This is a genomic window from Streptomyces sp. NPDC030143, from assembly GCF_055573695.1.
Map to the genome: position 1 here is coordinate 1 of NZ_JBVIAY010000029.1, position 56269 is coordinate 56269.

General features: G+C 73.4%; 44 protein-coding genes and 2 pseudogenes. 21 read left to right on the forward strand and 25 right to left on the reverse strand.

The genetic code is table 11. From position 1 onward, the window contains the following. Positions 1-395 precede the first annotated feature (395 nt). Positions 396-845 (forward strand): PTS sugar transporter subunit IIA, encoded by a 450-nt coding sequence (locus tag ACZ4YY_RS32820; protein WP_468298563.1) that lies wholly within the window; start codon positions 396-398, stop codon positions 843-845. Positions 846-924: 79 nt separating this feature from the next. Next, positions 925-2595, forward strand: a complete 1671-nt coding sequence (ptsP, locus tag ACZ4YY_RS32825; protein ID WP_468298565.1) for a phosphoenolpyruvate--protein phosphotransferase — start codon at positions 925-927, stop codon at positions 2593-2595. 83 nt (positions 2596-2678) lie between these two features. Here ptsP and ACZ4YY_RS32830 read toward each other — a convergent pair whose 3' ends face one another. After that, entirely contained in the window at positions 2679-3581 is a 903-nt protein-coding gene (locus ACZ4YY_RS32830) for a hypothetical protein (RefSeq protein WP_468298567.1), read from the reverse strand. A gap of 150 nt (positions 3582-3731) precedes the next feature. Beyond that, on the reverse strand, positions 3732-5699 hold the full coding sequence (locus ACZ4YY_RS32835) for an acetoacetate--CoA ligase (protein WP_468298568.1): 1968 nt from the start codon (positions 5697-5699) through the stop codon (positions 3732-3734). Positions 5700-5911: 212 nt separating this feature from the next. Between ACZ4YY_RS32835 and ACZ4YY_RS32840 the strand changes: the two genes are divergently transcribed. Beyond that, on the forward strand, positions 5912-8290 hold the full coding sequence (locus ACZ4YY_RS32840) for a glycoside hydrolase family 31 protein (protein WP_468298570.1): 2379 nt from the start codon (positions 5912-5914) through the stop codon (positions 8288-8290). Here the strand turns inward: ACZ4YY_RS32840 and ACZ4YY_RS32845 are convergent. Together ACZ4YY_RS32845 and ACZ4YY_RS32850 are read right to left on the reverse strand one after the other, a co-directional pair. After that, positions 8281-8817: an NUDIX domain-containing protein gene (locus tag ACZ4YY_RS32845; protein ID WP_468298572.1), complete on the reverse strand. Its 537-nt coding sequence runs from the start codon at positions 8815-8817 to the stop codon at positions 8281-8283. The genes ACZ4YY_RS32840 and ACZ4YY_RS32845 overlap by 10 nt on opposite strands. Before the next feature lie 18 nt (positions 8818-8835). Continuing rightward, positions 8836-9744, reverse strand: a complete 909-nt coding sequence (locus ACZ4YY_RS32850) for a M15 family metallopeptidase (RefSeq protein ID WP_468298574.1) — start codon at positions 9742-9744, stop codon at positions 8836-8838. A 160-nt stretch (positions 9745-9904) separates the two neighbouring features. Between ACZ4YY_RS32850 and ACZ4YY_RS32855 the strand changes: the two genes are divergently transcribed. The 4 genes and pseudogenes from ACZ4YY_RS32855 to ACZ4YY_RS32870 form a co-directional block, all read left to right on the forward strand. Continuing rightward, positions 9905-10330, forward strand: coding sequence for a Zn-ribbon domain-containing OB-fold protein (locus tag ACZ4YY_RS32855; RefSeq protein ID WP_468298661.1), 426 nt, complete (start codon positions 9905-9907; stop codon positions 10328-10330). Beyond that, complete coding sequence (locus tag ACZ4YY_RS32860) at positions 10327-11517, forward strand: lipid-transfer protein (RefSeq protein ID WP_468298576.1); 1191 nt, start codon at positions 10327-10329, stop codon at positions 11515-11517. The genes ACZ4YY_RS32855 and ACZ4YY_RS32860 overlap by 4 nt, the downstream gene beginning before the upstream one ends. A 154-nt stretch (positions 11518-11671) precedes the next feature. Then, on the forward strand, positions 11672-13354 hold the full coding sequence (locus ACZ4YY_RS32865) for an EAL domain-containing protein (RefSeq protein ID WP_468298578.1): 1683 nt from the start codon (positions 11672-11674) through the stop codon (positions 13352-13354). Positions 13355-13596: 242 nt separating this feature from the next. Then, positions 13597-14156 (forward strand): annotated as a pseudogene (locus ACZ4YY_RS32870) (FGGY-family carbohydrate kinase); the annotation flags it as partial. A gap of 172 nt (positions 14157-14328) precedes the next feature. Here the strand turns inward: ACZ4YY_RS32870 and ACZ4YY_RS32875 are convergent. From ACZ4YY_RS32875 to ACZ4YY_RS32890, 4 genes are all read right to left on the reverse strand, one after another. After that, positions 14329-14934, reverse strand: coding sequence for a GTP-binding protein (locus ACZ4YY_RS32875; protein WP_468298580.1), 606 nt, complete (start codon positions 14932-14934; stop codon positions 14329-14331). Positions 14935-15005: 71 nt separating this feature from the next. Then, entirely contained in the window at positions 15006-15401 is a 396-nt protein-coding gene (locus tag ACZ4YY_RS32880) for a DUF742 domain-containing protein (protein ID WP_468298582.1), read from the reverse strand. A gap of 9 nt (positions 15402-15410) precedes the next feature. Next, the gene (locus tag ACZ4YY_RS32885; RefSeq protein ID WP_468298584.1) at positions 15411-15842 is read right to left on the reverse strand and encodes a roadblock/LC7 domain-containing protein; all 432 of its coding nucleotides are present in this window, start codon (positions 15840-15842) and stop codon (positions 15411-15413) included. Beyond that, a complete protein-coding gene (locus tag ACZ4YY_RS32890) occupies positions 15839-18736 on the reverse strand; it encodes a sensor histidine kinase (protein ID WP_468298586.1) in 2898 nt (965 codons plus the stop codon). Before ACZ4YY_RS32890 ends, ACZ4YY_RS32885 begins: the two co-directional genes overlap by 4 nt. A 420-nt stretch (positions 18737-19156) precedes the next feature. Here ACZ4YY_RS32890 and ACZ4YY_RS32895 point away from each other — a divergent pair, with 420 nt between their 5' ends. Then, on the forward strand, positions 19157-19792 hold the full coding sequence (locus ACZ4YY_RS32895; protein WP_468298588.1) for a hypothetical protein: 636 nt from the start codon (positions 19157-19159) through the stop codon (positions 19790-19792). A gap of 206 nt (positions 19793-19998) precedes the next feature. Here the strand turns inward: ACZ4YY_RS32895 and ACZ4YY_RS32900 are convergent, their stop codons facing one another. From ACZ4YY_RS32900 to ACZ4YY_RS32915, 4 genes are all read right to left on the reverse strand, one after another. Continuing rightward, positions 19999-24600, reverse strand: coding sequence for a hypothetical protein (locus ACZ4YY_RS32900; RefSeq protein WP_468298590.1), 4602 nt, complete (start codon positions 24598-24600; stop codon positions 19999-20001). A gap of 56 nt (positions 24601-24656) precedes the next feature. Further along, positions 24657-25535, reverse strand: coding sequence for a hypothetical protein (locus ACZ4YY_RS32905; RefSeq protein WP_468298592.1), 879 nt, complete (start codon positions 25533-25535; stop codon positions 24657-24659). Positions 25536-25657: 122 nt separating this feature from the next. Then, positions 25658-27184, reverse strand: a complete 1527-nt coding sequence (locus tag ACZ4YY_RS32910) for a hypothetical protein (protein WP_468298594.1) — start codon at positions 27182-27184, stop codon at positions 25658-25660. A gap of 387 nt (positions 27185-27571) precedes the next feature. Further along, positions 27572-28276, reverse strand: coding sequence for a GntR family transcriptional regulator (locus tag ACZ4YY_RS32915; protein ID WP_468298595.1), 705 nt, complete (start codon positions 28274-28276; stop codon positions 27572-27574). Positions 28277-28440: 164 nt separating this feature from the next. Between ACZ4YY_RS32915 and ACZ4YY_RS32920 the strand changes: the two genes are divergently transcribed. From ACZ4YY_RS32920 to ACZ4YY_RS32940, 5 genes are read left to right on the forward strand one after another with little or no spacing between them, the layout of a single operon-like run. Further along, complete coding sequence (locus ACZ4YY_RS32920; RefSeq protein ID WP_468298597.1) at positions 28441-29736, forward strand: MFS transporter; 1296 nt, start codon at positions 28441-28443, stop codon at positions 29734-29736. Next, positions 29733-30572 (forward strand): putative hydro-lyase, encoded by an 840-nt coding sequence (locus ACZ4YY_RS32925; protein WP_468298599.1) that lies wholly within the window; start codon positions 29733-29735, stop codon positions 30570-30572. Before ACZ4YY_RS32920 ends, ACZ4YY_RS32925 begins: the two co-directional genes overlap by 4 nt. A gap of 18 nt (positions 30573-30590) precedes the next feature. Then, positions 30591-31349: a LamB/YcsF family protein gene (locus ACZ4YY_RS32930; RefSeq protein WP_468298601.1), complete on the forward strand. Its 759-nt coding sequence runs from the start codon at positions 30591-30593 to the stop codon at positions 31347-31349. Then, positions 31346-31972 (forward strand): 5-oxoprolinase subunit B family protein, encoded by a 627-nt coding sequence (locus ACZ4YY_RS32935; RefSeq protein ID WP_468298603.1) that lies wholly within the window; start codon positions 31346-31348, stop codon positions 31970-31972. The genes ACZ4YY_RS32930 and ACZ4YY_RS32935 overlap by 4 nt, the downstream gene beginning before the upstream one ends. Beyond that, complete coding sequence (locus ACZ4YY_RS32940; protein WP_468298605.1) at positions 31969-32841, forward strand: 5-oxoprolinase subunit C family protein; 873 nt, start codon at positions 31969-31971, stop codon at positions 32839-32841. Before ACZ4YY_RS32935 ends, ACZ4YY_RS32940 begins: the two co-directional genes overlap by 4 nt. 348 nt (positions 32842-33189) lie before the next feature. Here ACZ4YY_RS32940 and ACZ4YY_RS32945 read toward each other — a convergent pair whose 3' ends face one another. From ACZ4YY_RS32945 to ACZ4YY_RS32960, 4 genes are all read right to left on the reverse strand, one after another. Then, the gene (locus ACZ4YY_RS32945; protein WP_468298607.1) at positions 33190-34497 is read right to left on the reverse strand and encodes a glycosyltransferase; all 1308 of its coding nucleotides are present in this window, start codon (positions 34495-34497) and stop codon (positions 33190-33192) included. A gap of 50 nt (positions 34498-34547) precedes the next feature. Then, on the reverse strand, positions 34548-35675 hold the full coding sequence (locus tag ACZ4YY_RS32950) for a glycosyltransferase family 4 protein (protein WP_468298609.1): 1128 nt from the start codon (positions 35673-35675) through the stop codon (positions 34548-34550). 171 nt (positions 35676-35846) lie between these two features. Further along, entirely contained in the window at positions 35847-37268 is a 1422-nt protein-coding gene (locus ACZ4YY_RS32955) for a HEAT repeat domain-containing protein (RefSeq protein WP_468298610.1), read from the reverse strand. 324 nt (positions 37269-37592) lie between these two features. Beyond that, positions 37593-37985, reverse strand: coding sequence for an ankyrin repeat domain-containing protein (locus ACZ4YY_RS32960; protein ID WP_468298612.1), 393 nt, complete (start codon positions 37983-37985; stop codon positions 37593-37595). A gap of 260 nt (positions 37986-38245) precedes the next feature. Here ACZ4YY_RS32960 and ACZ4YY_RS32965 point away from each other — a divergent pair, with 260 nt between their 5' ends. Both ACZ4YY_RS32965 and ACZ4YY_RS32970 read left to right on the forward strand, forming a co-directional pair. Further along, positions 38246-38440: a hypothetical protein gene (locus tag ACZ4YY_RS32965; RefSeq protein ID WP_016434155.1), complete on the forward strand. Its 195-nt coding sequence runs from the start codon at positions 38246-38248 to the stop codon at positions 38438-38440. Positions 38441-38526: 86 nt separating this feature from the next. Beyond that, positions 38527-40098, forward strand: coding sequence for a hypothetical protein (locus ACZ4YY_RS32970; protein WP_468298614.1), 1572 nt, complete (start codon positions 38527-38529; stop codon positions 40096-40098). An 86-nt stretch (positions 40099-40184) separates the two neighbouring features. Here the strand turns inward: ACZ4YY_RS32970 and ACZ4YY_RS32975 are convergent, their stop codons facing one another. Continuing rightward, entirely contained in the window at positions 40185-41684 is a 1500-nt protein-coding gene (locus ACZ4YY_RS32975) for an SCO1417 family PLP biosynthesis transcription factor (protein ID WP_468298616.1), read from the reverse strand. 33 nt (positions 41685-41717) lie between these two features. Here ACZ4YY_RS32975 and yczE point away from each other — a divergent pair, with 33 nt between their 5' ends. The 4 genes from yczE (at position 41718) to ACZ4YY_RS32995 (ending at position 45261) form a co-directional block, all read left to right on the forward strand. After that, on the forward strand, positions 41718-42437 hold the full coding sequence (gene yczE / locus ACZ4YY_RS32980; protein WP_468298618.1) for a membrane protein YczE: 720 nt from the start codon (positions 41718-41720) through the stop codon (positions 42435-42437). Beyond that, positions 42434-43201: a glycerophosphodiester phosphodiesterase gene (locus ACZ4YY_RS32985; protein WP_468298620.1), complete on the forward strand. Its 768-nt coding sequence runs from the start codon at positions 42434-42436 to the stop codon at positions 43199-43201. The genes yczE and ACZ4YY_RS32985 overlap by 4 nt, the downstream gene beginning before the upstream one ends. Before the next feature lie 60 nt (positions 43202-43261). Further along, positions 43262-44608, forward strand: a complete 1347-nt coding sequence (locus tag ACZ4YY_RS32990; protein ID WP_468298622.1) for an MFS transporter — start codon at positions 43262-43264, stop codon at positions 44606-44608. A 278-nt stretch (positions 44609-44886) separates the two neighbouring features. Continuing rightward, a complete protein-coding gene (locus ACZ4YY_RS32995) occupies positions 44887-45261 on the forward strand; it encodes an RNA polymerase-binding protein RbpA (protein WP_010357981.1) in 375 nt (124 codons plus the stop codon). Positions 45262-45361: 100 nt separating this feature from the next. Here the strand turns inward: ACZ4YY_RS32995 and fxsA are convergent, their stop codons facing one another. From fxsA to ACZ4YY_RS33015, 4 genes and pseudogenes are all read right to left on the reverse strand, one after another. Beyond that, a complete protein-coding gene (gene fxsA, locus ACZ4YY_RS33000) occupies positions 45362-45919 on the reverse strand; it encodes an FxsA family membrane protein (RefSeq protein WP_468298624.1) in 558 nt (185 codons plus the stop codon). Between the two features lie 580 nt (positions 45920-46499). Continuing rightward, positions 46500-47277 (reverse strand): annotated as a pseudogene (locus ACZ4YY_RS33005) (polyprenol monophosphomannose synthase); the annotation flags it as partial. Positions 47278-47836: 559 nt separating this feature from the next. After that, the gene (locus ACZ4YY_RS33010; RefSeq protein ID WP_468298625.1) at positions 47837-49435 is read right to left on the reverse strand and encodes an amidohydrolase; all 1599 of its coding nucleotides are present in this window, start codon (positions 49433-49435) and stop codon (positions 47837-47839) included. Between the two features lie 47 nt (positions 49436-49482). Continuing rightward, positions 49483-49923 carry an Lrp/AsnC family transcriptional regulator gene (locus ACZ4YY_RS33015; protein ID WP_468298627.1) on the reverse strand — a complete coding sequence of 147 codons (441 nt, stop codon included), beginning with the start codon at positions 49921-49923 and terminating at the stop codon, positions 49483-49485. Positions 49924-50192: 269 nt separating this feature from the next. Between ACZ4YY_RS33015 and ACZ4YY_RS33020 the strand changes: the two genes are divergently transcribed. Beyond that, complete coding sequence (locus tag ACZ4YY_RS33020) at positions 50193-50639, forward strand: hypothetical protein (protein WP_468298628.1); 447 nt, start codon at positions 50193-50195, stop codon at positions 50637-50639. 432 nt (positions 50640-51071) lie between these two features. On the opposite strand, the gene ACZ4YY_RS33025 is transcribed toward ACZ4YY_RS33020, so the two are convergent. From ACZ4YY_RS33025 to ACZ4YY_RS33040, 4 genes are all read right to left on the reverse strand, one after another. Beyond that, the gene (locus ACZ4YY_RS33025; RefSeq protein ID WP_468298630.1) at positions 51072-52244 is read right to left on the reverse strand and encodes an acyl-CoA dehydrogenase family protein; all 1173 of its coding nucleotides are present in this window, start codon (positions 52242-52244) and stop codon (positions 51072-51074) included. Positions 52245-52744: 500 nt separating this feature from the next. Further along, the gene (locus tag ACZ4YY_RS33030) at positions 52745-53404 is read right to left on the reverse strand and encodes a TetR/AcrR family transcriptional regulator (protein ID WP_468298632.1); all 660 of its coding nucleotides are present in this window, start codon (positions 53402-53404) and stop codon (positions 52745-52747) included. A 98-nt stretch (positions 53405-53502) separates the two neighbouring features. Further along, positions 53503-53643 (reverse strand): SCO1431 family membrane protein, encoded by a 141-nt coding sequence (locus tag ACZ4YY_RS33035; protein WP_468298634.1) that lies wholly within the window; start codon positions 53641-53643, stop codon positions 53503-53505. Positions 53644-53777: 134 nt separating this feature from the next. Next, positions 53778-55085: a peptidase C39 family protein gene (locus tag ACZ4YY_RS33040; protein WP_468298663.1), complete on the reverse strand. Its 1308-nt coding sequence runs from the start codon at positions 55083-55085 to the stop codon at positions 53778-53780. A gap of 365 nt (positions 55086-55450) precedes the next feature. Here ACZ4YY_RS33040 and ACZ4YY_RS33045 point away from each other — a divergent pair, with 365 nt between their 5' ends. Next, positions 55451-56017, forward strand: a complete 567-nt coding sequence (locus ACZ4YY_RS33045; RefSeq protein ID WP_468298665.1) for a uridine kinase family protein — start codon at positions 55451-55453, stop codon at positions 56015-56017. Positions 56018-56269 lie beyond the last annotated feature (252 nt).

Genomic DNA, 56269 nt, shown 5'->3' on the forward strand with positions numbered 1-56269 from the left:
CAAGGAACGGACGCTTCCTTTGTACTCACCCGAGAGACTCTCTCAGGCTTTCCTCCGGGCGCTTCCCTTCGGTCTTGCGTTTCCGACTCTATCAGTGTTTTTCCGCCTCTCTGACCATCCTTCCGCAGACATGCGGAAGCTGAGCCGGAGAGAGGATCTGACAAGTTGGTTGCTGCCCGGTTCAGCGCGCTTGTTCGCGTCGCTCACCCTCAAGCAGGAGTACGACTGTACACGGGGCCGCAGAGACCGTGCAAATCCACTAGGGTAGTGGTCTAGACCACGGTCGGGGCACTCGTGCGGAACCGGTACTTCGTCTGACATACCCTGCTGCACAGCGCGCCGTCCGGGAGTCGTAATGACGGCCCTGTACATCTCCATCCCCCGGGAGGTTTCCCATGACCACCGTGACGTCCCCGCTGGCAGGACGCGCCATCGGACTGGCCACTGTGCCGGATCCGGTCTTCTCCGGGGCCATGGTCGGCCCGGGCACGGCGATCGACCCGGTGCGCGAGCCCTCCGAGGCGGTCGCACCCGTGGACGGAGTCATCGTCTCCCTCCACCCGCACGCCTTCGTCGTGGTCGACGCCGAGGGGCACGGCGTGCTCACCCACCTCGGGATCGACACCGTCCAGCTCAACGGCGAGGGCTTCGAGCTGCTCGTGAACAAGGGCGACACGGTCACACGGGGCCAGGGCATCGTGCGGTGGAACCCCGCAGCGGTCGAGGAGGCCGGCAAGTCCCCGGTGTGCCCGATCGTCGCGCTGGAGGCCACGGTCGACTCCCTTGCCGACCTGCGTGAGGACGGCGACGTGAAGACCGGCGACGTTCTCTTTTCCTGGAACTGACACCGACGCCGTCGTGAAGACGGCACGCAGGACAACCATCGCGGCGGCGCGACCCGCCGCACTATCGGAGACGGGTGAGATGGAGACAACGCTGCGAGGCGTCGGCGTGAGCCACGGTGTGGCGATCGGCGAGGTTCGGCACATGGGAACGGCGGTGCTCGAACCGCCCGCCAAGCAGATCCCGGCGGAGGAGGCGGAGCGTGAGCAGGGGCGCGCCCGACAGGCCGTGGAGGCTGTGGCAGCCGACCTGATGGCGCGCGGCAACCTGGCGGGGGGCGAAGCCCAGGCGGTGCTCGAGGCGCAGGCCATGATGGCCCAGGACCCCGAGCTGATGGCGGACGTGGAGCGCCGTATCGCTGTCGGCAGCACGGCCGAGCGTGCCGTGTACGACGCGTTCGCCGCCTATCGCGAGCTGCTGGCGGGGGCCGGTGAGTACCTCGCCGGCCGGGTGGCGGACCTCGACGACGTGCGGAATCGTATCGTCGCCCGTCTGCTGGGCGTGCCAATGCCGGGTGTGCCGGACAGTGACGAGCCGTACGTGCTGGTGGCCCGGGACCTCGCGCCGGCCGACACGGCTCTGCTGGACCCGACGCTGGTGCTCGGCTTCGTCACCGAGGAGGGCGGGCCGACCAGCCACAGCGCCATCCTGGCGCGGGCGCTCGGTGTGCCGGCCGTCGTGGCCCTGCCGGGTGCCGGTGAGCTGGCGGAGGGCACGATGATCGCCGTCGACGGCAGCACCGGTGAGATCTTCGTGAACCCGGACGAGGACAAGAAGGCCCGGATGCGGGCCGCGGCCGCTGAGCGCAAGGCGGCGCTGGCCGCCTCGACGGGGCCGGGTGCCACCGCCGACGGTCACAAGGTGCCGCTGCTGGCGAACGTCGGCGGGCCGGCCGATGTGCCGGCTGCCGTGGAGGCGGGCGCCGAGGGCGTCGGGCTGTTCCGTACCGAGTTCCTCTTCCTCGACGACAGCAAGAACGCGCCGTCCGAGGAGAAGCAGGTCGAGGCCTACCGGCAGGTGCTCGAGGCGTTCCCCGAGGGGCGTGTCGTGGTGCGGGTGCTGGACGCGGGTGCGGACAAGCCGCTGGACTTCCTGACCCCGGCGGACGAGCCGAACCCGGCGCTGGGCGTGCGCGGTCTGCGCACGCTGCTGGACCACCCGGAAGTCCTGCACACCCAGCTGACCGCGCTGGCGAAGGCCGCCGAGGGCCTGCCGGTCTACCTCGAGGTGATGGCCCCGATGGTGGCGGACCGTACCGACGCCAGGGCGTTCGCGGAGGCGTGCCGGGCGGCCGGGCTGCGGGCGAAGTTCGGTGCGATGGTGGAGATCCCGTCGGCCGCGCTGCGCGCCCGTTCGATCCTTCAGGAGGTCGAGTTCCTGTCGCTGGGGACGAACGACCTCGCGCAGTACACGTTCGCCGCGGACCGGCAGGTGGGTGCGGTGTCCCGGCTGCAGGATCCGTGGCAGCCCGCGCTGCTGGACCTGGTCGCCCTGTCCGCCGAGGCGGCCAAGGCCGAGGGCAAGAGCTGCGGTGTGTGTGGCGAGGCCGCTTCCGACCCGCTGCTCGCCTGTGTGCTGACCGGTCTGGGCGTCACCTCCCTGTCCATGGGTGCGGCGTCGATTCCGTATGTGCGGGCGACGCTGGCGAAGTACACGCTGGCGCAGTGCGAGCGGGCCGCGGCGGCCGCGCGGGCGACGGACAGTGCCGAGGAGGCGCGCAGCGCCGCCCAGGCCGTGCTGTCCGGTGAGTGAGTGAGTCCAGGGGTCGCACCGCGCCGGTGATCGGCTCGTGAGAGGGGCGCTCCGCCTTCGGGTGGGGCGCCCCTCTCGTCGTGTCAGTGGCGGTGGGCGGAGGCCGGTCCCCCGTGCTCGTCCGGGAAGAGGTCGGGCGGGGCGCAGTAGTCGACGCCCGACTCGGGGGAGATGAGGTCTCCGGATTCGACGTCGGTGCAGTAGGCGTCGAAGACCTCGCCGGCCGTCAGGGGTTGCAGTTCGTCGCCGCGCAGCCGCCAGCCGTAGATCTGGTCGGGTGTGCCCTGGACGGTGGTGCGCATGACCAGGCCGCCGGGTCCCTGGGTGGCGAGGCCGAGGGCGAGGACGGTGGTGAACTCGAGGACCTCGGCATCGTCGAGCGGGATGGTGCCGCTCGCCGTCTCGTCGGCGTGGAGGACCGCGATGAGCGTTTCGGGTGTGCCGGTGACGCTGCAGACGAGGTGCCGGTCGCCCGCGGGCGCTGTGTCGAGGATGCGGGCGAGGAGGGCGGAGGCGCGGGCGAAGGCCGCGCGGCCGATGTCCTCGCCGCAGGTCGCGCAGGCGCCGAGGCGGGCCAGGAGTGTGGCCGCGTACTCCCAGGTCGCCTGGCGGACGGCCTCGTCGACGAGGGCGGGCACGAGGTCGGAGAGGGGTTGGCCCTCGTAGGGGAGTGTGGGTCCGGTGGTCGCGAGTTCGGCGGTGAAGCGGGAGCGGTGGGCCGGGACGTCCGGGTCGAGGCCTTTGGCGGTGCAGAACTCGGCGTACTCCTGGGGGTCGAAGAGGGCGATGGTGGTGTGGATGCCCTGGAGGGCTCGGGTCTTCAGGAGCGCCTCGACCTGCTGGAGGTAGGTGGTGTGGTCGTCGAAGGTGAAGCTGCGGTAGCGCCGCATGGCACGGAAGTCGTGCTCGTCGGTGAGCAGGCCGATGGTGCCCGCGATCTCACGGCGCAGCACGCGTCGCATGGTCTGGTGGTCGGTGTGTGTCATGTTTTCCCCCTGTGCACACAGTCGATCAATGCTCACTCACAGTAATCGACGGCACTGACAACGCGGCGAGTGGCACGGGCCGGGAAGCCGACAGCGCCGGTTCGTGCTGGTCGAGGGGGTGGCGCTGCCGGCGGGAGCGGGAACAGGCTGTCAGGCCCGCTTGTGTGCGAGTTCCTCGTAGAAGTGCAGCAGGTCCAGGTTGTCGATGGATCCCGGGTTGACCGCCTTCTCCAGGGGGGTGCCTTGGAGGAGGCGTTTGACGGGGACCTCGATGCGCTTGCCGGTGAGGGTGTGCGGGATTCCGGGGACTTCGATGATCTCGTCGGGGACGTGGCGCGGTGAGAGCTGTTCGCGGATGGCCTGCTTGATGCGGGCGAGGAGGGCGTCGTCGAGGACGGCTCCGGGTGCCAGGTGCACGAAGAGTGGCATCCAGTAGCCGCCGTCGGGCTGTTCGATGCCGATGACGAGGGACTCCCTGATCTCGGGGAGCCGTTCGACGACTTCGTAGATGTCGGCCGATCCCATGCGGACACCCTGGCGGTTGAGGGTGGAGTCGGAGCGGCCGTGGATGACGACGGAGCCGCGGGAGGTGACGGTGATCCAGTCGCCGTGGCGCCAGACGCCGGGGTAGGTGTCGAAGTAGCTGTCGTGGTAGCGGCTGCCGTCGGGGTCGTTCCAGAAGTGGACCGGCATGGAGGGCATGGGGTTGGTGACGACCAGTTCGCCGACCTCGTCGATCACCGGCCGGCCGTCCGGGTCCCAGGACTGCAGGTCGGTGCCGAGGCCCGGTGCCTGGAGTTCGCCGAGGTACACGGGGAGGGTGGGGACGGCTCCGGCGAAGCAGGAGCAGACGTCGGTGCCGCCGCTGACGGAGGCGATCCACAGGTCGTCGCGGACTTCGTCGTGCAGCCAGCGGAAGCCGTCGGGCGGCAGCGGGGAGCCGGTGGTGGCGACGCATCGGACCGTGGAGAGGTCGAAGTCACGGCCTGGGTGGACGTCCGCCTTGCGGCAGGCCATGACGTAGGCCGCCGACGTGCCGTAGAGGGTGGCTCCCGTGCGTTCGGCGACGCGCCACTGGGCGGCCGTGTCGGGGTAGCCGGGGCTGCCGTCGTAGAGGACGACCGTGGTGCCGGTGAGGAGGCCGGAGACCAGGAAGTTCCACATCATCCAGCCGGTCGAGGTGTACCAGAAGAGACGGTCCTCGGGGCCGAGGTCGCAGTGCAGGCCGAGCTGCTTGAGGTGTTCGACGAGGATGCCGCCCTGGGACTGGACGATGGCCTTGGGCAGGCCGGTGGTGCCGGAGGAGTAGAGCACCCAGAGGGGATGGTCGAACGGGACCTGCTCGAAGACGGGCTCCGCGTCCGCGGCGGTCAGGGCGGACCAGTCCAGGGCTCCCTCGGGCGCCTCGCTGCCCAGGAGGGGGATGTGCACCACGGCGCGCAGGGTGGGCAGCTCTCGGCGCAGTTCGGCGACGACGGCGCGGCGGTCGTGCTCCTTGCCGCCGTAGCGGTAGCCGTCGACGGTGAACAGGACGACGGGCTCGACCTGCTGGAAGCGGTCGAGGACGCTGCGGGCGCCGAAGTCGGGGGCGCAGGAGGTCCAGACGCCGCCCACGGCGGCCGTGGCGAGGAGGGCGACGACGGCCTGCGGGATGTTCGGCAGGTATCCGCTGACCCGGTCTCCGGGGCGGACGCCCAGGGAGCGCAGTTCGGCGGCGAGGGAGCCGACCTGGCGGCGCAGCTCGGACCAGCTCACCGGGCTTGGGGCGTGGGTCTCGTCGACATGGAGGAGGGCGGGTTCGTCCGCACGGGTGGCGCCGGCGCGCAGGGCGTGCTCGGCGTAGTTCAGCGTCGCCCCGGGGAACCACTCGGCGCCGGGCATGGCCCGGTCGCCCAGCACGCGCGTGCAGGGGGTGGAGAACCGTACGTCGAACCACTGTGTGACGGCCTTCCAGAACGTCTCGAGGTGGTCGACGGACCAGCGGTGCAGGGCCGGATAGCCGCCGTCGGAGGGGGCTCCGTGGTGTTCGGCGGCCCAGGTCTGGAACCTGCTGATCTGGGCCTGTGCGATGCGCTGCGGATCGGGCCGCCAGAGCGGCTCGGGGTTCTCGGTCGGCATGGGGCGGCTCCCGGACTGTGCGCGTCGTGTGCGTCGTCCGCGCACGTGCGGGGTGTGCGCGTGACACGGCTGACACGGACGATGCCATGTGATCGACTTCCGCACCAGGGCGTGCCCCACACAGTCCCTGTCGTGAAGATGTGGTCCCACCACGGGTGAACGGAAGTTGAACGACACGCGCGCGGGGAGCGGCGAGTGGCAGGGTGAGCAGCATGGACGGTCGTGACCTGGTGCGTTCGATGAAGGTGGTCGGTTCTGCGGGGGCTGCCCAGGGGTTGCGGACCGTACGGGCCGCGTGGCGCAGGAGGCGTGCCGACGCCACGGGGCTGCCGGCGCGGCGGGCCGAGCGGGCGCGGGTGCCGGGCACGGTGCGGGAGGTGGAGCCCGGGCCGGGTGGCGGGACGATCCGCTTCGGCCGTTCGGAGCTGCGGATCCATGTCGGCGTGAACGGGGCCGTGTTCTGGGGCTGGGACGGGGTCGGTCCGGAACCGTCGTACGCGCTGGCCGGGCGGTGTCCGGAGGCGGATCCGCGGGCGGTGCTGGAGCCGGACAAGGACGGTGGCTGGCGGGTCGTGGCCGAGCGGGTGACCGTCGTGGTCTCGCGGCACGGGGCGATCGAGGTGCTGACGCCGGGTGGCGTGGCCTTGAGACGGGATCTGCCGCCGCGGTGGTGGGAGCCCGAGGGGGGTGGCCCCGGGCGGTGGATGCAGCGCTCCGAGGTGGCGGCCGACGCGCGGTTCTTCGGGCTGGGGGGACGGGCGTCGGGGCCGCGGTTGCGGGCGGGGACGTATCGGCTGTGGAACACGGATCCGGGGCGGGCGTTCGGTCCCGGGGACGATCCGCTGTACCTCACGATGCCCGTGCAGGTGGTGGTGGCCGACGCGGCCACCCACCTGGCCTTCCACGACACGTCCTTCGACGGCACGGTGACGCTGCGGGAGGGCGAGGAGGGGGCCGGGTCGGGGCACGACCGGCCCGGTGTCTCCGAGCTGCGGATGGAGGGCGGCCCGCTGCGCTGCTGGGTGATGGTGGGCACCCCCGCGCGCGTGCTGCTCGCGTGGGCCTCGCTCACCGGGGCGCCGGCACTGCCTCCGGCCTGGGCGCTCGGTCATCACCACGCGCGGTGGGGCTTCGGCAGCGAGCAGGAGGTGCGGCGGATCGTGGCGGGCTACCACGAGCACGGGCTGCCGCTGGACGCCGTGCACCTGGACATCGACCACTATGACGGGCACCGGGTGTTCACGGTCGACCAGGAGCGGTTCCCCAAGCTGCCGGTGCTCGCCGAGGAGCTGCGGCGGGACGGGATCCGTCTGGTGTCGATCGTCGATCCGGCGGTCAGGGCGGAGCCGGGTGACGCCGTCCACGACAGTGGGGTCGCCGAGGACGTGTTCGTGCGGGACGCCTCGGGGCGGCTCGTGGAGGGGGTGGCGTGGCCGGGCGAGGTGGTCTACCCCGACTTCACGCACGCGCGGGTGCGTGCGTGGTGGGGGGATCTGTACGCGGAGCGGATCGGGCAGGGGTTCTCGGGTTTCTGGCACGACATGAACGAGCCCACGTCGTTCACGGCCTTCGGGGAGTCGACGCTTCCCAGGTCGGCCCGGCACGCCCTGGAGGGGCGGGGCGGCGACCATCGGGAGGCTCACAACGTCTACGGGCTGTGCATGGCCCAGGCGGCCTACGAGGGGGTGCGGCGGCTGTCGCCCGAGGAGCGCCCGTTCGTCTTCTCCCGTTCGGGCTGGGCCGGCCTGCAGCGGTACGGCGGGACGTGGTCCGGTGACGTGGCGACGGGGTGGCCCGGTCTGCGGGCGTCCCTGTCGTCGGTCATCGGTCTGGGGTTGTGCGGGGTGCCCTACTCGGGGCCGGACGTGGGGGGCTTCGACGGCAGTCCCTCGCCCGAGTTGTATCTGCGGTGGTTCCAGCTGGGCGCCTACATGCCGCTGTTCCGTACGCACGCGAGCCTGCGGGCGGGGCGCAGGGAGCCGTGGGAGTTCGGCCCGCAGGTGTTGGAGCACGCGCGTGCGGCCCTCCTGGAACGCAGGCGGCTGCTGCCGTACTTCATGACGCTGGCGCATCTGGCACGGCGTACGGGAGCTCCCTATGTGCGGCCGTTGTGGTGGGGGGCGCCCGAGGACCGTGCGTTGCGGGACTGCGAGGACGCGTTCCTGCTGGGTGACGCGCTGCTGGTGGCGCCGGTGCTCGACCCGGGTGCGGACCGGCGTGCCGTGCCGTTGCCGCGGGGGCTCTGGTACGACACGGCGACGGGGAAGGCGTACACGGGGCCGGGGCAGGTACTCCTCGAGGCGCCTTCGGCGCGGATCCCGGTGCTCGCGCGCGCGGGTGCCGTCATACCGGTGCAGGGGCGGGACGGTGGTCTGGAGCTGGAGGTGTGGGCGCCTGCCCCGGGCCGGGCGGGGGGCGGTCTGGTGGTGCAGGACGCGGGTGACGGCTGGGACGATCCCGAGATCGAGCGGTACGTCGCTCGCTGGGCGGGGGGCCGGGGCGTCGTCGTCGAGCGGGAGGGTGAGGACGGCGTGCGCGAACCGTCCCACCCTGTGCGCGTACGCGGGCTCGGCGGGCCCGCTCAGACGTAGCGGCCCTCGAAGAACGCCCGCACGGCGAGTGTGTGGAGCGGGAAGGCCAGCTCCTCGGGCCTGCGCAGGAGCTGCCAGCCCTCGGTCTCGTCGGTGGCGGCCGAGGTCGGCAGGCGGTCGGCGGGCCGTTCCGGCAGGAGGCCGAAGAGCAGGAGGTGGCCGTCGGGGGAGCTCATGGCGTCGGCGAGGCGCACGTCGCGGCCGGCGACCTCGATGCCGGTCTCCTCCTCGAGTTCACGGACGACGGCCTGCCGCCAGTCCTCGCGGTCGTCGATGTAGCCGCCGGGGAGTGCGATGCCCCCGCGCGCGGGCTCGACGGTTCGGGTGACGACGACCAGGGCGGTGCCCTTGGTGTCGTAGACGGGCTGGAGCGCGACGGCGACCGGCAGGGGGTTGCGGTAGGCCACGGCGGCGCAGGCCGGGCAGGTGCGGGGCCAGCCCGTGACGCCCTCCCCGTAGGGCGCTCCGCAGCTCGAACAGTGGGAGTCGCGGGGGGAGTTGGAAGTGGGGTGCTGAGTTTCGGACACGCGGCGGACTGTATCCGATCATGGGAGGACGTCGTACGGGGGTGCCCAGGGGGAACCGGTGAGCGATGCGGTGGAGACGGGGAAGTCGAAATACGTGTCCGGGTACGGCTCGGGTCGGAAGGTGTAGTGCCACCATTCCTCGGCGAGGTTGACGAAGCCGCGGCCTTCCAGGGTGCTCTTGAGGAGCAGGCGGTGGGCGCGTTGCTCGCCCTGGACGCGTGGGTCGAGAGTGTGGCTGAGGGTGTCGAAGCAGTCGAAGGCAGTGCCCATGTCGACGGAGTTGTCCGGGAAGCGCTCGGCCTGCGGCGCGTGGCACGGCACGAGGGGCCGGCCGGGGGCGTGGGGCCCGGTCGGTCGTGCCGGGAGCTTCACGAGGGTGACGTCGAGGGTCGAGCCGCGGCTGTGGCCGGACTTCTCGGCGATGTAGCCGTCCGCGAACAGGCGGGACTTGTCGACGTCGGGGTAGAACTCCCCCTTCATCGCCTGGTCGTCGAGGTCCTCGGCCCAGCGGACGAAGTGGTCGACGGCGCGCTGCGGCCGGTAGCAGTCGTAGACCTTGAGGGTGTATCCCTGGCGCAACAGCTTGGTCTGGGCCTTGTGGAGGGCTTCGGCGGCCGGGCGCGTGAGGATGCACAGCGGCCGGCGGTAGCCGTCGATGCGGGTGCCGACGAAATTGTGCGGGGTGGAGTAGCGCATCTCCTGGAGGATCGTCGGGTCCACGCTTCTCAGGGCGACGAAGTCTGCCGGGGCGTGGGGTTCGGTGTCCGTCCGGGCGTGGGGTTCGGTGTCCGTCCGGGCGGGGGGTTCGGTGTCCGTCCGGGCGGGGGGTTCGGTGTCCGTCCGGGCGGGGGCGGTGGCGGCGGTCACGGCCAGCAGGGCGGCGAGCGCGGTGAAGACACCGCGTGCGGCACGGGGAAGGCGTGTCATGTCTCCTGCGTCTATCAGGGCCGGAGGCCGTCGGGGAAGCGATCGCCCGGCGTCCGTTCCCGGGTCGGTGGCCCTGCCCATTTCGCGAGGGGCGTGCCACACTCCTGACGTTCCGTCAGATACAGACCGGGGAGGCACCTTGTCGCGAACACGCACACCTGTGGTCACCGGGTGGTTCACCGGGGACGGGGACGGGTTCAGGCTGCTCGGAACGCGCTGTTCCGCGTGTGGCGCGGTCTTCTTCCCCCGCGAGGACGCGCACTGCCGCAATCCGGGCTGCGCGGGCGGCGAGCTGGTGGAGGTGCCGCTGTCCCGGCGCGGACGGATCTGGTCGTTCACCGACTGCCGCTACCGCCCTCCGTCACCCTATGTGACCGATCCGGAACTTCCGTGGGAGCCGTACGCGTTGATCGCTGTGGAGCTGGAGGCAGAGCGGATGGTGGTGCTGGGACAGGCTGTTCCCGGGGTCACGACCGCGGGGCTGACGGTGGGCATGGAGGTGGAGGTCGTGCCCGGCGTGCTGTACGAGGACGCGGGGACGACCTGGACGACCTGGCACTGGCGGCCTACGGGGGTGCGGGGATGACGGCGGAGGTGGCGGTGCTCGGCGCGGGGATGCACCCGTGGGGCAAGTGGGGGCTCGGCTTCGTCACGTACGGCGTGGCGGCGGCCCGTGCGGCCCTGGCCGACGCCGGCCTCGACTGGCGGGACGTCGGTTCGATCGTGGGCGCGGACACGGTGCGTGGCGGCTATCCGGGACATGTGGCGGGGGCGACGTTCGCGAAGGCCCTCGGATGGCAGGGCGCCAGGGTCACGAGCGTGTACGCGGCGTGCGCGTCGGGGGCGCAGGCCATCGGGGCGGCGCGGGCGCAGATCCTGGCGGGGCTGGCGGACGTCGTGCTCGTGGTGGGGGCCGACGCCGCTCCCAAGGGTTTCTTCCGTCCGGCCGGCGGGGAGCGGCCGGAGGACCCGGACTGGCTGCGGTTCCGGGTGCTGGGCGCGACGAATCCGGCCTACTTCGGGCTGTACGCGCGGCGGCGCATGGCCGAGCACGGGGACACACCGGAGGACTTCGCCCAGGTCAAGGTGAAGAACGCCGCGCTGGGGGCGCTGAACCCGAACGCCCGCTACCGCAGACGGGTGACCGCCGAGGAGGTCGCCGCGTCGGCGGTGGTCGCCGATCCCCTGCGTCTGCTGGACATCTGCGCGACCTCGGACGGCGGGGCGGCCCTGGTGCTGTCCAGCATGGGGTTCGCACGCCGGCGGGGGGTGACGGATCCGGTGCGGATCCGGGCGGTGGCCACGGTGTCGCCCCGGTATCCGCAGACCGTGCTGGACCTGCCGGACATCGCGACGGACTCGGCCGCGGCGGCGGAGCCGTCCGGGGAGACGTTCCGGGCGTCGATCGCCGCCGCCGCGTACGAGGAGGCCGGCATCGGGCCCGAGGACCTGTCGCTCGCCGAGGTCTACGACCTGTCCACGGCACTGGAGTTGCAGTGGTACGAGGATCTCGCGCTCTGCGGACAGGGCGAGGGGGCCAAGCTGCTGCGGGAGGGAGTGACGGCGCCGGGCGGTCGCACGCCGGTGAACACGAGCGGCGGGCTGGCATCGTTCGGGGAGGCGGTGCCGGCGCAGGCGATCGCCCAGGTCTGCGAGGTGACCTGGCAGCTGCGGGGCCGGGCGGGCGACCGCCAGGTCAGCGGCGCGCGGGTGGGCATCACGGCGAACCAGGGGCTGTTCGGCCACGGATCGGCGGTGGTCGCCGTGCGCTGAGAGACGGAGAGGGGGCTCGGTGGGCGGTCGTGAGGAGGGGGCTCGAACCCCACCTGGCCCGGCATGCCGTGATGTTCCGTGACCTGACCGGAACCCTGCGTGAACGTCTCATGAACTGCGCCTCGGCGCGCGCCGGCGGGGCCATCATGCTCCCGTGCACTCCTGGACGGATACTCTCCGCTTCGCGTTCCAACCGGTGGTCAACCTCACCACCGCGGGAGTGGCGGGTCTGGAGATACTCGCCCGCCCGGAGACGGGTGACGTCCTCGCGGAGGCCCGGCGGGATCCCGAACTCGACGGCCGGCTCGCCGTGTCGGCGGTGCGGGCGGCAGCGTGCAAGGAGACGCTGTTGCCGCTGCACGTGAACGTGTTCGCTGGCACCCTGGCCGACCTCGGCGGACTCACTCCGCTGCACGAAGCCGTACGGGAGGCGGGGCGGCTGCCCTGGGAGGTGACGCTGGACGTCGTACCGCCGTACACGCATGTGCCGCGGACCGCGCTGGTGGAGGCGGTGGCCGCCCTGCGCGAGCAGGGCTTCCGGATCAGTGCGGACGGCGTCGGGGACGGGGACGTGCCGCTGCGGCTGCTCGTGGACCTGGCCCCGGACGTGGTGAAGCTGGACGCGTCCCTGCTGGCGCGTCCGGCTGCGGTGCGGGCCATGCGGACGCTCTGCGACGAGCTCGGAGCGCTGCTCGCCGTGGAGGGGGTGGAGACGGAGCTGCAGTGCGCGGCCGCGCGGTCGGCCGGGGCACAGCTCGCGCAGGGCGTCCTGTTCGCGCCGCCGGCGCGGCTGCCCACTGCCGAGGTGTATGTGCCGCCGCGTTCGCCGGGCACCGCGCCGGTGTCCCGGACGGGGCCCTCGGTGCGGGAGTTCGTCCGGCCGGCCGCGCTGCTGCCCGCGGGCGCCTCCGCGGGGCAGGTGCGGGCCCTGCTCACCGGGTCGCCGGACGTGTCCGGGGTACTGCTGGTGGACCGGGCGGGCATGCCCGTGCGGTCCGTGCACCGCTCGCGTTTCCTGCTGTCGATGTCCGGGCGCTACGGGCATGCCCTGTACGCCGACCGGCCCGCGGCCAAGCTCGGTGATCCCCCGCGCACGGTGGGCGTCGACGCCACGGCGTGGGAGGTGCTGGACGTGGTCGCCGTCGGGGACAGGGGCCGGACCTCCGACGATGTGGCCGTCGTGGACGACCACGGGCGGTGCGTGGGCGTCGTCCGGCTCGCGGACCTCGTACGGGCGCTGGCCGAGACGCGCGTCGAGGAGGCGGCGGGACTCAATCCGCTGACACGGCTGCCCGGTTCGGACGCGATCACGGTGGAGGTGGACCGGCGGATCACCGACGGGCGGGCGTTCGCGCTGAGCTGGCTGGACGTCGACCACTTCAAGCAGGTCAACGACGGTGCCGGCTTCGCGGCGGGGGACGAGCTGATCCGGTCCGTGGGGCGGGCACTGCAGGTCGCCGCCACCGGGGCCGCACGGGTGGGGCACATCGGCGGGGACGACTTCCTCGTCCTGGCCGACCCGGAGGACATGGATCCGCTGGCCGCCGCGGTGCTGGACGCACCCTGGTCGGCGGGCGGGCGCCCGGTCACCCTGTCGCTGGCCACCGTCGTGTGCCCGCCGGGCGGTGTGTCCGACCACCGTCAGGCGGCGGCCTGTCTGGCACCGCTGAAGAAGGCCGCCAAGGCGCTGGGCGGGGCCAGTTGGGTGCTGGGGCGTGCGGGGCTGCCGGGGCACGAGGTGCGGCGGGGGGGTGCTGCCGGCGGCCCGGACGGAAGCGGAGGTGGTGGGGGCGGAGCCGGGATCGGGGTGAGCGCGGGCGGACGCCGACCCGCGTGACCGGTGGTCGGCGTTCCGGTCCCTTCGGCCCTCCGCCGTCGCCTCCGGTGGCTCCAACCGTTGTCGCCGGCCTCCTTGACGGCCTCCGGGTGCCGGTGAACACTTCCCGGTGTCGGCCGACATCGCCGTACGTTCACGGCGTATCCAGGCACTGTGCCCTGCGGTCCCACCGGCCCCAGGGCCACTCCCCCGCAGGCGATTCGGCTCGGACGGCCCGCTCGTCACGGACGCCGGGCGGGGCGCGGGACCAGCTCGGCATCATCCGCACGGCGGACGAGATCGAGACGCTGGCGGCGAGTGTCGAGGACAACGGCGGCGCCTACGTCTGCCCGCGTTCTCGGGCCTGTTCGCGCCGTACCGGCGCTCCGACGCGCGCGGGATCGTCACCGGGCTGACCCGGTACGTCACGAGGGCCCACCTCGCGCGTGCGGTGCTGGAGGCGACGAGCTGGCAGACGCGGGAGGTCGTCGACGCGATGTTCCAGGACTCCGGGGTGCGGATCACGACCCTGAAGGTGGACGGGGGCATGACGAAGAACGACCTGCTGATGCAGCACCAGGCGGACGTCCTCGGGGTGCCCGTGATCCGGCCCCGGGTCTCCGAGACGACGTGCCTGGGCGCGGCCTACGCGGCCGGGCTGGCCACCGGGGTGTGGCAAGACCTCGACGAGCTGAACGCGCACTGGGAGCGGGACGCCGAGTGGACGCCGTCGATGGAGGCGGCGGTGCGCGACCGCGAGTACCGCAACTGGCGCCGGGCCGTGGAGAAGAGCTTCGGCTGGGTGCAGGACGGGGACGGCTGACCCACGCGCGCGTGCGGGGCGCGTCCGGACGCCACGGGGGCGTACGGAGCACGGACCGCACGCGCGCGTGCGGTCCGTGTGTGTGCGGGCCGGGCGGCCCGCGCGCGCCGGTGTCGCCCTTCGGGCCACGGCCCGCACCCCGGTCGGCGGGGGTGCGGGCCGTGCGCGGCGCTCAGGTGGTGACCGTCTGGCGGCGTTCGGTGCCGAACTCCATGGCGTGCTCGACGACCCCGACGAGGACGTCCCTGACCGACCGGCGGTCGCGGGCGTCGCACAGCACCACCGGGACGTCGTCGTCGAGGTCGAGGGCGCGCCGTACGTCCTCGACGGGGTAACGGGCCGCGCCCTCGAAGCAGTTGACGCCGATGACGAACGGTATGGAGCGGCGCTCGAAGTAGTCGACGGCGGCGAAGCAGTCCTCCAGGCGGCGGGTGTCGGTGAGCACGACGGCGCCGAGGGCGCCTTCGGAGAGCTCGTCCCACATGAACCAGAAGCGCTCCTGGCCGGGTGTGCCGAACAGATACAGCACCAGGTCCTCGCGCAGCGTGATGCGTCCGAAGTCCATGGCGACGGTGGTGGTGTGCTTGCGCTCGACGCCCGTGGTGTCGTCGACCGGGCGGCCGGCCTCGGTGAGGAACTCCTCGGTGCGCAGCGGTCTGATCTCACTGACGGCACCGACGAGGGTGGTCTTGCCCACGCCGAAGCCGCCGGCCACCAGGATCTTGAGCGTGACGGGCTCGACCGGGGGCTTGCCGCGCTCAGAACGCCCGAAGATCATCGATGTCTTCTCCTGCTCGATGGGGGGTCGTGGGGGTGATGGGCCGTGGCCTCACCTCGCTTCCGCGCCGCTCACAGCGCTCGGAGGCCGTTGATCACGTCGCGCAGAATACTCTCGTCCGGCAGTTCGGCCGGGGGTACCGGCCGGTTCACATGGACGAACTCGGCGTCCACGAGATCGCCGACGAGCACCCGGACCACGCCGATGGGCAGGTCGAGTTCCGCGGCGAGTTCGGCGACCGACTGGGGGGCGTCCCGGCACAGGTCCACGATGTCCACGTGCTCCGGGGAGAGCGACGGGTCCGCTTCCGGGTCGTCCGCGTGGGGTTCGGCGACGACGACCGCGATCAGGTCGAGACGGTGCTGGACCGCGCTGGTGGTGCGGCCGCGCGTCATGGCGTACGGACGCACGACCGGTCCGGCCTCGTCGTCGAACCAGTGGCTTCTTCCCTGACCGTCTGTGCTCATGCCACCCCACTACCCGCCCGAGGGCAGATCGGTACGCGGGGCGGTGCCCAGGTGTGTGCCGACCCGCTTCACCAGGAGGGTCATCTCGTAGGCCACGAGTCCGACGTCCGAGTCGGCGTCCGCCAGGACGGCGAGGCAGCTGCCGTCACCCGCGGCGGTGACGAAGAGGAAGGCCTCGTCGAGTTCGACGACGGTCTGGCGCACGGTGCCGGCCTCGAAGTGGCGGCCGACGCCCTTGGCGAGGCTGTGGAAACCGGAGGCCACGGCGGCCAGGTGCTCGCTGTCCTCCCGGGTCAGGTCCCTGGACACCCCCGTCGGCAGTCCGTCGCCGGAGAGCACGACAGCCTTGCGGATGCTGGCGACGCGGTCGACGAGCTCGTCGAGGAGCCAGTTCAGTTCGCCGTTGCCGTTCGTGTGGCCGGTCGCCTTCGGTGCGGTCATCGACCGTCCCCCTTTGTCGTTCCTCGTGGTGCTGTGCCGCTGGGGGCGTCTTCGCCCGCGGCGTTCTCTGCGCGGCCGCGCTGCCAGCCGCGCTGGAGCGAGGCCATGCGGCTGCGTACTTCGTCGGCGTCCCGGTCGGTCGGGTCCTTTCGGTCCTCGGCGCGCGGGTCGGGTCCCTGGCGCAGCTGCGGGGCCAGGTTCGCCTGCCGTACGCGCCGCGGGAGCGCCCCCGTCGGGAAGCCGGTGTCCTGTGCCGTCCCCGGGGTGCCGGCGGGTCCGCCGGCGCCGCCCTGCGGGTGCCCTGCCGGGCCCGCCGGCAGACTGCCCGGGCGTTGTCCCGGATCGTCGTGGCGGGGGCCGACCGGGGCCGGACGCGACCGTCGGGGCAGCAGCGGAGCCCGGGGCGTCTCGTCGGCGCCGGGTTCGGGGCGGTCGGCGGCGGGTTCGGGGCGGTCGGCGGCGCTGTTGCGCGGGATCTGCGCCGTCGTGCCGCGTCGGCGGGAGGGCAGCGGCGGCGGTGTGCCGTCCTGCGGCCGGCCTCCGCCAGGCCAGGAGGGGTCGTCGGCCGCTTCCGTGCGCCGCGGGCGCTGGTCGGTGACGGGCCGGCCGTGCGAGCTGACCAGCTTGGGGGTGCGACGGCTCGGCAGGGGTACGGGGGCGGCCGGGTCGGCGGGCGTCTCGCCGCGGACCTCGGGCAGGTGGCCGTGATGGTCGGCGACGCCGGTGGCCGGTGCGTCCTGCGGGCGGCCGAGGGAGCGGCGCGGGCGGAACAGGCCGTCCTGGTCGGCGTCCTCCTCGTCGAGGGGCGTCGCGAAGGCGTCGAGGGCGCCCAGGCCGACGGGGGCCTCCAGTTCGACCGGGCCGTCCAGCAGCGCGGAGGGGGCTCCCGGGTGCGGGCCCGCTGCCGGGGAGAGCACGTTCCTGCGGCCCTCGGCGGCCTCGCCCTCCTTCGGGGGCCGGGGGCGGTCGAGGCGGAAGCCGATGCCGTTGGTGTCGGGGACGTCGTCGGTCAGCAGCGCGTCGGGGATGAAGACGACGGCGGTCGTGCCCCCGTACGGGGAGGGCTGGAGGGAGACGCGGACGTTCTGCCGCTGGGCGAGCCGGCTGACCACGAACAGCCCGAGCCGGTCGGTGTCGGAGAGTTCGAACTCCGGCGTCTCGGCGAGCCGGAGGTTGGCCTCCAGGAGCGCTTCGGGGGCCATGCCGAGGCCGCGGTCGTGGATCTCCAGGGTGAAGCCGTTGGCGACCCGCTCGCCCAGGACCTGGACGGCGGTGTGCGGCGGGGAGAACACCGTGGCGTTCTCCAGGAGTTCGGCCACGAGGTGGGTGAGGTCGGCGACGGCCGGGCCGGTGACGGCGATGCGCGGCAGGCGGCGCACCTCGATCCGCTCGTAGTCCTCGACCTCGGCGACGGCGGCGCGCACGATGTCCATGAGCTGGATGGGCTTGCGCCACTGGCGTGAGGGCGCGGCGCCGGACAGGATCACCAGACCCTCGGCGTGCCGGCGCATGCGGGTGGTGAGGTGGTCGAGGCGGAAGAGGTCGGCGAGTTCCTCGGTGTCGTCGGTGCGGCGTTCCATGGTGTCGAGCAGAGTGAGCTGCTTGTGCAGCAGGACCTGGCTGCGGCGGGCGAGGTTGACGAAGACCTCGGAGACGCCGGCGCGCAGTTCGGCCTGCTTGACGGCGGCCTCGACGGCGGCGCGCTGGAGGGTGTTGAGGGCCTGGCCGACCTCGCCCATCTCGTTCTTGTCGTACTCCAGGTGCGGTACCTCGGTCTCGACGTCGACCTGTTCGCCCGCGGAGAGCCGGCGCATCACGCTGGGCAGGCGCACGGCGGACGCCTCGTGGGCCTCGACCCGGAGTTGGCGCAGGTCGCGGATGAGTGCGCGGCCGATGCGCACGGACAGCACCAGCGAGACGAGCAGGGCGATCAGACCGAAGACGCCGGCGACCACGGCCTTGACGATGACCTCGATCGCCACGGGGCGGACGCGGTCCTGGTAGCGGTCGTTCGCCTGCTCGTCGAGGGTGCCGAGTTCGTCGAGGACGTCGGCGGCGGCGGTGTCCCAGGACTTGGCGGTGACGCCACGGGGGAGGTCGCCGGGCGAGGCGGAGACGACGGCCTGTTCGGCCGTGCGCAGCGGGGCGGTGGTGGCGTTCTTCCAGAAGCGCTCGTAGCGTTCGCGTTCCGCCACGGGCAGTTGGGCGAGGTTGATGTCGTAGATGATGTCGCGCTGGGCCTCGAGGTCGGAGACCGCGCGGATCTCTGCCTGCGTGAGGTGGCCCACGACCAAGGCGGAGCCGAGCAACGCGTCCTCCTGGGAGAGGAGTTCGCGGGCGCGGGCGACGCCGACGAGGGCCCGGTACTGCTTGTCCATCTCCACGCTGTCGACGACGTCCAGGGTGGACAGCAGGGCGTAGCAGGGGTCGATGAGCCGGTTGTAGAGGTCCAGGGCCTGCGCCCGGGTGACGGTGCCCTCCTCGACGCCGGTGCGCAGGGAGTCGACGCCGTCGAAGGCGTCGAGCACCGCGGTCAGGCCCTCGCCGTCGTCCGGGTCCAGGACGTCGCGGACGTCGGGGTCCTCGGCGTTGGCGCGGATCTCGGCGAGCGCCTCGTCCGTGGCGGCCCGGGTGCGGCGCAGCGCGGACAGCGCGTTGGAGGCTCGGGGGTCGGCGAGGTAGACGAGGGTCTGGCGGCGCTCCTGCTGCACGACGCGGACGGTGTCCTCGACGGGGTAGCCGACCTTCTCCACGAGGTGCGACACGGTGAACAGGCGGCTCGCCTCGCGGCCCGTGAGCACGGTGGCGAAGCCCCAGACGGCGGTCAGGGACACCAGCGGCACGAGAAGAAGCGCCACGATCTTCCGGCGGATGGACTTCCCGCGAAAGCGCATGGTCTCCCCCAGCTCGAACCCCCGGCGACCGGGGGTACGCATGTGCGTCAACAAACGGCGCGAGCCTACTACCGACGCAACCGTAACTCGAAGACCGGTCCGGAACCTGAACGTCCGTATGGGCTTCCCGTCGGGGGGAGTTGTCCGGCCATTGGCGGAGATTGCCGCCCGGGAAACGGGTTTGCGGAGCGGGCCGGATCCGATCGACCCCATTGAGGAGTTGGCCAGATTTTTTCGAAGTTGGGGGAATCTTCGAGGTGTGTCGTGCGTCCTACTGATTGGGAACAGGGGGCGGAATCGGCCACAGGAGCCGCAGTCCGCACCCGGGCGGCGTAAAAGAACGCAAGCCGGGCAGCCACTGGGGAGCCGGTTCTTCGAACCGGGGAAAGCTGTCTGCCGACGGTGGGGAGTGACACGTTGATGGGCACGGCGGAGCGGCGCGGGGCGCCCCAGGACCGCACAGCGGCGCGCGGTACGGCACTGGGGGACTCCGAGGCGGCGGATCGCGACATCCCAGCGGACGGACACGGGTCGGGGGTCGTACGGGGAGTGACGCAGGGACAGATACCGGCGGGCGCGGGGGCCTTCGCCGGGCACGAGGAGTCCGGCCGCGGCGCGCGGGACGCGGCGTCCAGGGCGCGCGTCGAGGATCAGGAGCGAGCTGCGCGGCCGTTGTGGGTGGAGGAACCCGCGCGCCGGCGCCGGCTTCCCGACCCTGTCCGCACGGCGGCCGTGCGCGCGGTACTTCTCATAGCCGTGACGTTGCTCCAGGCCATGGTCGCCTTCCTGTGCACGCTGGCCGGGTCCTGGCTGGCGTTCCCGATGGTCATCAGCAGCATCGTCAGTACGGTGGTGGCGACGTGGGGCGCGCTGGACGTCTGGGTGACCCGGCAGGTGTGGAAGCAGCGGTACGGAGTGGTGTCGACGCCGAGCAGCACCGCGCGTGCGCTGCGACGCGAGCGGCGGCGCGCCCGTCGGCAGGCGCGGGCAGCGGAGAGGGCGCAGGAGCGGATACGTCGGCAGGGCGGCGGCGCGGGGCAGTTGTCGCACCCGTGAGCTCCGTCCGGCGCGCCGGTCAGGTCGCGCCCGACCGCACCTCTGCGGCGGTCCTCGGTGATCCGTGGGTCACGACGACGGTGAGCGGCGAGAAGTGCGCGGGTCTCCTCACAGCGGACGCCTGAGGGCGCCACAGCGGAGGGGCACGGAGGGACTGCGGGACCTTCATGGACGGTCGCGCGGTTCCCCGCGCCCCTGTCGGGGCGCTACTGCGGGCGCTTGTACATCCGCGTCGCGGTGATCTCGCTGTGTCCCGCTTCCCCGGCGGAAGCCTGGGGCAGTCCCGGGCGCAGGTGTTCCTCGACGCTGATGTACTTCAGGCCCGCCCTGAGGTCGGCGTCGTTGCGCAGCCGGATGACCAGCGGGAACTCCGCCAGCGCGGTGGTGTCGAACAGACCCGTGGTGTAGAGGAGCTGCACGCCGAGCGCGTCGGACACGGCCCGCTGGAGTTCCAGCAGGTACGTGGCGTTGGCACGGCCGATGGGGTTGTCGAGGAACAGCGTGCCGGCGTGCCGGTGCTTGTCGCGGCCCCGGTCGTTCGAGCGCAGCGCCGCCATCGTGCAGTACAGGGCGATGGCGGCGGTGAGCAGCTGGCCGCCGGAGAACACGTCGCCCATCTGCCCCACGGGCACCCGCTCGGCGCGCAGCACGGCGTCCGGCTTGAGGATCTCGACGGCGACACCTTTGGGCCGCAGGGCCGCCGCGACCCCCCGCAGCAGCAGCGACATGCCGTCGCGCCGCAGGTCGGAGTTCTTCTTCACGGCCGCCCGGGTCGCCTCGTCGATGACCTCGCCGAGCCGCTCGATGAGCGTGGCCTGGTCGGGTTCCTCGAAGCGGATGCGCAGGAACTCCTGCCCGGACCACTCGCCGAGGCCCTCCGGCAGCCGGGAGAGCCGCTGGGCGGACCGCAGCGTCGCGAGGGCGGACTCGACGAGGCCGCGCAGACGGTCCACGATCGAATCGCGGTTGCGCTCCAGTTGCTCCAGCTCGTCCGTGAGCACCCGCAGCCTGGGCGCGAAGGCGTCGGCCCACTTCTGGGCGTGCTCGGGCAGCGCGGAGGCGGGCAGCTCGCGGATCTGCTGCCGTGCGGGGGTGCGGACCTGTTCGTAGCGCGTGGAGTTGGCGTGCCGCACGAGCACGTCGCTCGCCTCGCGGACGGCTGCCTCGGCGGCCGACAGGTCGGCGGAGCAGCCGCGCAGCGAGCGGCGGGCCTCGGCGGCGGATGCGCGGGCCTCCTCAAGGCTGCCCGGGTAGGGCTCGGGCTCCTCCTGCTCCTCCTCGGGCGGGTGCTCGCGCAGCAGGTCGCGGAGCATCGCGGCGATCTCGTCGAAGCCTCCGGCCGCGTCCTCGGCGGCCCGGTGCGCCTCCAGCAGTTCGGCGTGCGCCTCGCGGGCATGGCTCAACGCCTCGGTGCGGGTGACGAGTTCGGCCGTCGCGGTACGCAGCAGCGCCTGCGCGTGATCGGCGTCGCGGGGCTGCTGGTCCTCAGGCAGTTCGGTGTGCGCCTCGCCGCCCTCAGGAGCGTGCCGCTCCGCCTCGCCGCGCAGCCGTCCGAGCTGCTCGCTCGCGCTGGACATCCGGGTCTCCAGGAGCTGCACCAGCTCCTCGGCGCGCGCGGCGGCGGCCTGCCGGGACGGTCCGTCGGAGCCGTCGGGCGACTGGAGCAGTTGCTCGGCACGGGTGCGGACCTTGTTGCTCAGCCGGTCCAGTTCGGCGCGGGCCGCACTCTCGTCGCTCTCCGCCCGTGCCTGTTCGGCGCGCAGGTCGGCGCCGACGCCGACCTTCTCGTACAGCTGGGAGGCGGCCCGGTAGGCCTCGCGCAGGGCGGGCAGGGACGCCTGGGGCGTCTCGGCGTCGTCCTCGGGCACGTCGTCGGGCGCGCCGGCGATCTCGGAGCGCTCGGCGCGCAGCGCCCGCGCGGTGCGGCGGGCGTCGTCGGCGGCGCGCTGGGCGGCCCGGCGGTCCTCGTCGGCGGCGCGGGCGCGTTCCAGGCAGGCCTGGGCGCGGGCTTCGGACTCGGCGGCCTCGTCGGCGAGCTCGCGCAGTCTGACCTGCCAGCCGGCGCGTTCGCGCAGCCGGAACGCGAGGCCGGCGAGGGCGTCGGCGGCACGCCGGGCCTTCTGGGCGGCCTCCTGCCGCTCGTCGCGGACCTGGGCGGCTTCGGCGGCGACCTCGTCGGCCTCCGCGCGCACCGTCCGCGCCTCGGCGAGCTCGGCCTCGGTCTCCTCGGCGAACGCGCGCGCCTCCCGGGCCGCCTCCGCCAGCTCCACCAGGCGGCCCGCGGGACAGCCCGTGCGCCAGGACGCGAGCCGTGCGGCCAGCTCGCGGTCCTTGCCGAGACGGGCCGCGAGCCGGCGGATCTCTTCGTCCCGCTCGGTCGCCCGCGCGCGCAGCGCCCGGCGCTCCTCGTCGGCGGCGTGCTCGTCGTGCATGGCCGGGTTCGGCGGGACGAGGAAGACGTCGCCGGTGTCGGCGTCGGGTGCCGGGGTCGGGGCGAGCAGGGCGGCGGCCGTGCCGACCGCGACGGCGGACCGGGGCAGCAGGGCGGCTTCGCCGAGCGCCTCACGCGCGCGGGCGTGCGAGGCGGGGTCGGTGATGATCACGCCGTCGACGAGTTCGGGCCGGGCGGCGAGCACGCGCGCGTGGTCGGCGGGGTCGACGGCCTGGGCGAGGTAGCGCCAGCCGGGCAGCGCGGGGATGCCGTGCTCGCCGAGGAACTCGACGGTCGCGAGCACGTCCGGGCCGGGTGGCAGCAGCCCGCCGTCGCCGAGGGCGCCGAGGATGCGGGAGTCGTCGGCGGCGGCCGTCCGCAGGTCGAACAGCTGCCGTTCGGCGGAGGAGACGGCGTCGTCGAGGAGTTCGCGCAGCTCGTCGGCGTAGCGGTCGAGGTCCTCGGGGGTCAGGCCGGGTTCGTCCGTCTCGCCGTCCTGGCGGGGGCGCGGGATGCTGCGGCGCGGGGTGCCGCCGGTGACGCCGACCAGTTCGGCGAGCCGCTCCTCGGCGGCGAGCGCCTCGGCGAGCCGGCGTTCGGCCTCGTACGAGCGTTGCGCCGCGGTCGCCGCGTCGGCCGCGCGGGCCGCGGTCAGTTCGGCGCGGGACTCGGCCGAGGCGGCCTCGCGCGCGTGCTCGGTGGCCCGGCGGGACGCCTCGCGGGCGGTGTCCCAGGCAGCGACGGCCGTCTTCTCGGCGTCGCTGGCGGCGAGGGCGGCACGAGCGGGGTCGGCGTCGGGCGCGCTGTCGTCCAGCCAGCCGGCGCGGACGGCCTCGGCGGTCTCCTGCTCGACCTCGGTGAGGCGCTGGCGCAGGTGTCCGCCCTCGCTGCGGGCGCGCTGCGCCTCGGTGGCGGCAGAGGTGGAGTCCCGGTGGGCGGCCTCGCCGACCTCCTGGAGCGCGGCGGAGCGCTCCTCCTCCTCGTTGGCGAGGTCCTCGGCGCGTCCGGCGGCCGCGTGCAGGGCGCGGACGAGGTCGACGGCGGCCTTGGCTCGTGCGGCGAGGGCGGGCGCGGCGTCGCGTTCGGCCTCCTGGATGGCGGCGGACACCCGTGCGGCCCGGTCGGCGGCGGCGCGGTGGCGCAGGACGACCTCGGCGGCCTGCCAGGCGGCGTGCAGGGTGCGGGCGTCGGCGAGTTCCCGCTTCTGTGCGGCGGTGGTCTTCTCGGCTGTGGCGAGCGCCAGCGAGGCGTGGCGGAAGGCGAGTTCGGCGGCGATCAGCGCGCTGCGCTCGCGGGCGCCCTCGGAGTGGGTGACGGCGTGGGCGGCGGCCGTGACGCGCTGGGCGAGGTCGGCGGCCCGCACCCGTTCGCGGGTGCCGCGCGCGGACAGCCGCCGGGCCAGGGCACGGGTGCGCCGTTCGGCGCCGGTGTGGACGTCACGCGCGCGTACCCGCGTGTCGGCGGCCTCCACGATCCGTCCCAGCAAGTCCACCGACCCGGCGGTGAAGTCGCGTTCGGCGATCAGTTCGGCGCGTCGGCCCAGCTTGTTGCCGAAGCCGCTGACGAGGTCGGCGAGCCCGTCGGTGTCCCGGGTGTCCGTCACCGCGCGCAGCAGCAGGTCGGTGAAGTCGGAGTCCTTCTTGACGGCGAACAGGCCCGCGGCTTCGCCCTCGTCGGCGTTCATCTCCCGCTGGTAGCGGAAGAGTTCGGGGTCGAGGCCGAGGTCGCCGAGGTGCTCGATCCACCGGTCGTGGATGTCCTCCCAGTGCACCTCCAGGTGCGGGTAGGCCTTCCCGGCCTCGGTGATCGCGTCTCGGAACCCCTTCATGGTCCGCCGCCGTCCCTGCGCCCCCGACTGGCCCTCCACGGGCGGCCGTACGGCGTTGGACTCGGCGACGGGCAGGTTGTCCAGGGTCAGTCCCGGTCCGGGCCGGAAGGAGTACCAGGCCTCCGCGAACTTCCGCGGGTCGTTGGACACCTGCCGTCCGCGCCACTCGCTGGCCTTGCCGACCACCACGCACTCACCGGTCAGCACGTGCTGCCACTCCAGCACGACGTGTCCGCAGTCGTCGGCGAGCAGGAACTTGCGCAGCACGCCGGAGCTGGCGCCGCCGAGGGTGTTGCGGTGGCCGGGCAGCATCACCGAGAAGATCAGCTTGAGCAGGACGGACTTGCCGCCGCCGTTCTCCAGGAAGAGCACGCCGGCGGGCGCGGGGCGGCGTGGCGGGCCGACCGGCTCCTCCTCGAAGAACTCCGCCTGCGTGGGGGCGGGATCGGGCACGACGTCTCCCACGCCCCGCAGGTCAAGCACGGTGTCGGCGTAGCGCGCACCGGCGGGCCCGATGGAGTAGAGGCGGACCCGGGACAGCTCGTACATGGCGGACTCTCGTAAGTCTTCGGCAGATCGGTGGGGGGCGGGGATCGCGGGGATCGTCAGGAGTGGAAGGGCAGTCCGGCGTCGGACACCAGTTCCAGGTCGTCGGTGTTCTCGGCGGGCAGCAGGGTGGGGGTGCCGTCGGTGACGGGGACGACCCCCAGGTCGAGCAGTTCGGCCATGGCCGCGCTGCCGGCCATGTCCCGCACCTGGAGCTGGTAGCGGGCCGTCGTGCGGTACGTGCCGCCGTTGTCGTCGCCGGTCCGTTGGAGGAAGCCCGAGTCGGTGAGGAAGGAGACGGCCTTGCCGACGATGCCGGTCGTCGAACCGGCGAGGCGGCGCGCGTCCTTGGTGGCGCCGGTGGCGCTGCGCCGGGCCCAGATCCGCCAGGCGGCCTCCAGCCCGGGCGCGTCGCTGACCGGGTCGGTGTTCTCGCCCTGCTCCTCGGCGCGCTCCTCCAGCCGGCGGCAGGCCTGACGCACGAAGGCGTCGACGCCGTTGACGCTGACGCGGCCGATGTAGGCGTCGTCCGCGAGGTCCTCGGGGCGCGGGAAGGCCATGGCGGCGACGGCGAGATGGGCGAGGCCGTGCAGGAACCGGTCGCCGCCGTCGGCGGACGTCCGGCGCGCGTAGTCGCCCATGCGCACGGCGAAGACGGAGTCCTCGGCCGCGGTGACGGCCATTCCCGCGCGCGGGGACACCTCCAGCACGACGAGGCCGAGCCCGGCGGCGACGGCGTCGGCGAGCCGTGCGAACGCCGGGTCCTCGCGGTGGCGTCGCAGCAGCTCGGCGTAGTCCTGGTCGCGGGCGGGCTGGAGCTTGGGCTGCAGCCCGAAGGCGACGAGCCGCGCCGCGTCGGCGGCGTCGGCGGGGGTGACGGTGTGGGGCACCGGCGCGGCGGCGGCCTCCGGTTCACTCCGGTCGACGTGCTCGGTCACGGTGTCGGCTCCTTGCTGCGGTGTTGCTCGTCCCTGCGGTTCACGGCCCGGTTCATGCCGCATCTCTCCTGCGGTTCACGACCCGGCTCATGCCGCTTCCGTCCTGCGGCTCACGACCCGGCTCATGCCGCTTCCGTCCGGTCGGCGGCCATGCCGGCCGCGTCCAGCAGGGCCGTGCCGACGATGAGGTCGGCCCCGCCGAACTCGTGGTCGTCCAGCTCCGTGCCGTCGTCCACGGCGAACAGCAGCTTCTCCTCGCCCTGCCGGTAGGCGGTGCCGACCGCCGGGCTGGCCGCGTGCACGGCCAGCAGCGCGACCAGGTACGGCAGGTCGGGGTCGGTGCGCCGCGCCTCGGCCAGCAGCCCGGAGAGCCTGCGCGGGGCGTCGGCGGGCAGGTCGAGGAGTTCCTTCGCGGCGGCGAGCTGCTCTTCGCTGAAGCGGCTGTCGTCCGGCGTCGCGATCAGGTCGGGCTCGGGCATCTCCGCCCCGAGGTGTTCGCGCTCCACCGGGGGCGTCAGCAGCAGCTCGACGAGGTCGCCGACGCGGACGGAGGCCGGTGCGCGCAGCCCGGTGCCGCGCGCGAAGAACGCGTCGGTGACCTTGACGGCCTGCTCCAGGGGCAGTGGCAGGACGGGCGCGACCAGATGGCCGTAGAGATCGATGCCGGAGGTCGTCAGGGGGGTGGCGAACGCCTGCCGGTCCTGTTCGGCGCGGAACAGCGGCCCGGCCTCCAGCAGCCGCGACTGCAACTGGGTGTGCCGACGGATGCAGTCCTTGACGATGTCGACGAGTTCGGCCGCGCGCCGCTTGTGCTCGGGGTCCTCGGACTCGTCGCGTGCCTTGCGGATGTTGGTGAGGATCGCGTTCTCGTGCCGGTAGCGGTCGGCGACATGGTCGAGGGCCTCGGCGATCATGTCGGGGACGGCGTTGAGCCAGTCGACGGCCCGGACGTTGCGCCGGGTCGCGTCGAGGGCCCTGCGCAGGGTCTCCGAGTACTGCACGGTCCGGTAGCGGGCCTGCTCGGCGGCGAGTTGGGCGTCGGCGAGGCGGCCGCGCCGGATGAGGACCTCGAGCTTGACCTCGGCGGCGATCTGCGCGCTGGTGACGTCGGTGTCGAGGGCACCGACCAAGACGTTCACCGCCTCGTCCGTGGTGCGGAGGTAGACCGCGCCGCCGTACCCGGGGACCTCCTCGATGAGCTTGAAGTCGTAGTCGCGGCGCACATAGGTGCCGTCGGCCGTGAAGGTGCCGTAGACGGCGCGGAAGCCGCGGTCGACGCTGCCGACGTTGACGAGGTTCTCCAGGACCCAGCGGGCCACCCGCTCGTGTTCCCCGGTGGGGCGCTGCGGGGCCTGCGCGGCGATGCGTGGGACGAGGCGGGCCACGATCTGGTCGTGGTCGGCGCCGGTGTCGAAGTCCATGTTGAGCGTGACGAGGTCGATGGCGGCGAGGGCGATCTCCGCCATGCCGTACACCGAGTACTCACCGGCCAGGTTGGCCTTGCGCGCGTCGAGGTCGTGCAGGGGCGCGGTGCAGGCGAGCGCGCGCAGGCGCCGCGCCAGTCCCTCGTCGGCGGCCGGACCCGGAGCGGGGCGCGGCCCCGCGCTGAACTGGGGCGGAACACGGTCCGTCGGAGCAGGCGATGTCACGGTGCACAGACTAGGTCCTCGGTCTGACAACGACCCAAACGGCGCAGAAGCGACCGTCGTCACGGAAACGCGAGACGGCCGCGGTCGCCGCGTCCCTCCGGCGGGAGGAACCTCAGGTGGCGCACCACGTATTGAAAGGCCTCGGTCGCCACGCACCACCGTACGGAAAGGCCTCGGTCGCCACGCACCCATCTGCGGGGAGGCCTCGGTCGCCACGCACCCGTCTGCGGGGGGCTCGTCGCCGCCCATCACCGTGCGTGAAGGCCTCGGCCGACGCCCCGGACCGAGAGGCTTCGGACGCCTCGTTCCACCAGGAGGATCGGCCTGGGTCGCCGCGCCCCTTCCCCCGTGGAGACCTCGGTCTCCGGCGCCTCCCCCGGGGAAACCTCAGTCGCCGCGCCCCTCCGCGCCCACCCGGCGCCGGTACACCTCGACGACCCGCTCCAGCGAGTCCTGGAGGTAGACCTCGAGGAGCCGCTCCGCGCCGCCCTTGTCGCCGGCCTCCAGGGCCTGGAGGATCTGGCGGTTGCGCATGAGGTAGGGCTCGTGCAGCCGCCGGGGGTCGTCCACGACGTGGAAGGCCAGGCGCAGCTCGGCGAAGACACTGCGCATCAGCTCGTCGGTGCGGGCGCTGCGGGCCAGGGCGACCAGCTCCCGGTGGAAGTGGATGTTGGCGGTGCCCAGCCCTTTCCAGTCGTTCTCGACGGCCGCGACCTGGCCCTCGGTGACGGCCGCCCGGAGCGCCCGGAGCTCGTACGGCGGTTCGCCGAGTCCGCGGACGACGGCGCACTCGACGAGCGCCCGCGTGCGGTAGATGTCCTCGACGTCCTCCACGGTCAGGACCCGCACGAACACGCCCCGGTTCAGTTCGTGGACGAGCAGGCGCTCGTGGGTGAGCAGCCGGAACGCCTCGCGCAGGGTGTTGCGGGAGACCCCGAGCGCCCCGCCGATGCTGTCCTCCGACAGGCGTGTCCCCGGCGGGAAGTAGCCCTCGGCGATGCGGCTCCTGAGGATGTCCGAGACGCGCTCGGCCGTGCTGGTGCGCCCCAGAAGGGCTCGGTCGTCGGCCAGTCCCGCCAGCTGCTCTGCCATGCCCGGAATTCAATCGCAGAGAGAAGAACGAAACAACAGGGGTATTGAAGGATCGTTCAACGATCCTCTACCTTGCTGGGAACGACGTCGCCCGTCCCTCGTCGCGGCGCCGCACGGCACGGCTCACTTCCCGCACCCTCCGTCATCCCTCTGCGAGGTGCCCCATGAGCACGACCCCTCCACCGCAGGCCCCACCCACCGGCACCCGGTCCGCGTCGACGGCGACCGACGACGGCGCGATGGCCTGGCTGCGCGCCCTCGGCCCGCGCGGTCGCCGCGCCTTCGCCGGCGCGTTCGGCGGCTACGCCCTCGACTCCTACGACTACTTCACCCTGCCGCTGAGCATGGTCGCGCTCTCGGCGTACTTCGGCCTGGACAGCGGCCAGACCGGCCTGTTCACCACGGTCACCCTGGTCGCGTCCGCCGTCGGCGGGGCCCTCGCGGGCGTGCTGGCGGACCGGATCGGCCGGGTCAAGGCCCTGATGATCACGGTGATCACGTACGCCGTCTTCACCGTCGCCTGCGGATTCGCGCCCACCTACGAGACGCTGCTGGTCTTCCGCGCCCTGCAGGGCCTCGGCTTCGGCGGCGAGTGGGCCGTCGGCGCGATCCTGGTCGCCGAGTACGCGAGCGCCCGGCACCGGGGCCGCACCCTCGGCGTGATCCAGAGCTCGTGGGCCGTCGGCTGGGGACTGGCGGCGATCGTCTACACCCTGGTCTTCTCGTTCTTCGGCGACGACGTCGCCTGGCGCGTGATGTTCTGGACGGGCGCCCTGCCGGCACTGCTCGTGGTGTGGATGCGCCGGCGGGTGCAGGACGCGCCGACCGCCGTCGCCGCGCGGGAACAGAGCGCGGGGAAGGGCTCGTTCAGGGCCATCTTCCGGGGCCGGCTGCTGCGCACGACGGTCTTCGCGGGCCTGCTGTCCACCGGCGTCCAGGGCGGCTACTACACGCTGGCGACCTGGGTGCCGACGTATCTGAAGTCCGAGCGCGGCCTGTCGGTGGTCAACACGGGCGGGTACCTGACGTTCCTGATCTCCGGCGCCTTCCTCGGCTACCTGACCGGCGGCCACCTGACCGACCGGCTGGGCCGCCGCCGCAACATCTGGCTGTTCGCCCTGCTGTCGGCGATCTGCATCCTGGCGTACGCGAACATCCCGAGCGGCGCCGACACCCTGCTGCTCGTGCTGGGCTTCCCGCTCGGGTTCTGCATGTCGGCGATCTTCAGCGGCTTCGGCTCCTTCCTGAGCGAGCTGTACCCGACGGCCGTGCGCGGCACCGGCCAGGGCTTCACGTACAACACCGGGCGCGCCGTCGGTGCCGTCTTCCCCACCACCGTCGGCTTCCTCGCCGACAGCTGGGGCGTGGGCGGCGCACTGGTCTTCGGCGCGATCGGTTACGGACTCGCCGCCCTGGCGCTGCTGGGGCTGCCGGAGACGCGCGGGAAGGAACTGGAGTGAACCGTCCGACCTTCACGACCTTCACGGAGGACCGCCCGGTGGCCCTCCTCGACGAGCACGCGCACGCGTGGAGCCCCACGACCGCCCGGGCCCGCTTCCGGGACGGGCTGTCGGGGCCCACGGCCGGCGTCGCGGCGGGCCACACCCAGGTCAACATGGTCTCGGTGCCCGCGGACTGGGCCTACGACATGCTGCTGTTCTGCCAGCGCAACCCCAAGCCCTGTCCCGTCCTCGACGTCACCGACGCAGGTTCCTGGACGACCGTGCTGGCCGAGGGCGCCGACCTGCGCACCGACCTGCCGCGCTACCGGGTGTGGCGGGACGGCGAGCTGGTGGACGAGCCGACGGACGTGCGCGCCCACTGGCGTGCGGACCTGGTGACGTTCCTGATCGGGTGCAGCTTCACCTTCGAGTGGGCGCTGTCCGCGGCCGGCGTGCCGATCCGCCACGTCGAACAGGGGCGCAACGTCCCGATGTACGTGACGGACCGTCAGTGCCGCCCGGCAGGCCGGCTGCACGGGCCGATGGTGGTGTCCATGCGCCCGGTGCCGCCGCAGCACCTGGCGGCGGCCATCCGGGAGAGCAGTCTGCTCCCGGCGGTGCACGGCAGCCCCGTGCACTGCGGCGACCCCTCGGGGCTGGGCGTCGACGACCTCGGGCGTCCCGACTTCGGCGACCCGGTGGACGCCGAAGCGGACGACATCCCGGTGTTCTGGGCCTGCGGGGTGACCCCGCAGGCCGCGGTGATGGCCTCGCGCCCGCCGTTCGCCCTCACCCACGCCCCGGGGCAGATGTTCCTCACCGACGCCCGCGACGAGCAGTACCGCGTGGCCTGATCAGGAGACACTGGAACCATGACCGCGATCGACCTGAACGCCGACCTCGGCGAGGGCTTCGGCCACTGGCGGCTGACCGACGACGAGCAACTGCTGTCCGTCGTCACCAGCGCCAACGTGGCCTGCGGGTTCCACGCCGGGGACGCGGCCACCATGCGGCGGGTGTGCGAGCTGGCCGCCGAGCGGGGCGTGACGATCGGCGCACAGGTCTCCTACCGGGACCTCGCGGGGTTCGGGCGGCGCGCGATGGACGTGCCGCCCGCCGAACTGGCCGCCGAGGTCGCCTATCAGATCGGCGCCCTGCAGGTCTTCGCACGGGCGGCGGGCGCCCGCGTGGCCTACGTCAAACCGCACGGCGCCCTGTACAACCGAGTCGTGCACGACGAGATCCAGGCCGGCGCGGTCGTCGAGGGCGTACGGCTCGCCGACGCGACGCTCCCGGTGCTCGGACTGCCCGGCTCGCGCCTGCTCGAGCTGGCCGCGGGGGCGGGCCTGCCCGCCGTCCCCGAGGCGTTCGCCGACCGCGCCTACACCGAACAGGGCACCCTTGTGCCGCGCGGCCTGGACGGGGCCGTGGTCACCGACCCCGAGGCCGTCGCCGAACGGTCGGTGAGCCTGGCCCGCTCCGGCACAGTCACCTCCCACACGGGCACGCCCATCGAGGTCCGTGCGCGTTCCCTGTGTCTGCACGGCGACACGCCCGGCGCGGTGGAGCTGGCCCGCCGGGTCCGGCGCCGACTGGAGGAGTCGGGTGTGCGCGTGGAGGCCTTCGCATGAAGGTGCTGCCCGTCGGCGAGGACGCCCTGCTCATCGAGGTGCACTCGGTCGAGGAGGCCCAGGCCCTGCACGCCGAGCTGCTCCGCCGCCGCGCGGAGGGCTCGCTGGCCGCCCGCGAGATCGTCCCCGCGGCCCGCACGGTCCTCCTCGACGGCGTGGACGATCCCGTCCGTCGGGTTTCCGAACTGACCGCGGCCGCCCTCCCGCCCGCTCCCCCGGCGTCGAGCGCGGTGATCGACCTGCCGGTGCGCTACGACGGCCCCGACCTCGCGGACGTCGCCGCGCACTGGGGCGTCCGCGCGGGCGAGGTGGCCCGCATCCACGCCGCCACCGAGTTCCGCGTCGCCTTCTGTGGCTTCGCGCCCGGGTTCGGCTACCTGACCGGCCTGCCGCCGCGCTACGACGTGCCGCGCCGGGGCACCCCGCGCACCGCCGTCCCAGCGGGTTCGGTGGCGCTGGCGGGGCCGTACACGGGCGTGTACCCGCGTTCGTCGCCGGGCGGCTGGCAGCTCATCGGCACCACGGACGCCGTGCTGTGGGACCACACGCGCGTGCCGGCCGCGCTGCTGACGCCGGGGGCGCGGGTGCGTTTCGTCCCGGTGGACCAGGAGGGCGCCGGATGACCGACCGTGCGCTCTACGTCGTCCGCGCCGGGGCCCTGACCACCGTGCAGGACCGGGGCCGGCCCGGCCACGCACACCTCGGGGTGCCCCGCTCCGGCGCCCTGGACCCGCCGGCCGCGGCGCTCGGCAACCGGCTGGTCGGCAACGGCGCCGACGCGGCCGTCCTGGAAACCCTGGTCACCGGCTGCGCCCTCAGGCCGCGGTGCGATGTGACGGTGGCCGTGGCGGGGGCGCCCTGCGCGGTCACGGTTGACGGTCGCCCGGCCGCCTGGGGTGCGCCCGTGCGCGTGCCCGCCGGGGCGGTGCTGGACGTCGGGGCCGCCGTCTCGGGTCTGCGCAGCTATGTGGCCGTCACCGGTGGCATCGCCGTGGAGCCCGTCCTCGGCAGCCGCTCCACGGACCTGCTCTCCGGCCTCGGTCCCGTCCCTCTCGCGGACGGCGCGGTCCTCCCCCTCGGGCCCCCGGGCCTCGCCCCCCGCGCGTACCCGGACGTCGCCCCGCAGCCGGCGCCGCCGGCCGAGCTCGTCCTGCGGGTGACCCTGGGGCCGCGCCACGACTGGTTCACCGAGCAGGCGCTGCGCACCTTCACCTCGCGCCCGTACCGCGTGTCGCCGGCCAGCAACCGCATCGGCCTGCGCACGGAAGGCCCCGCCTTGGAACGGGCCCGGCCGGGCGAACTCCCGAGCGAGGGCATGGTGCTGGGCGCGGTCCAGGTGCCCCCGGACGGCAGGCCGGTCGTCTTCCTGGCCGACCATCCCACCACCGGGGGTTACCCGGTGATCGGGGTCGTCCGTGCCTCCGACCTCCCGTCCGCCGCCCAGGCGATCCCCGGCACCCCGATCCGCTTCGTGGCGGTCCGCCGACGCTGACGGCCGGACCGGCCGTGGTCGCCCCTCTCCTCCGCGTCAGGGCGGGTGAAGTCGTCGGTGTCTCGCCGGCTCATCGGTGGGACCGGTCGCGTGCCCAGGGCCGCGTCCCGCTACCGCTCCGCCACCGGCGGCGCGGCCTGCGCCGCCGACACCGCCGCCGAGGCGGGCAGGCAGGCGGTGAGCAGGGTCCGCGCCCCTGTCCGGCCAGCGACCACGAACCGGACGGGACGGCGGGACAGGCCCGTCTCCCCGTCCCCGACGCAACGGCACAGTCCCGTCCCGACGTCCGCGCGGGGCGACGACACGGGTCCGTCCCGACGCCCCCGACACAACGGCACAGACCCGTCCTCACGCCACGGCACAACGGCACAGGCCCGCCCCGACACCCCCGACGCAACGACACAGGCCCGTCCCCTCGTCCCCGGGACGACGAACCGGGCCCGTCCTCCCGTCCCCCTCCCCGCGCCCGCGCCACAGCACCGTCGCGTCGTGTGCCGCGAGGAACGCCTCCACCGCCGTCCCCCATCCGAAGCACTCCGCACGCGCGCGTGCCCGCTCCCGGGTCTGCGCCCGGGGCTGCGTCAGTAGCGTCTCCACCGCGTCCGCGAACGCCTCCCCGTCGTCGGTGGCGACGGCCCCCGCGGCCCCGATCACCTCGGGCAGCGCCGACGAGGCGCTCACCACGACCGGGGTGCCGCACGCCATGGCTTCGAGGGCGGCGAGCCCGAAGGTCTCGGCGGGCCCCGGCGCCAGGCACACGTCGGCGGACGCCTGCAACGCGCCGAGCGCGTCCCGGTCGGAGACGTGCCCCAGGAAGGTGACCGGCAGCCCGCGCTCGCGTGCCCGCTGCTCCAGCCGCCCGCGCAGCGGGCCGTCGCCTGCGACGACCAGCACCGCCCGCGTCCCGCGCCGGACCAGGGCCTCCAGGGCGTCGAGCGCCGTACCGGGCCGCTTCTCCACGGAAAGCCGGGTGCACGTGACCAACAACGTCTCGTCGGCGCGCGCGTGACGGGCGCGCGTCCCGGGGTCGCGCAGCGCGGGGTGGCGTTCGACGAGATCGACGCCGAGCGGGGCCCGCACGACGTTGCGGACGCCGATCCGGACGAACTCCCGCTCCGCGAACTCGGTGGTGCACACCACGCGCGCGTAGGTGTGCGCCGTGCGGAGGTTGAGCGCGTCGGCGGCCCGCCGGGCCGCTGTCTCCGGCACGCCCCAGGTGCGCAGCACCCCGTCGGCGGTCTCGTGGGAGACCATCACGGCCGGTATCCGGGCCCGCCGCGCCCACTTGCCGGTCCAGCGCAGGGTCGTGCGGTCGGAGACCTCCAGGCGGTCGGGCCCGAGCTCCTCCAGCAGGCGGGCCAGGCGCCGCCTGTCGGTCAGGACGCGGTAGCCCCCGGTGCCCGGCAGCAGCGGCCCGGGCAGGGTGATGACCCGGCCCTGCTCGGTGTCGCGGTCGCTCGCCCGCTCACCGGGCACGATGAGCACCGGTTCGTGGCCCGCCGCCCGGTAGCCCCTGCCCAGCTCGCGCAGGGCCGTGCGCAGTCCGCCCGAGGCGGGGGCGACGAAGTTGGCCAGCCGCACGATCCGCAGCGCCCGGCCCGGTGCCGCGGGCCGCCCGCTCTCGACCGGCGGCCCGGCGGCCGTCCGATCCGTCACAGCGGTCACCGCTGTCACAGCCGTCCGAGGCGTCCCAGCCGTCCCGCCGCTCATGCCGCCACCACCGGTCGGCGAGCGGCGAGCACGTCCGCGTAGTGGCCGATCAGCTGGTCGCCGACGGCGGCCCAGGTGCGGCCCTCGACCGTGGCGCGCCCGGCCGTGCCGTAGGCGGTCCGCAGCGCGGGGTCGGCGGCCAGGGACCACACCGCCTCCCGCACGGCCTCCGCGTCGCGTGGCGGGACGAGCAGCCCGGTGCGTCCGTGGGCGACCAGGTCCAGCGGTCCGCCCGCGGCGGGTGCGACGACCGGCACGCCGCTGGCCATGGCCTCCTGGACGGTCTGGCAGAACGTCTCGAACGGGCCGGTGTGCACGAAGACGTCCAGTGAGGCGAAGATCCGGGCGAGGTCGTGGCCGGTGCGACGGCCGAGGAAGACGGCGCCGGGCAGGGCCTCGGTCAGGTGGGCCCGGCTGGGGCCGTCGCCGACGACCACGACCTTCACGCCGTCCAGGCCGCACGCCCCGGCGAGCAGTTCGACCTGCTTCTCCGGGGCGAGGCGTCCGACGTAGCCGACGATCGTCTCGCCGTTCGGGGCGAGTGCGCGGCGCAGTGTTTCGTCGCGGTGTCCGGGGCGGAAGCGGACGGTGTCCACTCCGCGGGCCCACAGTTTGACGCGGGGGACACCGTGGGTCTCCAGGTCGTGCAGTGCCGGGCTGGAGGGGGCGAGGGTGAGGTCGGCGGCGGCGTGGACGGAGCGTATCCGCCGCCAGGCGGCGGCCTCGCCGGCGCCCATGTAGGTGCGGGCGTAGCCGGCGAGGTCGGTCTGGTAGACCGCGACGGCGGGGATGCCGAGCCGGGCGGCGGCGGTCATGCCGCGGACGCCGAGGACGAACGGGCCGGCCAGATGGACCATGTCGGCGCGGTGGCCGGCGAGGGCGGCGGCGACACGTCGGCTGGGGAGGGCGACGCGGACCTGGGGGTAGCCCGGGAGCGGGAGGGAGGGGACTCGGACGACGGGGCACGGCGCCTGGGCGTCCTGCCCGGTCCCGGCGGCGGTGGCCGGGGCGACGACGAGCGGGTGGTGACCGCGCTCCACGAGGTGGCGGGCGGTCTGGAGCGCGCAGTGGGCCACGCCGTTCACGTCGGGGGGAAAGGATTCGGTCACGATGACGACACGCATACGGGTGTTGTCGCCGTGCTGGACGTGGCCGCGTCAAAGGGGATCTTTCCGGATGCCGAACGTCCCGTGAGCGTTGCGGGGCGCACCCGCGCGGGTCAGACGGTGTCCATGCCCGTCCGACCCGCGGGTCATCCCCTGTTCACCTCGCGGGCACAGGTCGGCCCGTCCGGGTCACTTGGCGGAGGCGGTGTCCGGTCCGATCCTGCTGCGCACGGCCGTCTGCACCTCGGCCTCCTCGGCCGGGTCGGCGGCGAGCCTGCGGAGCCGTTCGACGACGCGGGCGTCACCGGTCTCGGCGTGCCGGGCGGCGATCTCACGGGTGGCCTCTTCGCAGTCCCACAGGCATTCGACGGCGAAGCCGGTGGCGAAGGAGGGGTCGGTGGCGGCGAGGGCGCGGGCGCAGCGTCCGCGCAGATGGGACGAGGCGGTCTCGCGGTAGATGTGGCGCAGGACGGGTGCCGCGCAGGCGATGCCGAGCCGCCCGGCGCCGTCGACGAGGGTCCACAGGGTCGGCGCGTCGCAGCCCTCGCCGCGCACGGCCTCGCGCAGGGCGCCGAGGACGAGGTCGCTGTCGCGGGCGGCGCCCCGGCAGGCGAGCATGCGGCCGGCGGCGGCGCCCAGGGCGTCGGGCCGGTGGACCCAGCCGCGGGCCCGGTCGACGGCGGCGACGCTGCGCATGCGTTCGAAGGCGTCGACGGCGGCCTCCACGACGGCCGTCGTGCCGGTGGTAACGGCGCCCTCGACGAGGTCGAGGGCGTCGGGATCATTGCTGTCGGCGAGGTAGCGCAAGGCGGTACACCGGGCTCCGTCGGTGCCGTCCACGGCCGCCCGCAGGATCTGTGGCCGGTCCTCGGGTCCGGCCACGGCGGTGAGGCAGCGGGCGGCGGGGACATGGAGTGCGGCGCCGCGCTCCAGACCCTGCTGGGCCCACTCGAACACGGCCTGGACGCTCCAGCCGGGGCGGGGGCCGCTGGGACTCATCTGGCGTTGCCAGCGGTCGAAGCAGCCGGTCTCGTGGGCGGCTCGCACGCGCGTGGAGATGTACTCGCGGGGGTCCTCGGCCCACAGCCGCCAGGGCCGTGGTTCGAAGGCGTCCCGTACGGCGACGGCCAGCTCGGCCTCGCCCTCGGCGTCGGTGGCGAACCGCGCGAGGACGGGCGCGGCCAGGGAGCGCAGGCCCGCGTCGTCGTCGCGCAGGGCGAGCTCGTCCAGGGCCCAGGCCCAGTTGGAGCCGGTGGCGGCGTACCGGCGGAGCAGTTCGAGGGCGTCGCGCCTGCCGTAGGAGGCGAGGTGGCCGAGGACGGCCAGGGTGAGGCCCGTGCGGGACTCGTCGGAGTCGAGGACGTCCTCGACGTCGAAGAGGTGCGCCTCGATCTCGTCCAGTTCGCCGCTCAGGTCGAGGAAGAGACGGGCGTAGTACAGGGAGCGGTTCTCCACCTGCCAGTCGTGGCGGGGGTCGCGCAGCACACAGTGGTTGAGGGCCGCGAGAGCCTCGCGGCGGGGAGCGGTGAGCGCGTGCAGTGTGCCGTCGCCACGGCCCCGTTGGAGGAGGCCGAGCAGCGTGCCGCTGGGCGCTATGACCGGATCGAACATGGGAAACAGCCTCACATCAAGCGTCGACGCAACCGGGGACGTGCACTACCTGGCCGCGTGACAACACGTCGGTGCGCCCGCCGTTTCCTGCTTGCTGTAGACCATCTTCCTCTGCCTCTCGTCGGTGGCCCATGCGGACCGCATCACGGCCCGCGCGGTGCGGCAACGCCTGCCCGGCCATCGCGTCCGTGAATCACGACGTCATGATGACCCGGCTGTTCTGCCTGCCGCGACCGAAATTTCCGGCGGCCTTGTACCGCCTCCCCCGTGGTCGTTGATTTGCCTGCTCAGAACCTGTGTTTTACCTGATCGGAGCGGCCCGCGTCACGATGCGCCGAACAATTCGACCAACTCGGTGCGGCCGAACATGCGGGCCGTGTCGACGGCCGAGGGGGTGCCCGCGGACGGGTCGGCGCCGGCCTCCAGGAGGGCCTGGATGACCTCCGTCTCCCCCTTGAAGACAGCCCCTGCGAGGGGGGTCTGCCCTCGGTCGTTGACGCGGTCGGCCTCGGCGCCGCGGGCGAGGAGCGCCCGGACCGCGTCGGCGTGACCGTGGTAGGCGGCGAGCATCACGAGCGAGTCGCCGCGGTCGTTGGTGAGGTTGGCCGGAACGCCCGCGTCGACGTACGCCACGAGCGCCTCGGTCTGTCCCCGGCGGGCCAGATCGAAGATCTTGGTCGCCAGCTCCACGACCTCGGGGTCGGGGGCCTCGGTCATCGCGGACCGCCTTTCGTCACAGCCGTTCAGGTGAATCGCCAGGGTACTGGCTCGACGGGCACATGGCCGGACCGGTCGGAGGCAAAGATCACCGCGAGACCGGTCCGGCGCAACTCGCCCGAGAGGGCAGCACTCCCGAACTTCCGCCACACGGGGGAAATCTCCGCTTTTTCACCCAGTTGCACCTTTTATCGTATAGATACATCCTGTGAGCCTGGAAGTACTCAGGGTGACTGTCCCCACCAACCAGGAGAACTCAAATGATCCTGTCCATCTCAGGCGTGGTCCTGCTCGGCATCATCGTCTTCCTGTTCTTCCGCAAGGACGGGCTCAAGGCGTCGCACGCCCTGGTCTCGGCCCTGTTCGGTTTCTACCTGGCCAGCACGGCCATCGCTCCCAGCATCAAGGCGGGCGGCGAGAGCCTGGCGAGCCTCCTCGGCGGCATCAAGTTCTGACGCCGCGCCCTCCGCCGTCCCCCCAGGACTGAGCCAGGTTCCGTCCCGGGGACCCCCTCGTCCGTTCCCACCGTCAGGAGACAGCAGTGGCCCGGCGCCCCCTCCCCCGCATCCTGAGCCAAGGCAGCGCGCAGATCGCCCGGAGCCGGGAGCTGGCCCGCACGGCGGCCGACAGCGCCACCGACGTCCTCCACCCGCTGATCACGGTCACCCGCGGTCTGCGCCGACTGGCCTCGGCCGGGCGGCGCAAGTGGGCCGAGACCCCCAAGGACAAGCGCGGGCCGCTGCTGTTCCTGGTGGCCTCGGTACTGCTGGCGGTGGCACTCGCACCGTACGGCCCCCTGCTCGCCGTCATCACACTGATGGCGGCGGCGGCCTGGCAGGGCCGGGACCGCACCCCACCGGATCCCGAAGGCCCCGACGAGTCGCAGACCCAGCGGCTCCAGGCACTGTACGAGGCCCTGGTCCCGTTCTTCTCGACGACCGAGGACCCCTCCCCTCTGTACGCCCACGGCGGCGAGTGGCAGAAGGTCTTCCCCTCGTTCGAGTTCGACGACTCGGGCCGCATCGCCCACCTCGTCGTCCACTACCCCGCCTACTTCCCGGACGGCGAGGCCGAACCACGCGCGCGGGTGGAGCATCTGCTCGCGTCCAAGGCGGGGCGAGGCCGCGAGTACCTCTTCGACTGGGACGAGGAGGGCAACGAGCTCACGATCAGCGTCCTCGCCCCCCTCCCCACCGACATCGCCGCCCAGCGCTTCGTGACCGCGCCGGGCGAGACCGTGCTGGGCTTCACCGACCCCTCCGAGGTCCAGCGCACCCTCCCCCTCACCCACGGCGAGGAGCTGCGGGACGTGCCGCCGGTCGTCTGGCGCACCGGCATCCGCTCCACCGAACCCCACCTCCTGGTGGTCGGCCAGCCCGGCACCGGCACGTCCACCCTGCTGCGCTCGATCGCCCTCCAGGCCCTGCAGTACGGGGACGTCCTGATCGTCGAGGGCGGCGGCACCGGCGAATACGCCTGCCTCACCGGCCGGGACGGCGTCCTCGGGGTCGAGGTCGGGCTCGCCGGGGCCATCGCCAGTCTGGAGTGGGCGGCGAGCGAGACGGAGCGTCGGCTCGTCGCCGCCAACGAGGCCCGTCAGGCCGGTCACGCGCCGCCTGACGACACAAGGCGCCCCCTGTGGATCCTCCTCGACCGCCCCACCGCGTTCACCCACCTGGCCGAGGCGGAGGGCCGCAAGGACCCGCAGTCCTTCCTCCAGGTCCCCCTCCGGCACGGCCGCGCGGCCCACGTCACCGTCGTTGTCGCGGAACAGTTCGACAGCCTCGACGCGCTGAGCGACGCGGTACGCCAGCACACGCGCGCACGGGTCGTGCTCGGGCCCGCGCCGACCCGGCTGCTGGAGCCGCTCCTGGGCGCCCGCCCGCACACCACCCCCGTCGACCACTTCCCGCCCGGCCGCGGCTACGCCCGTCTCGGCACCGGCCCGGTGCGCCGGCTCCAGGTGCCGGCGACCCCGGACCCCTACGACGACGCGACGAGCGACGCACACCGCCAGGCGGTCCTGGACCTGCTGCCCCCGCGGACGACCCCGGCGGACGGCGAGTCCCTGCCGGTACCGGTCGAGGCGGCGGTGGCCGAACCCACCATGTGACCGTCCGCCGACGCACCCCCGCCCCCGAGCGCACTCCCGTGGCGCGGCCCGGGCCGGCACAGTGCAAGGACTCCTCAGGCGCCCGCCTACGCCACGAACGTCCGCAGCGGCTCGCCGCCCGCCGTTCCCCCGCTCCGCACCACCCGCGCCGCCGCCGCCAGACGTGCCGCGGCCTCCTCGGCCACCGCCCCCTGCACGGTGAACGGCAGGCGCACATAGCCCTCGAAGGCGCCGTCGACGCCGAAGCGGGGACCGGAGGGGACGCGTACGCCGACCCGCTCCCCCGCCTCGGCGAGGCGCGAGCCCGACAGGCCCCCGGCCCGCACCCACAGGGTCAGCCCGCCCTTCGGCACGGTGAACTCCCACTCCGGCAGCTCCCGCCGCACCGCCGCGACCAGCGCGTCCCGGTTCTCCCGGGCCTGGACGCGCCGCAGTTCGACGGCCTGCTCCCAGCCGCCGGTGGCGAAGAGCCAGTTCACCGCCAGCTGCTCCAGCACCGGGGTGCCCAGGTCGGCGTACGCGCGGGCGGCGACCAGGCTGCGGACGACGTCCGGGGCGGCACGCACCCAGCCGATGCGCATGCCGGCCCAGAAGGCCTTGCTCGCCGAGCCGACGGTGATCACGGTCGAGCCGGCCGCGTCGAAGCCGCAGACCGGCCGGGGCATGTCGACGTCGTCGTCGAGCCACAGCTCGCTCATCGTCTCGTCGGCGACCAGCACGGTCCCGGCCGACCGGGCCGCCTCCACCAGCCGTCGCCGCTGGTCCTCGTCGGCGAGCGCGCCGGTCGGGTTGTGGAAGTCGGCGACGACATAAGCGAGGCGCGGGGCCGCCTCGCGCAGCACCTGGCGCCAGCGGTCGAGGTCCCACCCGGCGAGCCCCTCGGCCATGGCGACGGGCACCAGCCGGGCGCCCGCCTCGCGCATCAGCTGGAGGATGTTGGCGTACGAGGGCGACTCCACGGCGATGCGCTCGCCCCGCCCGCCGAACAGGTGGCAGATCGCGTCGATCGCGCCCATCGCGCCCGTCGTCACCATGATCTGTTCGGGCATGGTCGGGATACCGCGCGCGGTGTAGCGCTCGGCGATCATCGCGCGCAGCGCGGGCAGCCCGGCCGGGTAGTCGCCGTGGGTGTGCGCGTACGGCGGCAGTTCCTCCAGCGCCCCCTGGACGGCACGGGTGAGCCAGGGCTCGGGCGCGGGCAGCGCCGCACAGCCCAGGTCGATCAACGAGCCGAGGGCCTCAGGGGGCAGAGGCTCCAGCCCTCGCGCGGGCAGCGGGTTGCCCGCCGGGACGGCCGTCCAGCTCCCGGCGCCGCGCCGCGACTCCAGGAAGCCCTCGGCGCGCAGCGCCTCGTAGGCGGCGGCGACGGTCGTCCGGCTGACGGTCAGGGACTGGGCCAGTTCGCGCTCGGCCGGCAGCCGGGCGGCCACGGGGACGCGTCCTTCCAGGACGAGCAGCCGGATGCCGTCGGCGAGCGCGCGGTAGGCGGGCGGCCGACGCGTTCCGGGGCCCGCCGGGCGGTCCTGCTGCGACTTCAGCAGCCGCGCGAGCTGCGCGGCCCCCACCGCGGAGGTCCACTGCGTCATGACTCCAGTCCACCTTCCCGGAATTGGACCTGGATGGCCGGTCCCTTCAAGCCACAGAGTGACACGGGTCAGGCCACTACCACCACCCCGGGGGACCCCTTGTCCGCACCACACCGTCAGGTACGACGGCTGATCCAGCTGTACGCCGGCCTCGCGCTCTACGGCGCCAGCTCGGCGCTCCTCGTCCGCTCGGGTCTCGGTCTGGAGCCGTGGAACGTGCTGCACCAGGGGCTCGCCGAGCGGACCGGGCTGTCGATCGGCGTCGTGTCGATCGTGGTGGGCGCGGCCGTCCTGCTGCTGTGGATCCCGCTGCGCCAGCGCCCGGGTCTCGGCACGGTCTCCAACGTCTTCGTGGTGGGCCTCGCCATGGACGGCACGCTCGCCCTGGTCCCCGGGGCGCATCCGCTGTCCGTCCGGCTGCCCCTCCTTGTGGCCGGCATCGTCCTCAACGGCGTGGCCACCGGCCTGTACATCGCGGCGCGCTTCGGGCCCGGGCCCCGCGACGGGCTGATGACCGGCCTGCACCGACGCACCGGTCGCTCGATCCGCCTGATGCGGACGGCCGTCGAGGTGGCGGTCGTGGCGACCGGCTTCGCCCTCGGCGGCACGGTCGGCGTCGGCACGGTGCTGTACGCGGTGTCGATCGGTCCGCTCGCCCAGCTCTTCCTGCGGGTGTTCGCCGTTCCCGCGGCATCCGACGGCAGCACGGTCGTTGCCACCGGGTCACCCCGGGGAGCGATACTGCGTCCGTGACCACTCCCGTACGCCACCCCTACCTCGACCACCCGGTGCCGATCGCGTTCGCGCACCGCGGCGGGGCCGGGGACGGTCCGGAGAACACCGTGGCGCAGTTCCGGCGCGCGGTCGAGGCGGGCTACCGCTACATCGAGACCGACGTGCACGCCACGCGGGACGGCAGGCTCGTCGCCTTCCACGACGCGACGCTGGACCGGGTCACCGACGGTGCCGGCCGTATCGCGGACCTGCCCTGGTCGGACGTACGGCACGCGCGCGTGGGGGGCGGGGAGCCGGTCCCGCTGTTCGAGGAACTGCTGGAGACCTTCCCCGAGGTGCGCTGGAACGTCGACCTCAAGACGGAGGCGGCGCTCCACCCCTTCCTGAACCTCGTCGCACGCGCCGACGCCTGGGACCGCGTCTGCGTCGGCTCGTTCTCGGAGGCCCGGGTGGTGCGCGCCCAGCGGCTGGCCGGGCCGCGGCTGGCCACCTCGTACGGCACCCGGGGGGTGCTGAACCTGCGGCTGCGGTCCTGGGGCGTGCCCGCGGCGCTGCGCGCGTCGGCGGTCGCGGCGCAGGTGCCCGAGACGCAGTCGGGCATCCAGGTGGTGGACCGGCGGTTCGTGCGCGCGGCCCACGCGCGAGGGTTGCAGGTGCACGTGTGGACGATCAACGAGGCGGATCGGATGCACCGACTGCTGGACCTGGGCGTCGATGGCATCATGACCGATCACATCGACACACTGCGCAAGGTCATGGAGGAGCGCGGCGTCTGGGTCTGACCCACTGCGCCCGCCCCCGCCGCCCTCGCGCGCATCATCGGCGGGGAAGCGAGGGCACGGGTGGGCACCGACACCGTGCGGACGGCGGCGTCCGACGACGCGGCCGGGCGGCGGCGCGAGCAGCGCGGCTGGTACTTCTACGACTGGGCGTGCTCCGTCTACTCGACGAGCGTGCTCACCGTGTTCCTGGGGCCGTACCTCACGTCGGTCGCCAAGGAGGCCGCGGACGCCGACGGCTATGTGCACCCGCTGGGCATCCCGGTCCGCGCGGGCTCCTTCTTCGCGTACTCGGTGTCGCTGTCGGTGATCGCGGCCGTCCTGCTGATGCCCCTGGTGGGCGCGGCCGCCGACCGCAGCGGCCGCAAGAAGCCGCTCCTCGGGGCGGCCGCCTACGTGGGCGCCGCGGCCACGACCGGCATGTTCTTCCTCTCCGGCGACCGCTACCTGCTCGGCGGCGGGCTGCTGATCGTGGCCAACGCGGCGCAGTCCGTGGCGATGATGCTCTACAACTCCTACCTGCCGCAGATCGCCCCGCCCGAGGAGCGTGACGCGGTCTCCTCACGCGGCTGGGCCTTCGGGTACGCGGCGGGCTCCCTGGTCCTGGTCGTGAACCTCGTCCTCTATCTCGCCCACGACTCCTTCGGCGTCTCCGAGTCGACGGCCGTGCGGATCTGCCTGGCGTCGGCGGGCCTGTGGTGGGGCGGCTTCACGCTGATCCCGCTGCTGCGGCTGCGCGACCGGCCCTCCGCACCGCGGGAGACGACGGCCCCGGGCCTGCGCCAGCTCGCCGCGACCCTGCGCGACATGCGCCGCCACCCGCTGACCCTCGCCTTCCTGCTCGCGTATCTCGTCTACAACGACGGCATCCAGACGGTGATCTCCCAGGCCTCGATCTACGGCTCCGAGGAACTCGGCCTCGGCCAGTCCACCCTGATCGGCGCCGTACTGCTGGTGCAGGTCCTGGCCGTGGCGGGCGCCCTGACGATGGGACGCCTGGCGCGCGTCTACGGGGCCAAGCGCACCGTCCTCGGCTCGCTCGTGGCGTGGACGCTCACGCTCGGCGTGGGGTACTTCCTGCCGGCCGGGGCGCCGGTGGGCTTCTTCCTGCTGGCGGCCGCGATCGGGCTGGTCCTCGGCGGCAGCCAGGCCCTCTCCCGTTCCCTCTTCTCCCACCTGGTCCCGCCCGGCAAGGAGGCCGAGTACTTCGCCGCGTACGAGGTGAGCGACCGGGGGATGAGCTGGCTCGGCCCGCTGCTGTTCGGGATCACCTACCAGCTGACCGGGAGCTACCGGGACGCGATCATCTCGCTGGTGGCCTTCTTCGTGCTCGGGTTCGTGCTGCTCGCCCGGGTCCCGGTGCGGCGGGCGATCGAGGCCGCGGGCAATCCGGTACCCGAAAGGATTTAGCACTCAGGACGAAAGGGCGGTAGTGTACGCGTTTGGCCTGCCAGGCGTACCGTTACTGCGCGTCAAAGATGCCGAAACGCTGGGTGACATCTCCTTTCAGATGTGACAAACCGGGCGCCGGTGGGTACTGCACTGGTTGACAAGGCTGCGGCTACGACGGCGACGCATGACCCGGAACGGGACACGGAACGGGAATCTTTACCGCCGACCGGACGTTGACCGGATGACGACGACAGCGACACCTGTCCTGTGGGCGACAAGCCCGGGAGGCACGATTCATGAGTGAGCGAGCTCTTCGCGGCACGCGCCTCGTGGTGACCAGCTACGAGACGGACCGCGGCATCGACCTGGCCCCGCGCCAGGCCGTGGAGTACGCATGCGAGAAGGGGCACCGCTTCGAGATGCCCTTCTCGGTCGAGGCGGAGATCCCGCCGGAGTGGGAGTGCAAGGTCTGCGGAGCCCAGGCACTCCTCGTGGACGGCGACGGCCCTGAGGAGAAGAAGGCCAAGCCCGCGCGTACGCACTGGGACATGCTGATGGAGCGGCGGACCCGTGAGGAACTCGAAGAGGTCCTCGAGGAGCGGCTGGCGGTACTGCGGTCCGGGGCGATGAACCTGGCGGTGCATCCCCGGGACAGCCGCAAGTCCGCATAGCCGGATGCCGGCGCATCAGCGCACACATTACGACCGCGGGCGCCGTACGTGATCCACGTACGGCGCCCGCGGTCGTCCGCGTCTTCGGGCGGGACGATTGTCAGGGGGTCAGCGGCGGGCGCTGCTCCCCGGGCGCCCGCTCCGTCTCGTCGTCCCTGATCACCTCGCCCTGCACCACCTTGCCGTCCGGCCGCTGCATCCGGGCCTGCTGGAAGGCGTCGCCCAGGGAACCGGGGACGGCCTCGCGCAGCTTCCGGTCGACCGTGCGTTCCGCGTACCGGCCGACGGCCTGCTGGACCGGCGGCAGCAGCAGGAGCAGACCGAGCGCGTCGGAGACCAGACCGGGGGTCATCAGCAGCAGGCCGCCGAGCATCACGAAGCCGTTGCCGCCGCCCCGGGACGGGGGTGTGCCACGCTGGACGGCCTCGTTGAGGTTCTGGAAGGCGCGTCGGCCCGCCCGCTTGACCACGACCGAGCCGAGCACGAGCCCGGCGACCAGCAGCAGGAAGACCGTGAGCCCGCCGGCCGCGCCCGCGACCAGGGTGAGCAGCCAGATCTCCAGCACCAGCCACGCGGCGAAGCCCAGCGGCAGCAGCCGCCACCGGCGGGAGCGCCGGGGCGGGGCGGAGTACGCGGGAGGAGAAGCGCCAGTCGTCATGCCCCCCAGTGTGCCCGCACCCGGCTCAGAGCCACGTAAGGGGGCGATCAGCCGTCCCTGCGGGACGTGGAGGGCGCGTCGGGCCCGCCGGGACCCTCGGGGGCCTTCTCCGCACCGGTACCGGTGGACGTCGCAGGGGCTTCGGCCGCGTCGCGAACGTCAGAGGACTCGAGGCCTTCAGTCGTGTCACGAACGACGGAGGACCCAGGAGCTTCGGCCGCGTCGCGAACGGCAGGGGCCCCAGGGGCACCAGCGGCGTCGCGAACGGCACCGGACACCTCAAGGCCGGCCGCTTCGGAGGCATCGGCCACGTCAGGGCCCTCGGGGGCGGAGGCCTCGGACACCTCAGGGACCTCGGGCGCTTCCGCCGCCTCCACCGTGTCGGACGCGTCGACCGCCTGGGCGTTGCCCCGGGGGTCGGGGGCAACGGACGTCGTACCGTCCGGCCCGGCGGACGCCTCGACGTCCTCGACGTCCTCGACGGCGGTGGCGGCTGCCCTGACGCTCTTGACCGCCTCACCACCCGGCGCGGCAGGCGCCCCGGTGTCCGAAGCGGCGGGCACCTCACCGTGCTGACCCGTCCGGCCGGCGATCTTGCCGACCCGCTCCCCCACGCCCCAGGCGGTGACCCGCCACAGCGCCTCGACGAGGATGTCGCGGCTCATCTTGGAGTCGCCGTGTTCGCGCTCGACGAAGGTGATGGGCACCTCGACGACGTGGAACCCGGCCTTGACGGCACGGCGGGCGAGGTCGACCTGGAAGCAGTAGCCCTGGGAGGCGACCTCGTCGAGGCCGAGGCCCTCCAGGGTCTCCCGGCGGAAGGCCCGGTAGCCGCCGGTGATGTCGCGCAGCGGGAGGTCCAGGGCCAGGCGCGAGTACAGGCTGCCGCCACGGGAGATGATCTCGCGGGACCTCGGCCAGTTCACGACCCGGCCGCCGGGCACCCAGCGGGAGCCCAGGACGAGGTCGGCGCCTTTGAGGGCGGTCAGCAGCCGGGGCAGTTCCTCGGGCTGGTGGGAGCCGTCGGCGTCCATCTCGATGAGCACGCCGTAGCCGTGCTCGAGGCCCCAGCGGAAACCGGCGAGATAGGCGGCGCCCAGCCCCTCCTTGCCCTTGCGGTGCAGCACCTGGACGTGGTCGTCCTCGACGGCCAGCTCGTCTGCGAGCTTGCCGGTGCCGTCGGGGCTGTTGTCGTCGGCCACGAGCACGTGGGCCTCGGGGACGGCCTTGCGCACCCGGCCGACGATGGCCTTGATGTTCTCCGCCTCGTTGTAGGTCGGAATGATCACCAAGGCCGTGCCGAGCGGACCGAACTGCCTGTCCCGGGCCTGTGCCCCGGGAGTCCCGCCGTCGTTCACTGCTGCCCCTTCATGTCCGTACGCAGGGGACCACCATAGTGGCCGCCGCCTGCGCTGACGTGACGGGACGTTCGTATGGTGGTGTCGTTTTCAGAAAAGCGGGGTATGGATGCGCTTTTCGGCTCGTACGGACGAGGCTACTGCGGACGGCATGCCGCGATCCTGCGGATGGGGGCCCGGCGCTCTTCGGGCCGACCTGGGGCCCGCTGGCTGCGGGTCGACCGAAAGCCGTTGTCTACTGAGCGCCCGGGCCCCACCCGGGTCACACCTCCCCGACCGGCCGGAACGTTCCCCCGCTGCGGCGCGGGCGCTGAGCCTGGCTCCCAGTGGCGGCGCCGTGCGGCGACCGTCCTGACCCAGCGGCGCCGCGGCGAGTCGCGACCGTTCCCCGGCGGGGCGTCCGGTGGTGGACCCGGCCGAACCTACCGGCCCCCCGCCGTCGGCTGTCAATAGCCGTTCCACCTGCGGCTCTTCTGACAACGCGCTGGTCAGCGGGGAAGAGAGGATGGTGGTTCGGCGGCGCGCGGACGGGTGATCTTCGTCGGGCGGGACCGGCAGATCACTCGCCCGGCCGTACGAACACCGTCCGCCCGCCGACCACTGTGCGCAGGCAAACGGGCAGGTCGGCGCCCGGAGTGAGGTCGGGCAGACCGGGGGTGCCGGATCGGGGGTCGGTGGACCAGCGGGCGACCCGGTCGTCGGGGGCCTGGACCACGAGGGCGTCGGTGCGCCACACCGCGTAGTCGGCGGGCGCGCCGGGCACCAGGACACCGGCGTCGTCGCGTCCGACGGCCCGCCAGCCGCCGCGCGTGTGGGCCGCGAAGGCGGCGCGCACGGAGACGCGGTGCTCGGGGGTGTGGTGGAAGGCGGCGGCCCGGACCGTGCCCCAGGGGTCGAGGGGCGTGACCGGGCTGTCGGAGCCGAAGGCGAGCGGGACACCGGCCCGCAGCAGCGCGGCGAACGGGTTGAGGGCGCGGGCACGCTCGGCGCCGAGGCGCTGGGCGTACATGCCGTCCGCGCCGCCCCACAGGGCGTCGAAGGCCGGCTGGACGGAGGCGGTCAGGCCCAGCTCGGCGAAGGCGGCGATGGTCTCGGGCGTCAGCATCTCGGCGTGCTCGACGCGGTGACGGGCGGCGCGGACTCGGGCCGGGCCGACCTTCTCGGCGGCGGCGCGCACGCCCTCGACGACGGCGGTGACGGCGGCGTCGCCGATGGCGTGGAAGCCCGCCTGGAGTCCCGCCTCGGTGCAGGCCGTGACGTGCGCGGCGACGTCGGCCGCGCTCAGGTAGGCGGTGCCGGTGTGGTCGGCGTCGCTGTAGGGGGTGTGCAGACAGGCGGTGTGGGAGCCGAGGGCGCCGTCGACGAAGAGATCGCCTGCCGCGCCGGCCGCGCCCAGCTCGCGCGCCTTGTCGACATCGCGTTCGGCCCAGTAACCGACCACCCGCGGGCCCGTCTCCTCGGCGGCGAGCCGCAGCAGGCTCGTGAAGTCGTCCTCGGAGGAGATCTCGGGGCCGCCGCACTCGTGCACCGAGCCGATGCCGAGGGAGGCGGCGTGGGCGAGGGCGGCGCGCTGGGCCTCGGTGCGCTGGGCGGGCGTCACGGCCGCGAACGCGGCGGCGCGCACGGTGTGGTGGGCGTCGGCGGTGAGCGGGCCGTCCACCGGACCCACCGACGTCAGGTCCAGCAGGGCGGTGGTGGCGACCGCCGAGTGGACGTCGATGCGGGAGAGATAGAGGGGACGGCCACCGGTGGCCTCGTCCAGCTCGGCGCGCGTCGGGGGGCGGCCGCCCGGCCAGCGGGAGGCGTCCCAGCCGTGGCCGAGAAGGACCTTGTCGTGCGGACGGGCTGCGGCGAAGTCCCGCACCCGGGCGAGGGCGGCCTCCAGGGAGGGCGCGGTCGACAGGTCGAGTCCGGTCAGGGCGAGGCCCGTGGAGGTGGTGTGGACGTGCGCGTCGGTGAAGGCGGGGGCGACAAGGGCGCCGTCGAGGTCGACCACCTCGTCGACGCCGTCCGCGAAGGCGTCCGCGGCACCCTCGGAGCCGACCCAGGCGACCTGGCCGCGTTCGACGACCATCGCGGTCGCGAAGGGGTCGGCGGGGCTGTGGACCTCTCCGCGGCGGAGCAGGACGGTCTTCGGCTCGGGCGTGCGCTCACTCATGGGGAACAGTGTCGCGTCTCACCGGGCCCGTCGGGCACGCGGTCCCCTCAGATCCGCGGCGGCCTGGCCTCGTACGGCGTGGACAGCACGACCGTGGTCCGGGTCGAGACGCCGGCGAGTGCCCGCAGCCGGCCCAGCAGCTCCTCCAGTTCGTGCGGGGTGGCCACGCGCACCTTGAGGATGTAGTTCTCGTCGCCGGCGACGCTGTGGCAGGCCTCGATCTCGGGCACGCCCGCCAGGCGGTCGGCGATGTCGTCGGGGGCGCTGGGGTCGAACGGCTTCACCGAGATGAAGGCGGTCATGGGCAGCCCGACGGCCTCGGGGTCGACGACGGCCGCGTAGCCGCGGATGACGCCACGCTGTTCCAGCCGGCGCACCCGTTGGTGCACGGCAGACGTGGACAGGCCCGTGGCCTTGCCCAGGTCGGTGTAGCTCATCCGCCCGTCCTTGACGAGCAGCTGCACGATTTGTCGGTCCAGCTCCTCCATGACGCAAGAACTTACCGTGCGCCCGATCTGTTCGTATACCTATGCAGCCCAGGTCATACCCGGTTCGTGATGTGACGGGGAAGCGGCCTGTGCGCCGTCCGCGTGCGCGGGCGTGCGACCGGGGCACCTGCGGATGGCATGTGACGAACGCCACAGGATCTGTCAAGTCTCCGTGATGGTCTCGTGATTACCCCCGAGACGGGCTGGGAAGTGCTTGCTGTGGTCGAGGCCGCAGTGCCTTCACGGCCCAGCCCGAGGGGGAGAATCCCATGCAGAGTCTTAAGCGCCCTGGTCGCACCGCGCCCAAGCGGTTCCAGCCGGTCGTCGTCGAACCCGAGCCGGAGGGCGTCGAACCCGACTTCGACACCGACGACACCGCGGAGTTCGACGCGTACGACACCTTCGAGATGTACCGGGTGATCTGCCCGGACTGCGCGCAGCCCATCGCCCTGCTGGCGGACGAGGAGGTCCTGCCGGAGCACGCGCTGTGCGCCTCGCCGTGGAACCCGTTCGGGCTCACGGTGTGTGCCGGCACGGGACGCGCGGCGGCCGGGTCCCGTCCCGCGGACGAGTCCATCGAGCCGCAGGAGCAGGACACCGCGCTGCTGTTGACGCTCCCTCAGGGACTGGACTGGCGCACCCAGCCCTTCTCGCACGTCGGCGGCCCGGGTTCGCGCCCGATGCGCATGCCGACGATGCGCCGCCAAGCGGCCTGAGCGTCAGCGCCCAGCACCCCCGTAGCCCCGCCTGCACCGCGGCCGCTGGCCGTGCCGTGGTGCGGGACCGGTGTGCCCGGGCGGGCGTCCGCCGGCCGGTGCGACCGGATCGGCGTCTGTGGATCCAACGCGTTCCACCCCCCGAACGGAAACCCGACCGCGCGATCCGGTGACCCCGCGTCACGCGCCCGCGTTGCCCGGGCATGACCCTCACCTCTTCGGCGCCGGGGCGTCACCGTCAGCTCTTCGTCCCCCTCCCCATGCCCGCAGTATCGGTTCCGCGCTCGGGGGGAATCGCTCCGCCGCCCGTGCCGGACCCGCCGATCTATCGCGATCTGCTCCGCGTCTGGGCCGAGCGGGGCCGTGCCCTGCCGGGCCGGCACGACCCGGAATGGGTGCGGCTGGTGGCGCCTCCGGTGCGGCCGGGGCAGTTCAGCGGGTCTCCGGACCCAAGGTCCGACGGGCGATGACCATCCGCTGGATCTGGTTGGTGCCCTCGACGATCTGCAGCACCTTGGCCTCGCGCAGATAGCGCTCGACGGGGAAGTCGGCGGTGTAGCCGTAGCCGCCGAGGACCTGGACGGCGTCGGTGGTGACCTGCATCGCGGCGTCGGTGCAGTACAGCTTGGCCATGGCCGCCTGGGTCACGAACGGCCGCCCGGCGTCCCGCAGCCGGGCCGCCGCCAGGTACAGGGCCCGGCCCGCCTCGATCCGGGTGGCCATGTCGGCGAGCAGGAAGCGCAGTCCCTGGAAGTCGGCGATGGGCCGTCCGAACTGCCGCCGCTCGCGCGCGTAGGCGACCGCCTCCTCGAGGGCCGCCCGGGCGAGCCCGACCGCGCAGGCCGCGATGCCGAGCCGTCCGGAGTCCAGCGCGGCCAGGGCGATGGCGAAGCCCTGGCCCTCGTCGCCGAGGCGCCGCGTGTCGGCGATCCGCACCCCGTCGAAGTGGACCTGGGCGGTGGGCGAGCCCTTCAGCCCCATCTTCCGCTCCGGCGGAGCGACGTCGAGCCCCTCGGCGTCGCCGGGGACCAGGAACGCGGTGATCCCGCGCGGCCCCTCGCCGCCGGTGCGGGCCATGACCGTGTAGAAGTCGGCGATCCCGCCGTGCGTGACCCAGGCCTTGGTGCCGGTGATCACCCAGGTGTCACCGTCCCGCACCGCCCGGGTGCGCAGGGAGGCGGCGTCCGATCCGGAGGCAGGTTCGGACAGGCAGTACGCACCGAGCAGCCCGCCGCCGAGCAGGGCGGGCAGGTGCGCGGCGCGCTGCGCCTCGGTGCCGTGGGCGGCGAGCGGGTAGCAGGCCAGCGTGTGCACGCCGGCCCCCAGCCCTACGGTGAGCCGGGCGGCGGCGAGCTCCTCGATGACCTGGAGGTAGACCTCGTAGGGCTGGTCGCCGCCGCCGTACGCCGTGTCGTACGGCAGGCCGAGCAGTCCTGATGCCGACAGGAGGGTGAACAGCTCGCGCGGGAAGCGGCCGGCGTCCTCCTCCTCGGCGGCCCTCGGAACGATCTCGCGGCGGGCGAGGTCCTCGACGAGCGTCAGCAGGTCCCGGGCCTCGGGCGTGGGCAGGAGGCGGTCCACGTGTGACAGGGGTCGGTCGGGCATGACGACGTTCTCCCTCCCGGAACGGGGCCGGACCGCAGCAGCGCGCTGCGCGCTGTGAGTATGCCCGCGCGCGGACGGGCCCGCACGGGAGGGGACGATCCGGATCGGTCCGCACCACGGACCGCACCGGTCCGGTCCCCCTACCTCCCGGCTTCGCGTTTCCGCGTCCCTGTCCATCGGCGCGCGTCGCCGAGGACGAAGCGCCCGGCGAAGGGAAGGTGGCCGGTCCGGTCCACGCCGGTGCGGTCCACGCCGGTGCGGTCCACGCCGGTCCGGTCCACGCCGGTGCGGCAGCGACGGGTGAAGCCACGGCACCCCGCGCGACCGTCGCGACCAGGATGACGTCGAGAACCGGCAGGGACTGGGCGGGACCTTTCCCCGGAAGCCGAGCCGGGACAGGCCGGCGGTGAGCTGGTCGAGGCCATCGACCAGCCGTCCGCGAGGGCACTGGGGCGGGGGACCATGAGCCTCCTCCGCCCCTCGTGCGGGTGTCGACGGCGTCAGGCGTCCCGGCGGGCCGATCGGGGGGCCGGGAAGGCGGGGTCGAGCTCCTCGATGGCACGCAGGGCGCCGCCCAGGGTCCTCACCAGGAGATCGCGCATGGTGTCACGCGAGAGCTCGGGGCGGTCGATCCACTCGAGGGTGGCGCCCTCGACGCTGCACACCCAGGAGACCAGGGCCATGCGGGGCAGCGCCGCGATGTCGCTGCGTCCGTACGCGCCCTCGGCGATGGTCGCGACGATCGCCTCGCGCACCTCGTCGCGGATGGCGTGCACCTCGGCGTCGAAGCCGACGCCGCCGCTGACGATCGTGCGGTAGGCGGCCTGGTGGTGCTCGGCGAAGCGCAGATAGCTGTCGATCGTGCGGTGGACCCGGTCCACCTGCGGCAGTTCGATTCCGCTCGCGGCGAAGGTGACCAGGTCGGCGACGGAGTCCTGGATGATCGCCAGGTAGTAGCCGCGCTTGGACTGGAAGTAGTAGTAGATCAGCCCCTTGGCGACGTGCGCCTGCCGGGCGATGTCGTCCATCGAAAGAGCGTCGTAGGACGTGTCGGCGAACAACTTACGCCCGATGGCGATGAGTTCGGCACGACGCGCCACGGAGCGCTCGGTGCCGCGGGCTCTCGGGCGGGCGGCGTCGCGCTGTTGACTGATATTCAATTTCGACCCTGGTCTCCAACGGTCGGCGGGACGACGTCAGTATGTCAGGTCGAACAGTGGGTCACGTCACAGCGCAGGGGCAACTCCCGGCTCCTGGGTCACAGCAGTCCCAGCTGCGTCACGAGCATGGCGACGACGGCGACGAGGACCCAGCCCATCACGTGCTCGAGGACCTTCGGACCGTCGTCCTGGGGGCCGCCGGTGCGGGCGCGGGCAAGGGTGGCTGCGTGTGCGGTCATGGCGTCTCGCTGAAGTCGGAGGTACAGGTTCCGGTCTGTCCACCTTGCCACCCGTCAGGGCCTTTGCGGCCGAGACCTTGCTCACACGAGCGGGAGGCCGGTCGCCCGGCGCGAGGGGCCTCCCGCTCGTCCGTTCAGCGCACCCCCACCGCCGCGAGCGCCGCGCGCCGGCGCGCTGAGGGCCGTGTCGGGAAGTAGAGGTAGCAGACGCCGCCGGTACCTGAGACCACCTTGCCGCTCGCGTTGTACCGCCTGGTCCGCAACCAGACGTTCTCGAACTCGCGCCGCGGGTAGACGCGCCGCACGGCCTCGTTGGTCGCCGCGGAGGGGTCGTTGGCGATCACGTCGCCGTCCGCGGTGAAGCCGATCACCGTCATCAGATGACCAGAGGTCCCGTACCCCGCCCCGGTCAACTCCCCCTTCAGGAACGACTGGGACGTCACGACCGGGATGCCGGCCGCGACCAGCGTCTCGAGGTCGGTGAGCGAGCCGAGCCGGGTGACCACGCCCTCGAGGCCGGGGAAGGTGGCCGCGTAGGCGGCGTTGAACGGCCAGTTGCCGCAGCCGCCGTACTGGTGGTCGTAGGTGAAGCGGGCCGCGTGGCACACCTGCGGATCGGTGTAGGAGGGGTCGACCCAGGCGAGCTGGTCGGGGGTGAGACGGCCGCCCCAGTACTCGATGACCATCTGCGAGGAGGTCGGACTGCACCAGGCCTCGCCGCCGTTGTCGTACTCGGGGTACCGGCCCGCGTGGACCTCCTGCGAGTAGCGCGGGACGGCCAGCTCCTGTGCGAGCCCCGGCGCCGAGGCCGGGACGGTGAACCGGTCCGGGACGGCGGAGCCCATGGCCCCCAGCCGCCACACGGTGGGCGTGGCCTTCGTGCCGGGCCTGCGGTACAGGGTCAGCCGGACCCGGTGGGAAGCAAGACGCAGGCCCGTCGCGGCGTCGTCGACGGCGAGGGTGTCGGTCCAGACGGTGCTGCGGCCGTCGGTCTGGCCGTCGACGGAGGTCCGCCGGATGTCCTGGTCACCGGACGCCCAGTGTCCCAGCACGTACCAGGGCGTCTCCGTTCCGTCGGAGTAGGTGGCCCTCAGCTCGACCTGGAGCCAGGTGCCGGCGGGGGTGCTCGCGTTCCACGAGGGGATCACCTCGGTCGCGGGCACGGCGAGGCGGTGGACCGGTGAGGTCCAGGTCGCGTACTCCCAGGCCGCGGTGGTGCCGGTGTGGGGGTCGGTGTGGTCGACCGTGCCGAGCGGGGTGCCGACGACGAGGCCCGGCCGCGGTCCGGCGACGGCCCGGGTACCGCGGGCGGTGCCGGCCCGCCAGTCGGCGTAGGTCGTCCAGGAACGGTGTTCGACGGTCCCGGCGGGGGCCGCCTCGGCGCCCGCGGTGCCCGTGGTGTCGGCCGGGGCGGCCGTCGCCGGTCCCGCGCCGCCCGCCATGGCGGCCGTGACCGCGGCGGCGAGGAGGCTCCTGCGGGAGGGCCGGTCGGTCGTGCGGGAGGGCCGGCCGGTCGTGGGCGACGCGCATTCGGCTCCGCGGGACGGCTGTTCGGCTCTGCTCATGGGCGGAAGACCCCCAGGGTCCGAGTCGGGACGGTCCGGTGCACGGTGGTGACCCACTATGGACGCACGCGTCCCCGCCTTCCAGCACTTCGGCCCGCGCCGCGCCCGGACGTGTCCGCCACCGGCGTGACGTCCGACGGCGGCCGCACCGGGCCGCCCGCACCGCACGCCCGCGAGGACCCGCACCGCTCACCGCACTACACTGACGCGTCGCACCCCCGAACACCCACCCAGGACCCGCCATCCACCAGCTCGCCGCCCGGCTCCGCCGCCTCCCGCCGTCCTGCGGGCCGGTCCGCCTCATCGGTGTCGACGGGCACGCCGGCTCGGGGAAGTCGACGTTCGCCGCACGGCTCGCCGAAGCCCTGGAGGGCGAGGCCCCGGTGTTGCACCTGGACGACATCGCGAGCCACGGCGAGCTGTTCGCCTGGACCGGACGGCTGCTGACCCAGGTGATCGAGCCCCTCGGTCGCGGGGAGACGGCGCACTACACCCCCTACGACTGGCGCACCCGCCGGTTCGGGCCGCCCCGGCCTCTGCCGCCGGCTCCGGCGGTGCTGATCGAGGGCGTCGGGGCGGGCCGCCGCGCCCTGCGCCCGCACCTCGCCTGCCTGCTGTGGATGGAGGTGCCCGCCGAGGAGGCGTGGGCGCGAGGGCGACGGCGTGACGGAGCGGAGCAACGGGACTTCTGGGACGGGTGGGTCCGCGCCGAGCTGCGGCATTTCGCCGACGACCCGTCGAGGCCCCATGCGGACCTGCTGGTACGGCAGTTGACCGAGGGGTACGAGGTGTCACCGGGGCCGGTGTGAACGCGCCCCGCGGTCCGCATCATCACCCAGAGTGAGGAACCCCTCATGGTGTGGTGAACTTGTGAAGGGTCTTGCGTTCGAACTTGGCCAAGTGCTTCAACTCGGCTTGACCGGCGGCCCGGACAGGACTTACGTTCTCAATGTGCGGCAATCGAAGCCGCCCTCAGGACGCGAAGCCCCCGGTTGTTCCCCCGTGACCGGGGGCTTCGTTCTGTCCGCACCCCGCGTTCCGCGTCGAATCTGGACGCGATG

What these genes read in the sequence shown, in the direction of transcription:
- ACZ4YY_RS32820 (WP_468298563.1), top strand. Translation starts at nt 396, where the DNA reads ATGACCACCGTGACGTCCCCGCTGGCAGGACGCGCCATCGGACTGGCC.
- ptsP (WP_468298565.1), top strand. Translation starts at nt 925, where the DNA reads ATGGAGACAACGCTGCGAGGCGTCGGCGTGAGCCACGGTGTGGCGATC.
- ACZ4YY_RS32830 (WP_468298567.1), bottom strand. Translation starts at nt 3,581, where the DNA reads ATGACACACACCGACCACCAGACCATGCGACGCGTGCTGCGCCGTGAG.
- ACZ4YY_RS32835 (WP_468298568.1), bottom strand. Translation starts at nt 5,699, where the DNA reads ATGCCGACCGAGAACCCCGAGCCGCTCTGGCGGCCCGATCCGCAGCGC.
- ACZ4YY_RS32840 (WP_468298570.1), top strand. Translation starts at nt 5,912, where the DNA reads ATGGACGGTCGTGACCTGGTGCGTTCGATGAAGGTGGTCGGTTCTGCG.
- ACZ4YY_RS32850 (WP_468298574.1), bottom strand. Translation starts at nt 9,744, where the DNA reads ATGACACGCCTTCCCCGTGCCGCACGCGGTGTCTTCACCGCGCTCGCC.
- ACZ4YY_RS32860 (WP_468298576.1), top strand. Translation starts at nt 10,327, where the DNA reads ATGACGGCGGAGGTGGCGGTGCTCGGCGCGGGGATGCACCCGTGGGGC.
- ACZ4YY_RS32875 (WP_468298580.1), bottom strand. Translation starts at nt 14,934, where the DNA reads ATGATCTTCGGGCGTTCTGAGCGCGGCAAGCCCCCGGTCGAGCCCGTC.
- ACZ4YY_RS32880 (WP_468298582.1), bottom strand. Translation starts at nt 15,401, where the DNA reads ATGAGCACAGACGGTCAGGGAAGAAGCCACTGGTTCGACGACGAGGCC.
- ACZ4YY_RS32885 (WP_468298584.1), bottom strand. Translation starts at nt 15,842, where the DNA reads ATGACCGCACCGAAGGCGACCGGCCACACGAACGGCAACGGCGAACTG.
- ACZ4YY_RS32890 (WP_468298586.1), bottom strand. Translation starts at nt 18,736, where the DNA reads ATGCGCTTTCGCGGGAAGTCCATCCGCCGGAAGATCGTGGCGCTTCTT.
- ACZ4YY_RS32895 (WP_468298588.1), top strand. Translation starts at nt 19,157, where the DNA reads ATGGGCACGGCGGAGCGGCGCGGGGCGCCCCAGGACCGCACAGCGGCG.
- ACZ4YY_RS32900 (WP_468298590.1), bottom strand. Translation starts at nt 24,600, where the DNA reads ATGTACGAGCTGTCCCGGGTCCGCCTCTACTCCATCGGGCCCGCCGGT.
- ACZ4YY_RS32915 (WP_468298595.1), bottom strand. Translation starts at nt 28,276, where the DNA reads ATGGCAGAGCAGCTGGCGGGACTGGCCGACGACCGAGCCCTTCTGGGG.
- ACZ4YY_RS32920 (WP_468298597.1), top strand. Translation starts at nt 28,441, where the DNA reads ATGAGCACGACCCCTCCACCGCAGGCCCCACCCACCGGCACCCGGTCC.
- ACZ4YY_RS32930 (WP_468298601.1), top strand. Translation starts at nt 30,591, where the DNA reads ATGACCGCGATCGACCTGAACGCCGACCTCGGCGAGGGCTTCGGCCAC.
- ACZ4YY_RS32935 (WP_468298603.1), top strand. Translation starts at nt 31,346, where the DNA reads ATGAAGGTGCTGCCCGTCGGCGAGGACGCCCTGCTCATCGAGGTGCAC.
- ACZ4YY_RS32940 (WP_468298605.1), top strand. Translation starts at nt 31,969, where the DNA reads ATGACCGACCGTGCGCTCTACGTCGTCCGCGCCGGGGCCCTGACCACC.
- ACZ4YY_RS32950 (WP_468298609.1), bottom strand. Translation starts at nt 35,675, where the DNA reads ATGCGTGTCGTCATCGTGACCGAATCCTTTCCCCCCGACGTGAACGGC.
- ACZ4YY_RS32955 (WP_468298610.1), bottom strand. Translation starts at nt 37,268, where the DNA reads ATGTTCGATCCGGTCATAGCGCCCAGCGGCACGCTGCTCGGCCTCCTC.
- ACZ4YY_RS32960 (WP_468298612.1), bottom strand. Translation starts at nt 37,985, where the DNA reads ATGACCGAGGCCCCCGACCCCGAGGTCGTGGAGCTGGCGACCAAGATC.
- ACZ4YY_RS32965 (WP_016434155.1), top strand. Translation starts at nt 38,246, where the DNA reads ATGATCCTGTCCATCTCAGGCGTGGTCCTGCTCGGCATCATCGTCTTC.
- ACZ4YY_RS32975 (WP_468298616.1), bottom strand. Translation starts at nt 41,684, where the DNA reads ATGACGCAGTGGACCTCCGCGGTGGGGGCCGCGCAGCTCGCGCGGCTG.
- yczE (WP_468298618.1), top strand. Translation starts at nt 41,718, where the DNA reads ATGGCCGGTCCCTTCAAGCCACAGAGTGACACGGGTCAGGCCACTACC.
- ACZ4YY_RS32995 (WP_010357981.1), top strand. Translation starts at nt 44,887, where the DNA reads ATGAGTGAGCGAGCTCTTCGCGGCACGCGCCTCGTGGTGACCAGCTAC.
- fxsA (WP_468298624.1), bottom strand. Translation starts at nt 45,919, where the DNA reads ATGACGACTGGCGCTTCTCCTCCCGCGTACTCCGCCCCGCCCCGGCGC.
- ACZ4YY_RS33010 (WP_468298625.1), bottom strand. Translation starts at nt 49,435, where the DNA reads ATGAGTGAGCGCACGCCCGAGCCGAAGACCGTCCTGCTCCGCCGCGGA.
- ACZ4YY_RS33015 (WP_468298627.1), bottom strand. Translation starts at nt 49,923, where the DNA reads ATGGAGGAGCTGGACCGACAAATCGTGCAGCTGCTCGTCAAGGACGGG.
- ACZ4YY_RS33020 (WP_468298628.1), top strand. Translation starts at nt 50,193, where the DNA reads ATGCAGAGTCTTAAGCGCCCTGGTCGCACCGCGCCCAAGCGGTTCCAG.
- ACZ4YY_RS33025 (WP_468298630.1), bottom strand. Translation starts at nt 52,244, where the DNA reads ATGCCCGACCGACCCCTGTCACACGTGGACCGCCTCCTGCCCACGCCC.
- ACZ4YY_RS33035 (WP_468298634.1), bottom strand. Translation starts at nt 53,643, where the DNA reads ATGACCGCACACGCAGCCACCCTTGCCCGCGCCCGCACCGGCGGCCCC.
- ACZ4YY_RS33040 (WP_468298663.1), bottom strand. Translation starts at nt 55,085, where the DNA reads ATGGCGGGCGGCGCGGGACCGGCGACGGCCGCCCCGGCCGACACCACG.